The following is a 56869-nucleotide window of genomic DNA, read 5'->3' as shown; positions in this document are numbered from 1 at the left end:
GTGGAGACTGCGATGTTTGAAGACTGCAACGACATCGAAGGCGGCGTGCTTCTTAACTTCGCATGGGTGAAGAACGGCGTGATGCACAAATACTCCACGACAATCGAACGACCGTTGCCCGACAAGCGGCTTGTGGCAAAATGGACCACGTTCCGCGACCGTCTGACACCGGGACAGAAAGAAGAATGGACGCTGAATGTTACCCGTCCCGACGGAACGCCGGCGAAAGCGCAGCTCATGGCTACTCTTTATGACAAGTCGCTGGATGTGTTCGAACCGCACAGTTGGACGTTCAACACGCAGATAAGCCGCAATATGCCATACTCTTCATGGTCTTCGCCGTATATGGATATTATGCGTCTGAATGGCGCTGAAAGTCTTAAGAGTCTCAAAACGCACATCCTGAAGTTCAACAAGTTTGACAATAATTATTTCATGTCGTCGCTCCTCTATGGTTATAAAATGATGGTCCGTGGGCTGGGAGTGATGAAAGCCGAGGCTAAAATGGCTGATTCGAATATGCTGTATGACACTGTGGAGCAACCTGCTCTTCAGGAAGTGGTGACCGTGGGATATGGTGTTTCCGCAAAGAAAAGCATGTCAACGGGAAGCGTTGCTGTTGAAAATGCAGCCGAAGATGCGGGTGCGGAATACGAAGATGTCGGCGGACAGTCGTCTGCAGGAGCCGTGCAGGTGCGCGAAAACCTTAATGAGACAGCTTTCTTCTATCCCTCTTTGGCGACCGACGACAACGGCAACGTGAATATAAGGTTCACTCTTCCGGAGAGTGTGACTACATGGCGCTTTATGGGACTTGTGCACGACAGGGACATGAACAACGGTCTGGTTTACGGAGATGCCGTGGCAAAGAAAGACATAATGGTGCAGCCGAACATGCCGAGGTTTGTCCGTTCGGGCGACAACGCCACCATTTCGGTGCGCGTGTTCAACACATCTGAAAGCGATGTGACGGGTAAGGTCAGAATGGAACTTGTAGATCCCGAGACGGAAAAGATTGTATATAAGAGCGAGATGCCCGTGACGGTAGACGCAAACGGCACCGGTAACGTGGTGTTCGGCTATAGTCCGGATGACAAATACACCTTATTAATATGTAGGGTCGTGGCAGAAGGCAAGACATTCAGCGACGGCGAGCAGCATTATCTGCCCATACTGCCGTCTATGGAGAGCGTTATTAGAACCCTGCCGTTTGTACAGCACGGTGCCGGAACAAAGACATTGGACGTTGAAAAAATGTTCCCCGCAGGCACAAAGAATGCCACTCTGACGGTGGAATACACCAATAATCCGGCATGGCTGGCAGTTCAGGCGCTGCCGTTTGTAAGCAATGTCAGTGAGAACAATGCCATAAGCCTTGCTGCGGCGTACTATGCGAACAGTCTTGGGGCGCACATCGTGAAGCAGTCGCCGCGCATAAAGACTGTATTCGAGCAGTGGAAGAACGAGCCGGCAGGCACCGGGACGTCGCTGATGAGCGCCCTCGAGAAAAACAGTGAGCTGAAGACTCTCGTGCTGGACGAGACACCTTGGGTGGCTGATGCGGAGGACGAGGCGGACAGAAAGCGCCGCATATCCAACTTCTTCGACGCCTCCGCACTTGAGAACCGTATGGGAGCGACGCTCGAAAGCCTGCGCAAGTTGCAGAACAACGACGGTTCGTGGAGTTGGTGGAAGGGCATGGACGGCTCTTCGTGCATAACTCTCGAGGTGGCGGAGTTCCTCGTTAGGCTCGATGCCCTTGCGGGTAAACAGAGCGAGACATCCTCTATTATCTCCCGTGCACTCAAATATCTCGGCAACGAAGCCGTGAAGGAAGTGGAGGAGATGAAGCGTATGGAAAAAGAGGGTAGGGCGTTCGGCGTGAACGGATATCACGCACTGCAGTTCCTTTACATAAATACCTTGTCCGGACGGACGCTCACCGCAAAGGAAAAAGAGGCGGCAAGATACTTCATGGACTATCTTATGAAGAAGAAGGAGACGCAGAGCATTTATGCTAAAGCACTGATGTCGATAGTCCTTGCAGGGCAGGGAAAGACCCGGGAGGCAAAGGAATATGTGCAGAGCCTTAAGGAATATACCGTCATGACGGAGGCTATGGGACGCTACTACGACACCCCGCGTGCCGGATATTCATGGCTTGACTACCGCATACCGACGCAGGTTGCAGCCATGGAAGCCATAAGCAGGGTATCGCCGGAAGACGTTCAGACCGTCGATGAGATGCGCCGTTGGCTGCTGCAACAGAAGCGTACGCAGGACTGGGGTACTCCCGTGAACAGCGTAAACGCCATATATGCGTTTCTCAACGGCAACACCGGCGTGCTCGACAAGGGCGAGGATGCGGTGCTGGCAGTGGACGGAAAGCGCATCGATACGTCTGCCGGAACGGCGGGACTTGGATACGTAAAGACGTCGATGGACGGTGAGAAGGTAAGGACGTTTACTGCTACAAAGACATCCGACGGCACGTCGTGGGGCGCACTTTATGCCCGTTTCATGCAGAATACGGCTGAGGTGGAGACTCATTCCGCCGGTCTTGAGGTAAAGCGGGAGATAATATCCGGTGGCAAAAAGGTAGCTTCTGCCGGTGCTGATGCCGTTGCCGGACCGTCTGTAGGCAACAGGGTGACTGTGCGAATAACCGTAAAGGCAGACCGCGACTACGACTTTGTGCAGGTTACGGACAAGCGTGCGGCATGCCTTGAGCCCGTGCAACAGCTTACGGGATACGGCTGGGGATATTACTGCACGTCGAAAGACTATACCACGAACTTCTATTTTGACCGTATGAAAAAAGGCACTCATATAATAGAAAAGGAATATTACGTGGACCGCGAGGGCAGTTATGAAACCGGTACATGCACCGTGCAGTGCGCTTACGCGCCGGAGTTCATGGCAAGAGACAGGTCGTTGACCATTAAGGTGAGATAACATTATGGATATGAAAAGCAATATAATATTAGCCTCTTTGGCGCTGATGGTGTCGGCAAATGCCGCCGCCCAGCGCATATCGGCAAAGAATGAGATTATAGATTGCGGTGCTGTGGGCTACGAAAACCCCGTCACCGTGAGGTTTGAACTGCGCAACAAAGGGAACGACATGACCGTGACGAATGTCAGAACCGCCTGCGGATGTATGACGGCAGAGTATCCGCGGGGCAATGTCGCGCGCGGAGACAGCTTCTATGTTGCCGCCACTTACGATGCAAGACAGTTGGGACATTTCGAGAAAGAGGTGGCTGTTTACACAACGGCATCCGACCGTCCGTTCTATCTTAAGATGCGCGGTGTGGTGGTGGCTGAGGCTGTCGAAAAGGTTGCAGACTACAAATTCACGGTGGGCAGCCTGCAAGTGGACAAGAACGACATCGAGTTTGACGATGTGAACCGCGGCGACAATCCCGTGCAGAGGATATATTTCAGAAACGCGGGCGACAAGGCTGTCACTCCCGTCGTGATGCATCTGCCGCGCTATCTCTCGGCAAACGTGTCGCCGACGACCGTCCAACCGGGGCGCACGGGTGTGGCGACGATAACTCTCGACACGGAAAAACTGCGCGGTTTCGGGCTTACACGCTCTTCCGTATATCTCGGAATGTTCCCCGGAGACAAGGTAAGTGCGGACAAAGAGATAACCGTTTCGGCGGTACTGCTGCCCGGATTTGACAACATGTCGGAAACTCAGAAACTTGAAGCGCCCGTCATACAGCTGTCTTCCGGCAGTCTTGACCTTGGCGAGTTCGGTGAGAAAGCATCCAAATCCGGCGTCATACAGATTGAGAATGTAGGCAAAAGCACTCTCGACATACGCTCGATGCAGATGTTTACCGACGGTCTTAAGGTGAGTCTTAACAAGACAAAACTGCGTCCGGGCGACACGGCAAAGCTAAAGATAACAGCATATAAGAAACTGCTGAAGACGGCAAGAAGCAAACCGCGTGTGCTGATGATAACCAACGATCCGGACCGTCCGAAGGTGGTGGTAGACATCAATGTGAAGTGAAAATGATTGTATACGTCTGATTTTGAGCATCTGCTTATAAAACAATATATCAATGGAACATCCTGAAAACAATGAAGAATATAAAGGACTGGCGGTGAACTCGGGAGTGGAGCAGCCGTCCATAATCAATCCGTATCTTAAGCGGATGCGTGTGAAACGCCGTGAACTGTCTGCCGGAGAGATGGTGGAAGGCATACTTAAGGGCAATGTGACGGTGCTGAGCCAGGCTGTTACGCTGGTGGAAAGCGTCAGTCCGGCACACCGGCAGAAGGCTCAGGAGGTGATAGACAAGTGTCTTCCGTACAGCGGCAAGTCTGTCAGAATAGGCATAAGCGGCGTTCCCGGTGCCGGCAAGAGCACCTCGATAGACGAGTTCGGCGTGCATGTGCTCGACCGTTTCGGCGGAAAACTCGCCGTGCTTGCAATCGATCCGAGTTCCGAACGCTCTAAGGGAAGCATTCTCGGAGACAAGACACGAATGGAGAAACTTGCCCAAAGAAAGGAGTCGTTCATACGTCCCAGCCCGACGGCGGGCTCTCTCGGAGGCGTGGCACGCAAGACACGCGAGACCATAATATTGTGCGAAGCGGCGGGATACGACAAGATTTTCGTCGAGACAGTAGGCGTGGGGCAGAGCGAAACGGCATGCCACTCGATGGTGGACTTCTTCCTTTTGATACAGCTTGCAGGCACCGGCGACGAGCTGCAGGGCATAAAGCGCGGTATAATGGAGATTTCAGACGGCATCGTAATAAACAAGTGCGACGGCAATAACGTGGAGAAATGCGAGATGGCGGCAGCCAATTTCCGCAACGCACTGCATTTCTTTCCGGCTCCGGACAGCGGATGGCTGCCCAAGGTTCTTTGCTACAGCGGCTTCTACGGCATAGGTATCAAGGAGGTGTGGGACATGATATACGAGTATATCGACTTCGTAAAGGCTAACGGATACTTTGATTTCCGTCGCAACGAGCAGAGCAAATACTGGATGTATGAGACCATAAACGAACATCTGCGCAACAGTTTCTACAACAACGAGCTTGTAGAGCGGCACATTGAAGACGCCGAACGTGCAGTGTTGCGCGGCGAGAAAACATCGTTCAAGGCTGCCGGAGACCTGCTTGGAATGTACTTCGACACTTTGCGGGGACGGTCTGCCGACTTGTAATATCTGTTATAAAGGTTTCTGAAATGATACAGGTAGAGATTGACAGCGGCAGCGGTTTCTGTTTCGGAGTGACCACAGCCATACGCAAGGCAGAGGAAGAGCTTGCCACGGGCAAGCCCCTTTATTGTCTTGGCGACATTGTCCATAACGGCATGGAGTGCGAGCGGCTGCGCAAAATGGGGCTTATCACCATCAACCACGACGACATGCGCAGGCTGCACGGCGTGAAAATGCTGCTCAGGGCGCACGGTGAGCCGCCGGAGACATACGCCCTGGCGCGGCAAAACAAGATAGAGATAATCGATGCCACGTGCCCGGTGGTGCTGCAATTGCAGCGGAGAATAAAGCGGCAGTATGACGAAAACCCCGATGCGCAGACCGTTATCTTCGGCAAACCGGGGCATGCCGAGGTGCTGGGGCTTGTCGGTCAGACAAACAGCCGTGCCATTGTGATAGCGCATTTTGATGACGTTAAGAACCTCGACTACAACCGCGACATATATCTTTATTCGCAGACGACAAAGTCGCTCGACGAGTTTCACCGCATAATAGATTACATACAGGAGCACATATCGCCCTCTGCCACATTCCGCAGTTTTGACACTATATGCCGGCAGGTGGCGAACCGCATGCCCAACATAAGTCGCTTTGCCGGTTGTCACGACCTCATACTGTTTGTTTGCGGGCGCAAGAGCAGCAACGGAAAGGTGCTTTTCAACGAGTGCAAGAGGGTTAATCCCAACAGTTACCTTATAGAAGGACCTGAGGAGATTGACCGTTCGTGGATTGAAGGCGTATCGACGATAGGCATCTGCGGTGCGACGAGCACCCCAAAATGGCTTATGGACAAATGCCGCGACTGTATACTTGGATTTTAAACAACGATTTTATAAACACAAAGAGAGGCAACTTCTTGCGATGTTGCCTCTCTTTGTGACTCCGACAGGATTCAAACCTGTAACCTTCTGATCCGTAGTCAGATGCTCTATTCAGTTGAGCTACGGAGCCGTTTTTCTTAATTGCGATGCAAAGGTAGCAAGTTTTTTTGTTATGACCAAATGTTTCTGTACTTTTTTTGACATGAAGTTGAATTTTTATCAAATTCATGTTGGTTTCTTGGTTATTTGCCTCTGCGGTGTGTGAAGTTTGGCTTTTGCAACCGATATGCCATATCCGGGCACGGTATATGCCGGCATACGGCAGGCATTGTATGCGGAGTGCCGGGCATTCAAGGGTGGTTCGGAATGACAAAATGTACCGTTGATGTATGTAAAGCATGTCGATATGTAAAACGGAAAACGTTCGTGCTTTTCGTCAAACGAGATGTTAAAAAGGCTGAGCTGTGCCCCTTTGTTTCTGAAAAGGCACCTTTTGAGTTGCAATATGCGGCATTTTGGAGTGCAATATGCCGTGTTTTACACCCTGAAATGGCGCATATCACCCCCGTAACCGTATGGGTTAAGAGTCTAAAACGGCATGTTTTTCATAGAAAAGAGGCATGTTTGCGTGTGAAAAAGCGGATGTTTGTTGCACAATGTTGCCGCATGTAGTGTAATGCACTGTCATACAACGTCTTGCCGCTGCACACGTATTTATGACGTCTTTGCGTCCAAATGATTTTTATTTTCAGAAAGACGGCGTATTCGGAGGTTATGAAAAGTCAGAAAGAAAGCGAAACGATGAAAATCATGACATTGTGTATTGCCTTGCCGCGAGCGGTGCATGGCGGTAGGGAAGAGAGCGAACGATCAGAGGTTGAACACAACAGGAATGCAGAAATATGTGCGGCACGGCTTGCCTTTGTCCGTTCCCGGCTTCCACTTGGGCATCATGTTGATTACGCGAAGAACCTCGCGGTCGAGGTTTGCATCGATGCCTTTAACCAGCTTAAGGTCTGACACGGAGCCGTCTTTGTTGATGATGAATGCCACGATTACCTTGCCCTGCTTCTTGTTTTTCTGTGCAATGTAAGGATATTTCAGGTTGTTTGTAAGCCATTTCATTAATGCCGACATGCCTCCGGGGTATTCCGGCAACTGCTCTACGACGCGGAAACTTAACACATTGTCGCCTGCTGCGGCGGTATGTGTCGGCGTCACGGTTTTCTTTTGGTCGTTCTCGCTTACGTTTTCCTCAAGTGTTTTGCCGGCGTTGTTTTCATTTTCGCTGTTGGCAGGAGGTGCAATCTCCTCGTCGGTGGCGTTTTCCACGATGTTTATTCTTTCCGTCTTTTTCGGTTTTGTAGCGGGAGCCGATACGGCAGCCATGTCCTTCCGGCTGTTGTCGGCAGCCAGGACAAGGTCTTGTGCAATGCTCTCGGTGAAGTCTTCGGGCATGTCTGCCTCGCCTGAAACAGTGGCATGTTCAAGTATGGCGATGAAAACGGACATCACAAGTATAAATCCCAAAAGGAACATCGTTGTCCTTTTGTTCTCCAGATCTGCCTTGTATGACTTTTTTTCTTCCATCTTATTACTTGCCGTGCCTGCCTGTCGGGAGCCTGTACACTAATCCGGCGTTTTTTACGTTATTATTGGAGATAACCCGATGCGGCGTGAAATTCACCTTGCAAAATTAGTGTAGATATTTTAAAAAGGTGTACCTTTGCCGCAAAATTATATATAATAAAGATGAAAAAGGCGGTTTTTCTACTCGCGATGATATTTTCTTGCGCAATAAAAACATCGGCTCAGGAAAGCCGGACGTCGTATAATTTCCTGCGCCTTCCCGTAAGTGCTCATGCTGCGGCACTGGGTGGAGACAATATCACCATAATAGAAGACGACCCGTCGCTGATGTTTCATAATCCGTCGCTGCTGTCGTCGGTGAGCGACAAGAGCATCAACCTTAACTTTATGACGTATATGGAGGGGGCGAAAACGGCAAGTGCGTCGTTCAACAGGATTATAAAGGAGCGTGCGACGGTGGCGGTGATGGCTCAGTATATGGACTATGGCAAGATGAAACAGGTGGACGAGAACAATGTTCAGAACGGAGAGTTCTCCGCAAAGGACATCATGTTGGGCGGCGTCTTCAGCTATTCGCTCACCGAAAGGCTTGCCGGAGGTATCGCGGCAAAGTTCGTTACGTCTTACATTGGCGACTATAACTCCATTGCCATGGGCGTGGATTTGGGACTGAACTATTATGATCCGGACCGCGAATGGTCGCTCTCGCTCGTTGCCAAGAACCTTGGTGGTGAGCTGAAGGCATTCGACGACGAGTACGGAAAAATGCCCATGGACGTGCAGTTGGGCGCGAGCAAGAAGTTGCTGAACCTGCCGTTCCGTGTGTCGGCAACGCTCACAGACCTTACTCACTGGGATTATAAGTTCATAAACCACCTTGTTGCCGGCGTGGATATTATCCTTTCGCCGCAGATCTATATTGCCGGAGGATACAATTTCCGCCGTGTGGAAGAGATGAAGATTATCAGCGGAGAGGAGGAAAGCAGTCACGGAGCCGGTCTTTCGTTCGGCGCGGGACTTATGTTGGAGCGTTTCAAACTCAATCTGTCATACGGAAAATACCATGTATCTTCCAATTCACTGACCATAAATGTTTCTTACTGTTTATAGACAAATGAAAAAGATTACCATAGCAATCGACGGTTTTTCGTCTTGCGGCAAGTCTACAATGGCTAAAGACCTTGCACGTGAGATTGGTTATATCTATGTGGACACGGGTGCCATGTACCGTGCAGTGACTCTTTTTGCCATGCGTGGCGGCATGTTCGGTGCCGACGGCGGCATCGATACTGCTGCCCTCGAGGCTGCGATGAACGGCATTGTCATCTCCTTCCGCCTGAATGAGGCGACGGGATGCCCCGACACATATCTTAACGGAGAGCTTGTTGAGAAGGAAATACGCTCGATGGAGGTGTCGTCGCACGTCAGTCCGGTAGCCGCACTTCCCTTTGTAAGGAAGGCTCTTGTGGCGCAGCAGCAGAAAATGGGCGAGGAGAAAGGCATCGTTATGGACGGTCGCGACATCGGTACGGCAGTGTTTCCCGATGCCGAACTGAAGGTCTTTGTCACTGCTTCTGCCCGTGTGCGTGCGCAGCGCCGCTTTGACGAACTGCGTGCAAAGGGCATGCCTGCCGACTTTGATGATATTCTTAAGAACGTGGAGCAGCGCGATTATATAGACTCGCATCGTGAAGTGTCGCCGTTGCGCAAGGCTGATGATGCCGTTGAACTTGACAACAGCACCATGACAATAGCCGAGCAAAAGGCGTGGCTTATGGATATTTTCAAGGAAAGAACCGGTGCTTGATGTCTCACCGGAGGGTTCTTAAATCGATAGAGACGTTTTAATAGTAGATAAAGGGAGATAAAAGGAGATACGGGGAGATAAAAGACAAATGTTTTGTTGCTTGATTCAAGACTGTTGTCTTTTATCTTCTGTTGCCCTTGGCAACATATCTTCTCTTATTTCCCTTTATCTCCTTATATTTATTCCCACCGTTTCGTAAGGCGCGTTGTGTATTGCTTGCGGAATAATATGTCAGCCCTTAATCTTCTTTTGCACAATGTTCAGCAGTCTTGTGTGGTTTTCTTTGCTGTTGGCAGCAACTATTCCGCATTGGCAGGTGCATGTCGGTGTGCTGCCGTCAAGGTCGGTTATCATGCCGCCCGCTTCGGTTACAATGAGCGATGCGGCAGCGAAATCCCACGGACTGAGCAGGTATTCAAAGTACAGTTCGCAGCGTCCCATGGCAAGATAGCAAAGTTCCGGGGCACATGCACCGAACCGGCGTATGTCGTTGCACTGCATGAACGCCTCGCGGATGATGTCCGAACACACTTCTGTATATTCTTTATGGTATACCGGCAGCGCCGTACACATTATTGAATTTGCGAACGGACGCTGTGACACGGATATTCTGCGCCCGTTCAGCCATGCGCCTTTGCCTCTCTCGGCGTGGAACAGTTCGCCTGTCTGAGGGATGTATACAACTCCCAGTTCTATATCATCGCCATGTTTAAGTGCCACGCAAATGGCACACTGGGCAATGCCCCGGCTATAGTTGGCAGTGCCGTCTATCGGATCTATTATCCATGTATATTCATGCGATATGTCCCGCATGTCTTCCTCCTCACATATAAAACCGCTGTCTGGTAGCAGTTCTTTCAGTCTGGCGCACAGGAAGTCCTGGACGGCGACATCCGATGATGTGACAATGTTGGAGAAGCCTTCTTTGTATGAAACTTCAAAGCCGTCGGCTTGCATAAGGCGTGCCGCTTCCTTGACGGTTGTAATAAGTGTTTCTGATGAAAGTGTGTTCATATCGCCCCTGATGTTTGTTTGTAAATCAGTAGATAGTACCTGTCGCCATGCGGCGGCAGGCTTTTGTTCATTGATAATATAACGTCGTGCATCCGTAAATATTATCATTTTTCCTTTGTTTTATGGCTAATGAGGCGTTCATGGATAGTATATCATACAATAAAAGAGAATGGATGAAATTCCGTAAGAACTTCATCCATTCTCTTTAGGGTGGCTAGTGGGACTCGAACCCACGACATTCAGAACCACAATCTGACGCTCTAACCAACTGAACTATAGCCACCGTGCAATGTCGCTAAAACTCTAAAAGCGAGTGCAAAGGTACAGGATTTATCCGGATTAACCAAACAAATCCTGTACTTTTTTATCATTTTATTATTCTGCTGCTTTCGTCGGAGCCTGTGCCGGGGCGTCTTTTGCGGCATCTGCAGCCTGTTCTGCCTTGTCCTGTCCTTTTGCCGGAGCTGCTTGTTTGGTGCTGCTTGCACCGAAGCCGGGCAGTGTGTTCGGGTTTGTCTGCTGTGTTTCAGTTGCCGCATTTTCAAGGATGCTCTCAGTGCCGGTTGCCGATGGTGCCGTATAAGCGCAAACAACGCTCAGCACTACCATTGATGCTGCAAGTCCCCATGTTGCCTTTTCGATAAAGTCGGTAGTCTTGCGGACACCCATAATCTGGTTTGAAGAGGAGAAGTTTGACGCAAGTCCGCCACCTTTCGACTCCTGAATAAGTACGATGCCAATCATCAGCAATGCTGCAATCACGATTAGAATTACGAATAATGTGTACATTTTCTATTGTTTATTTGTATTTGTTATTTATGATTAATTTCTCCAAAAAGCGGATTTGGTCTGCAAAGTAAGCATTTTTTTTTGGATAATTCAAATTTAAACGCTTAATTATTTCCAATGCCTTTGAATATCTGCCTTGTTTTATGTAAATACGTGCCAGTGTCTCGGTGAAGTATCCTTCGTCTCCGTCTTCGCCGCTCTCCGTATCCGCAGTGTCTATTACGGGCGTATATTCCGGATTTTCCTTCAGTTCGATGCGTCCTCCCTCTTTATTGATGAAGTTGTCTATGAGATCCAGACCGTTCATCTTCATGTTTTGTTCGGTCAGCTGTTTCTCCTCTTCGCTTTCGGTTTCGAGCAAATACGACACGTAGTCTATCGCCGCGTCGGCAGGTGTAGGCTTCCGCTTGTTCTTCTTTTCCTTCTCCTCCTTTTCCGGTTGCGAGTCGAGGAAACGGTCTATCAGCGATATTGTACGGTTGCCGTCCGGTTCTTCACCGGCATTCTTTTCCTCTTTCTTTTGTGTGTTGCTCTTTATCTTGTAGTGCGCCGCCTCCACCAGTTCGAACAGCGCTTTGCGGTCGGTAATATATATGGCGGCACGTCTCAGCTCCTCGTCGAACGACGGGTCGTGCAGTATGTACAGGTTTTTGAGCATCAGCAGCCTTGCCGTCTGGAAGTACGGATACAGTGCAAGCATGGAACGCAGGTTGTACAGTGTGTCCCTGTCCATTCTTTCGGGATGTTTTATGAGTTGCTCCAGTTTCATTGCCTCTGTCCGTTCTTTTACCAATTTGCCACCGTTGCGTTGAATATCTGGTCGGTAATGTCCTTTACCATTTGCGTCACAAGTTCCTCCTGCACGGAGTTAAGCGATTGTGTCGTCTCGTATGTCGATGTGGCGGTGAACTGCTTCTCAAAGTCCTCGTTGTGGTTGGCGTTGTTGGTAAAGCGCACGTTGACGGTCATAGACAACTCCGTCTGTGCCGAGTGTCCCTCTGCCGTGACAGCCTTGTTGCGTTGGGTGTAGTGCGTTATCTCTCCCTCTATTTTCATGTCACCGTTGCGTTTCACCTGTATCAGACGCGTGTGGTTGGCAAACTGGTCTTTCAACTGGTTGTTGAAGATAGATGCCATCGGTCCCCATACATAGCTCGAACGTATGGGAAAGTCGGCTATCTGTATGGTTTTGGTCTTGCTGTAGTCAATGCTTGCGCCGTTGAACTTGTACGACACGCTGCATGATACAAGTATCAGCGCGAGTGTACAGACTATTATGGTGAGTCTTTTTCCTGTCATCGGTGATTGTTTTTCCTGTTTTCCGGTTATAATACATTATTGATATGTGCCGACAATTCTGTCAACGGGTGCCGGCATGAAAGTGTCCGTCAGTCCAGTCCATACTGCTTTATTCTGCGGTATAGCGTCCTATCCGATATACCAAGCTCGGCGGCAGCCTTCTTTCTGTTTCCCCCGTTGCGCTCAAGAGCCTTTTCAAGCATCTGCTTACCCAGGTCTTCAAGGTTAAGACTTTCAGGTTCGGATATCTCCTCTGCCACGGCATCGAGCACGTTCGGCGCCTGTCTCTGTACTGTCATCTCCTGCCTGCGGTTTATTATCGACGGCAGTGGCGGTTCGTTGGCAGTACCCCTGCCGGTGACGGTGCTTCCTATCTGCTTTCTCAAGTCGTTCATCTCGCGTCTCAGGTCGCTGACGTTTCCGCGCAATTCATATAATATTTTGTACAGCAGTTCGCGTTCGCTCTCATACGAGTGACTGCCTCCGGTGTTTACGGTGGTGAGCTGTGTGCTCTCGATATCCTGCGGAATAAACTGTCGCAGCGTGTCCGCGTCTATTTCGCGTTCGCTGCTCAGTATTGACATCTGCTCCGTTATGTTCTTCAGCTGGCGCACGTTCCCGGGCCATTTGTATCTTAGCATCACCGCTTTCGACTCTTCCGTCAGCGTGATTTTGGGCAACCGGTATTTCTCAGCCATCTGCATGGCAAACAGACGGAACAGCAGTATGATGTCGTTACCCCTGTCTCTCAGCGGCGGTATCTGTATTGGAATGGTGTTCAGACGGTAGTACAGATCCTCGCGAAAGCGTCCTTCGCTTATGGCTTTCTGCATGTTCACGTTTGTTGCAGCCACTATACGCACGTTGGTCTTCATTATTTTCTGTCCGCCAACGCGTATATATTCTCCCGTTTCGAGCACTCTGAGCAGTCGTGCCTGCGTTGCAAGGGGCAGTTCGCCCACCTCGTCGAGAAATATCGTGCCCTTGTTTGCCACTCCGAAGTATCCCTCGCTCTCGCCTATGGCACCCGTAAACGAACCTTTCTCATGTCCGAACAGTTCGCTGTCAATGGTTCCCTCGGGTATGGAGCCGCAGTTTATGGCAAAATACTTCTCGCGTTTGCGCGGCGAGTTGTCATGAATTATCCGCGGTACGCTTTCCTTTCCCACACCGCTTTCGCCTACTATGAGCACAGACAAGTCCGTGGGTGCCACCTGCAAGGCGACATCCAGCGCACGGTTCAGCTCGTCGTTGTTGCCCACGATGCCGTACCGCTGCTTTATTTTTTGCAGTTCGGATGTATTCATTTTATTCGTGACAAAATTACACAAATAATTCGATATATATGCACTTTTGGCTTCTTTTATTTCCGCATGCGGTCTTTCGCATTCCAAAAGGTGCCCTTTCGCACTCTAAAAGGCGGTCTTTCAGACTCTAAAAGGACACCTTTTGGAATGTAAAAGGTATTATCTTGATTATCAATAAGTTACAAAACGCGTCTTTAACTGCTGTGAAATGCGCTTTTTTATAGCCCCGACATTATATATACAACAAACCGGAAGACGGCTGTCGGCATATCGTTTTTATGCCATACAGTCGCCTTCCGGAAGCTTAAAGTATCGTCTTGAATTACAGATGTTTGCCTATGTCTGTCATGGCAGCGGATTTATTCCATCTTCAAGTCCGTATCTTACGTTGCCGCTTATTATGTTTATGTTTCCGGCCTGTGCACCTTTGATGTTCAGGTAGAGTGCATGTCCCGGCGCGTAGAAGTTCACCTGATCGAACAATATGTTCCGTCCGTCGTCGATGTTCATCGTGTTGTCCGTTGCATGAATGTCCATGTTGCGCATTGTCAGACCGTCGATGTCGTCCATTGCCTTGAATATCCGGTTTGTCCTTACGGTGCCATCTTCAATCAGAACGTTGCTGCACGGTATTTCGGGAATGCCGTGTACGGATATCAGACGGTCGGCTGACTCGACGATGAAGTTGCGTATTGTGATGTTCTTCACCACCGGTGTAAGCTCTGTTATGTCCAATGGTGGATTGCGTCGTGCCAGCTCTCCCATGTACATGGGTGTGCCGAGAAGGTCCCAAGTGAATGCCTCGCGCACATCGACCAGCCTTACATTCTCATAAAGAACATCCGATATGCCGCCTCCGCGGTTGCGCCTTGTCTTGAAACGGAAGCCCACGCGCGTGCCGTAGAACACACAACTGTGCAGATAAACGTTCTTTATCATGCCTGCAGTCTCGCTTCCGCATGTTATTCCCCCGTGCCCGTCTTTAGACAGACAGTAGCGTATCAGCACGTTTTCCGTAGGTCTGTTCACGCGCAAACCGTCCTCACAACGCCCCGCTTTCAGTGTGAAACAGTCGTCGCCGCAGTTCAACGTGCAGTATTCTATCAGCACATTGCGGCACGACGATATGTCTATGCCGTCGCCGCTCGGCACCTTTGTGGAGTTCACCGTTATGCCTCGTATTATCACGTTGTCGCAGTATATGGGGTTAACGTTCCATAGTACGCTCTTCTCGAACGTCACTCCCTGCACCAAAACGTTCTTGCAGTTTATCGGAGCGAACGACTTGGGGCGGTAGAACGTGCGCCCGTCGAGCCCGTCGCACAGACGTTCGGCAACCGGAGTGTTCACGGATATGTCCTTCTCCACCACGCTGTTGCCGTTGCGCAGACGGCGCATGGCGGCATCCATTGGCGGACCTGATATCACGCCTTCGCCCGTCAGGGCAATGTTCTTGGCACCATTGGCATATATAAATGCACCGGCTCCCAACACCTCCACACCCTCGTGGCGTGTGAATACGGCAGGCTGATAGTCGTCTATGGAGCCTGAGAACTCGAGCACGGCACCTTTCTCCACGTGTAGACAAACGTTGCTCTTCAGCGTGATGCGTCCCGAACGCCATGTGCCCTGCGGTATTACGACGGTACCTCCGCCTTTTTTCGACAGGCTGCTTATCCTCTCGTTTATCGAAGGGGTTATCAGTCCCTTTGCCGACAAGTCTTCCTTCGTTATCACAATCCTGCGGTCTTTGAATACCGGAGCCTTAAGTCCTTTCATCTTGAAAGGTGCTTCCGTAACCGCACTTATCTCCGCCGGCATGGCTCCGGCTCCCACTTTATCCCTCGTTATTATGTCGTCTGCACTGAAAGCGTGCATCTGCGCAGCCGTCAGAAGCACCGCTGCAATGTGAAACAGTCTGATGTGTTTTATCATAAATAAGCGTTTTTATATTGATGACGTGCATGCGATATGTTTGTAACTATCCGCATCCGTGATGACGGACGGTATCATGTGCACTGTTCAAAAAATGCCTCCTCGTCCGCGTAAAACTAAATAAAAGTCGTATCTTTGCCGAAGATAAGCTTCGCCTCAGCAATTTCAAGCAAGCTTGATTGCGTTCGGCTTGCATTATCTTTGCATAAGATAAGCTTCGCCTCGGCAATTTCAAGCAAGCTTGATTGCGTTCGGCTTGCATTATCTTTGCAACATATACACAACTAAAGCATCTTTAACAATATGTTTACCGCAAACGAATTACTTGAAAAGATAAACGGCTATATCGACAGTATGCCGTATACGCGCAAGCCGCAGAGCCTTTATGCCCCTGTGAAATACGTGCTGTCCATGGGCGGAAAGAGAATACGCCCCACGCTGATGCTACTTGCATACAACATGTATAAGGACAATCCCGAGGCGATACTGCCTGTGGCGTGCGGACTGGAGACGTATCATAACTATACGCTTCTGCACGACGACCTCATGGACAATGCCTCTGTGAGGCGCGGACATCAGACCGTGCACGAGAAGTGGAACGCCAACACGGCGATACTGTCGGGCGACTCCATGCTCGTGATGGCTTACCGCTATATCGCACAATGCGATGTGGCAAAGCTGAAACCCGTGCTCGACCTCTTCACCGTGACGGCGCTTGAGATAGGAGAGGGGCAGCAGTATGACATGGACTTCGAGACACGCGGCGATGTGAGCGAGGACGAATATATAGAGATGATACGCCTTAAGACAAGCGTGCTGCTGGCATGCGCGTTGAAGACAGGCGCCATTCTCGGTGGTGCTCCCGATGCCGATGCCGACAATCTGTACAGGTTTGGCGAGATGATAGGTCTTGCTTTCCAGTTGCAAGACGACTATCTCGATGTCTATGGAGACCCCGCGGTGTTCGGAAAAGCTATCGGCGGCGACATTCTTTGCAACAAAAAGACATTCATGTTGATAAATGCCTTTGCTCGTGCCGACGAGCCTACGCGTGCCGAACTGGAGCGGTGGATAAACGGAAGCGGGCACAATCCGCAGGAGAAGATTGCCGCCGTGACAGCCATATACAACCGTCTGGGCATAGATTGTCTTGCTGAGGCTAAGATAAAGATGTATTTTGACGAGAGCCGCAGATATCTTTCCGCACTCGGCGTTGCGGAAGACCGCCGCCGGGAGCTTGTGGCATATACGGACAGAATGATGAAACGCGAGTACTGACATGACGTTTACAGACACGCATATACATCTTGACGGCACGGAGTTCGACGCCGATCGCGACGAGGTTGTTGCCCGTGCGCGTGAGGCAGGGGTAGGGCGGATGTTCGTACCTGCCATAGATCTTGCCTCCGTGGATACTGTTCTTGCCACGTGCCGCCGCTATCCGGGATATGCCTATCCCATGATAGGGCTTCATCCTGAGGAGGTCAAGGAGGGCTGGCAGGGTGTGTTGGCGGAGATGAAACAGATGCTCCAACGGTCTGTGATGCAGCCTGACGCATGCGACACCGGCAGTCGTTTTATAGCCGTTGGCGAGGTGGGGATAGACTATTACTGGAGTCGCGAGTACGAAAAGGAACAACTCGAGGTGTTCGAGGAACAGGTGAGGTGGTCCGTGGAGTACGGTCTGCCGTTGATGATACACTGCCGCAAGGGGCAGAACGAAATGGTAAAGATATTGCGGCGATATGAAAAGGAACTGCCGGGCGGCGTGTTCCATTGTTTTACAGGCAATGAGAAAGAGGCAGCCGAACTGCTTTCTTTCGACAGATTTGTGCTTGGTGTGGGCGGTGTCCTTACGTTTAAGAAGTCGCATCTGCCTGAGGTTATCCCCTCAATACCTGCAGACCGCATTGTCATAGAGACCGATGCACCGTATATGGCTCCTGTTCCCATGCGTGGAAAACGCAACGAGAGCGCATACGCAAGATATGTTCTTGAGCGCATGGCGGAGTGCTACGGAATGCCGTGCGATGAGCTAGCGGCTATTACAGAGGCAACGGTGGACAGGGTGTTCTTTAAATGAAGAATGATGAATGAAGAATGAAGAATTTGCTGCCGCTATGATTAACCAATAAGCCATATAAGACTTATGAGACCTATAGGTCCTATATGACCTAAAATAATATCATTACTGCGCCGGCAAAATCTTAATTCTTACTTCTTAATTCTTAACTATTAGTTATCCTAATTCTTCATTCATCATTCTTTATTCTTCATTTCCCGAACTTGTTAAGCAAGTTTGTCACCTCCTCTACCTCTTCTTTCGTGAGCACCTGATTGCACGGAATGCTCAGTTCCTCACGGTGTATCCGTTCGGTTACGGGCAAACTGAGATGTTCAAGCTGCCTGTAACACTCCTGTTTGTGCGGCGGTATGGGGTAGTGGATGACGGTCTGCACGCCGTGTTCCGACAAATACTTTTGCAGCCTGTCGCGCTCTTTGCACATCACGGGGAATATATGGAACACGTTGTTCTCCATGTATTCCCGTCCCGGAACATTCAAAAGCGGGTTCTTCACATTGTCTATATAGTGCAGGGCTACACGCCGGCGCGCCTCGTTTTCTTCGTCGAGATAGCGCAGCTTTACATCAAGTACGGCGGCATGAAGCTCGTCCATGCGACTGTTCATGCCCTCGTATGGGAAGACATATTTCACCGACGAGCCGTAGTTTGCAAGCGTGCGGACCATTTCGGCAAGCTCTTCATCGTCGGTAGTTACAGCACCTGCATCGCCCAGCGCACCCAGATTTTTGCCGGGATAGAAGCTGTGGGCGGCGGCATCGCCGAGAGAACCGGTCCTTTTTAATGAAGAATTAGGATGGGGAAATGAAGAATGAAGAATGAAGAATGAAGAATTAGGATTTGTATTCGTGGTATTCTTTGTTTCTGTAGATGTGGGTATGGATGTAGATGATGTATTGTTGTCGTTCTTGTAAGATGCAACCGAAACATCAACATCTTTCTTTGCAAACCTTAATTCTTCATTCTTCATTCTACATTCTTCATTAAGGAATGTCGTTCCATGTGCCTGTGCATTGTCCTCGATCAGTTTCAGACTGTGCCGGCGGCATATATCTTTTATCTTTTCGGTGCAGGCACATTTGCCGTAAAGATGTACGATCATTATCGCCCGTGTACGGTCGGTAATGGCGCTTTCTATCAGTGTGTCGTCTATCTGGAACGTGTCCGGGCGCGGTTCTACGAGCACCGGGACAAGCCCGTTTGCCGTTATTGAGAGTATGGAGGCGATGTATGTGTTTGCCGGAACGATTACCTCGTCGCCCCGTTTCATCACCCCCAGTTCCATATATGCACGCAGTATCAGTGTGAGAGCGTCAAGTCCGTTGCCGCAACCTATGCAGTGTTTCGTACCGATATACCGTGCATAGTGCTCCTCGAAAAGGCGGTTTGCCTCCCCGTGCAGGTACCATCCGCTGTCAACAACGTTGCTTACGGCATGGTGTATCTCGTCCGCATGCAGTTCAGTGATTTTCTTTAAGTCAAGATATTTTATCATCGTTCAATCAATTCTTAGCGTTAATGGGTGCTTTAAGCACATATTTTTCGTCCTGCCAGATGACCCGATATGGCGAAATGGCATTGAGACACCGCTCTACGTATTGGTCTTTTTCGCCTGTGCCCTGCCGTTCCGTCAGCAGATAAGGCAGTCTTCCTGTATGTCTGTACAGTCTGTCTGTCTGGTTGGAATTATGCTTCATGGTTTATATCTCGAATGAAAGTTTCAGCGAACTGCGGCATCCGATACTTTCCTTGAAGCTGCACAGCCCGTAGTTAGGCGTGCTGTCTTCGGTCGAAGGACCGATGTCGAGTATATCGATACCTTGCTTGCGGTAGTACTCGAAGATGCGGTATGCGAGCAGGTTCATCGGGCGCAATGACGAAAAATCGCGCAAGTCGCCCCAGTATATGACTTGATATATCTTGTCGGTAACATGAAAGACCTGTGCCGCAGCCATGTCTTCATCGCCGTGTCTCAATATGAAGAAGTCGGCAGGTATCACATGTGTCGTGCCGATAACGTCTTCGCATGTCATCCTTAGCGGATATCCGTGCTCCTCCCTGTTCTTCTTTATAATGCCGTATGCCCTTCTTATATCGTCCTCGTTGCTGCTGTCTGCAATGATAAAGGCGGTGTCCTGATCCATGGCCTGTCGTAGTTTGTTTCTTGCATTACGCCCGATAACAGCAGGATAACCGGCAAAATCGGATATAAGAAAATGATAGTTTATATCCATTTTGCATAACCGTGCCTCGCGGTAAAGAGCATTCGCCACGCATGGCAGGTGCCTGTCGTCATAAAAAAAAGGCGGCAGGGTAATCCGGATGCGCATGTTCCGCTCCCTTACATATTCTTTCAGGGCTTTTATAGCATCGTCTATGAACTCTATGCTTTGCGCCTTGTTGTATGTGAAACCGCCGAATGGGGCGGAGAAAGGAGACGCAAGTGTGCCGCCGTTGTCTTCGCCTAAGATAAGCCCGAAGCGCACTTTGGGATTTCTGAATGTAAGGTAATGCAGCCGTTCGGTCTTTCTCTTGTTAAGCTCGGAGAAAGAAACACTGTTGTAAACGTGCGGATAACAGGCGAACAAAGCACCGTATTCTTCTGCCGATGTCTCAATGATCTGCATTTTTCTTGTATCTTATAAATTCGTCATAGTCGCGTATATAATCTTCTTCCTCAAACAGTTCGGATGCCATGACCATGCAGACCGCCCCCGAAGAGAAGTCGTCGAGCGTGCGCCAGATGCCCGTATCGACCAGCAAACCCTGATAGGGATGATTGAGAAGAAACGTCTCTTTCTCTGTGCCGTTGTCCAAAGTGACGGTGAAACTGCCGCTTACGGCGGTGATAAACTCAAGGCATTTCTTGTGCGCATGCCCTCCGCGGCATTCGCCTCCGGGCACGTCGTATACCCAATACACGCGTTTAATACCGAACGGTATGTTCTTGTTCTCCTCGGCAACGGTGAGGTTGCCGCGCCTGTCTATAATCTTCGGAAGGTCTATAATCTTGCTGCTCATATCTTATATAACGCGCTTTATCAAGTGAGAGTATATTTTGCCGACTAAATATTTCTTTGTTATGAACGACGCAAATACCGTCAGCGGCAGTGCCACAAAGAACAGCAGTATAGCACTTACATCTGCGGTGGTGCTCCGCAGGATGTTTCCTGTAAGTCTTAACACTGCCATGTGGATCATGTAAAATTCAAAACTTATGCTTCCGAGCCACATCATTGTCTTTGATTGAAGTATCTTCGTGACGATACCACCTTACCTGTCGGTAATGACAAAAATGTATATGAATGCTGGAATGATGAACCAGAACAGTGCGGAACATCTTATGTTGGCGGGCATATATTGATATGCGATGTATGTAAGGTACATCATTATAACGGCTGAAAGTTCCGTAAAGCCTGCCGTTAACGGACTTTTACCATTAATACAGACAGATATTTTGTCCGTAATATCAGATGTGAAGACTCTGTAAAGCAGTATTCCGACAGCAAAATCTATAATCCTTGTCATCGGAGAAGCATATAAAATGGCATTTATCTTGTTCTCAGGAACGGAAAAAGACAGTGCAATCCACATCAGAAAAACGATGATTGCCATTGTCGCGACATGATTTATGCTGTCTTTCATAATCTTTCTATAAAGCAAAGGGAACATCAGATAGAAGAACATCATGTCCGAAAGAAACCATGACGAGCCGTTTGCGACGAAGTAAAACTTATCGTCCGGAAACCAGCTTTGCAGCAAAAGTATGTTGGGAAGCAGCAGGTATGGTTCGGTATACATTCCAATACGCATATCCATAAGTAACATCACAATCATCATTATGATATGTAGTGGATAGAACTTCAGCAGCTGTTTTATAAGAAAAGGTCTGCGACGGAACATTCCGGTCTCGACTTTCGCTCCGAATCCTACCGACAAAACGAAACCACTTAGAATGAAAAAGAATGCCACTCCGCATTCTCCGCCAAAGTCAAAACTTGTATCTGTCCATGTTATATGCGACATGAAGACAAGCAGGACGAATATAAACCGCAGCGATTGTAAATCCTTTATCATGTGAGTATTTATGTAGTTTCATTTCCAACATGCCATACTTACAATCCGAAAGCTATCGTTTCCGATTGCTAAAGCTATCCTTTTTGATGTCTGAAGCTTAGCTTTATGACTCGAAAAGGATAGCTTTATGAAGTTTTAATGCCACCTTTTAAAACTGTAAGAAAATGGTTTTAAAAAGTGATAGATTGTAAGTGTTTGCCCGTTAAACGTTTTTTCAGCTCTTTTTCATGTACGGGTCGGTTCCCAAGATGGTGCCTGCCAGTCGCTTAGCCTTGTCGCGCAGCGCATCGATGTCGGCATCCACGTCACCGTAACACAACACAACGCCCATGCGTCTGCCCACATGTGCCTCCGGCTTGCCGAAGATACGGATGCGTGTGCGGTCTTCTTTCAGAGCCTCGACCATGTTGTATTCCAACGGATTGTCCGACTCTTCGGGCGACAGTATCACTGCACTCGTGCCCGCATGTTCGAGATGTATGCCGGCAATGGGCAATCCCATTACGGCACGGAAGTGTAGTTCGAACTCACTTAGGTTCGTGGTATGACCGAGCGTTACCATTCCCGTGTCGTGCGGACGCGGTGAAAGTTCGCTGAATATCACCTCTCCCTGCTTTGTAAGGAAGAACTCCACGCCCCATATACCGGCTCCCGTCAGTGCGTGGGTCACCTCGTCCGCCATGTGCTGCGCCTGCTTAAGAGCCTCTTCGCCGATGGCATAAGGCTGCCAACTCTCGCGATAGTCACCGCCTTTCTGTATGTGTCCGATGGGCGGACAGAACAGTGTCGGTCCCTCTTTCTGCGTCACCGTGAGCAGCGTAAACTCCGATTCGAAGTCTATAAACTCCTCTATGATAACCTCTTTCACGTCACCGCGACTGCCTTCCATTGCCTCCTTGAAAGCCTGTTCCAGCTCATCGTCGTTGTGAACGTAGCTCTGACCGTGACCCGAAGACGACATCAGAGGCTTGACAACGCACGGAAAACCTATCTCATCGGCGGCTTTCTTGAACTCTTCGAATGTCTTGGCATAGAAATATTTGGCTGTGCGCAGACCCAGTTCCTTCGATGCCAGGTCGCGTATGGCACGCCTGTTCATCGTGTAGTTCACTGCCCTTGCGCTCGGAACGACCTGTATTCCCGCCTTCTCGAAGTCGAAAAGACGCTCTGTTCTGATTGCCTCTATCTCCGGGACGATGATGTCCGGACGGTGTTTCTCAACCACAGCGGCAAGCGCATCACCGTCGAGCATGCTGAAAATCTCGCGCTCGTCGGCAACCTGCATTGCCGGAGCGTTGTCGTAACGGTCGCATGCGATGACATACTGTCCGGCACGTTTCGCCGCGATTACAAACTCCTTGCCCAGTTCTCCCGAGCCTAATAAAAGTATTTTCTTCATTATATTCAAATCTTTTGCTTTATCATTTGCCATTCGGGTGTGACCGCTATCCTGCGTATACACCTGTCTATCGCTGCCATCATGTCCTCTGCGCTCATGCCGCGGCTGTGCGCTATCTCGTCGAGAGACATGCGGTCGGCACCGAAGAGTCCGTAATAGTGTATCACGGCTTCCTCGTCTTCCGGTTCGAGAAGGTGCAGTAGGTGCTCCATGCCATGCTCTGTGTCATGGCTGATATCCTCCGGTGTGTATGCCATACGCACCAGAAAAGAGTGCAGTTCGCTTGAAATACGGTCTGTCATCTGCCCTTGTACATGCTGTCGTAATACTTCTCGTAGTCGCCGCTTGTGATGTTGTCCAGCCATTCCTGGTTCTCCAAATACCACTTAACGGTCTTTTCTATGCCCTCTTCAAACTGCAAACTCGGTTCCCAACCCAGTTCACGTTGCAGCTTCGACGAGTCTATTGCATAGCGCAGGTCGTGTCCGGCGCGGTCCGTAACGTATGTTATCAGGTCCATGTCCTCACCCTCTTTGCGTCCCAGAAGACGGTCTACGGTATTGATTACAACCTTTATTATGTCTATGTTCTTCCACTCGTTAAAGCCTCCGATGTTATAAGTATCGGCTGTTTTGCCGTTGTGGAAGATCACGTCTATCGCCCTTGCGTGGTCTTCGACGTACAGCCAGTCGCGCACGTTCTCGCCCTTTCCGTATACGGGCAGCGGCTTGCGGTGGCGTATGTTGTTTATGAAAAGCGGTATAAGTTTCTCCGGAAACTGGTACGGACCGTAGTTGTTTGAGCAGTTTGTCACGATGACGGGCATGCCGTAAGTGTCGTGGAACGCACGCACGAAGTGGTCGCTCGACGCCTTTGATGCCGAGTATGGCGAGTGCGGATTATACTTTGTCGTCTCCAAGAAGAACTTCTCGCCGTATGCAAGGTGGTGTTCTGCCGACGATGCCGTTGTGGTGAACGGCGGTTCTATGCCGTCGGGATGTGTCAGTTCGAGTGCGCCGTACACCTCGTCTGTCGATATATGATAGAAGCGCTTGCCGTCGTATTTCTCAGGAAGGCTCTCCCAATATGTCTTTGCAGCCTGCAACAGGGTGAGCGTTCCCATGACGTTGGTGCGTGCAAACGTGAACGGATCCTTTATGCTGCGGTCCACATGACTTTCCGCCGCGAGGTGTATTATACCGTCCACGTTGTGCTTTTTCATAAGCTCCATGATTGTATCATAGTCGCAGATGTCCGCCTTTACGAAGATATAGTTGGCTTTCGTCTCTATATCCTTCAGGTTCGCAAGGTTGCCGGCATAAGTAAGCTTGTCGAGGTTGATGATGTTATACTCGGGATACTTGTTCACGAAGAGGCGTACAACGTGACTTCCTATAAAGCCGGCGCCGCCGGTGATGATGATATTCTTCATATTGCCTATATATTAATTATTAGCTTTTTATTCTTGATTACCTTAATGTGATAACTTCGCAATCGGTGAATTTATTGCCTTCTACTGTCAGTCTTACAAGTGTTCTGTCCTTGTGCCACCCCTGAAGTCCGGCCGCTCCCGGGTTTATGTGCAGCAGGTTCAGTGTCTTGTCGTACTTTATTTTAAGTATGTGAGAGTGCCCGCTGATGAACAGCTGCGGCGGACAGGCATATATCTGTCCGCGTATGCTTGCGTCGTAGTTGCCCGGATAGCCGCCGATATGTTTCATCAGCACGTCCGCGTCCTCACATTTCCAACGCAGTTTTTCGGGATACATCAGTCGCAGGTCGCCGCCGTCACAGTTGCCGCATACGGCTCTGAACGTTCTGAATGCCGCCAGTCTCTCCGCCACCTCCGTCGAGCCGATGTCTCCGGCATGCCATATCTCGTCGCACGGTTCGAAGTATCTGAGATACTTATCGTCCCAATATGAGTGTGTGTCGCTGATTATTCCTATCTTCTTCATGCTGTTGTTATTGTTGTCGGCATTTGTTTGCCGGTCATGACGGCTGCCTTTGCCGGGGCGTTATGCCTGTTGCAGGCTTGTGCTTATTGTCCGTTGCGAAACTGTTTTCTTATAAGTTCCGCTATGAACTCTGCCGTTCCTTCAGGACCCAGCAGACTTGAATTTATGCAAAGATCGTAAGACTCGCCGTGTCCCCACCGCTTTCCGGTGTAATAATTATAATATGAAGAGCGGCTGTTCTCCCCGTCCGTAATTATCTTGCGTGCCGTGGCGCGGTCGCAGTCCATACGCTTGCATACGGCATTTATGCGCTGTCCGATGTCTGCCGTTATGAAAATGTTGAATACATTCTTGCGGTTGCGCAGTACATAGTCGGCACACCGTCCCACAAACACGCACGAACCTTTCTCGGCAGCCTTTATTATGGCATCGCTCTGAAACTGGAACAGGCTTTCCTGCGAGAACTTGTTGCTGTAGAAACTGTTGTCGGACACATACGGAGTGTGCAGATGAAACAACGATCTGAAGAACCCTTTCTTCTCGTCGTTCTGCTCGAAGAACTTCTCGCAGAAGCCGCTTTCCTTTGCGGCAAGGTTCAGTATCTCCTTGTCGTACATGCCGCATCCGAACTCTTCAGCCAGTATTCCGGCTATTACCCTGCCTCCACTGCCTATCTGCCGTCCCACGGTTATGATAATGTTCTCACTCTTGCTCATGCTTCATTGTTTTATGTTGTAGGGAGAATTTCTTCATATAGATTACCAGCATCACGCCTGCCAATACCGCCGATGCCGCATCGCTTATCGGCATGGACATCCATACGCCGTCTGTTTTGAATATCGGCGACAGTATGGCAAGCAACGGCAGCAGTATAAGCATTTGTCTCGACAGAGACAGGAATATGCTTATCTTTGCCTTTCCGATGCTTTGGAAAAAGTTTGTTATTACCATCTGGAACCCCACGATGGGAAATGCCGCCAGCGTTATGCGCAGTCCTTTCACCGATATGTCTATCAGTTCCCTGTCTGTTGTGAAAAGCCTTGCGCAGGGATATGGCGCGAACTGCGAAAGAAGAAATCCCGATGTCGTTATCACTGTGGCGGATATCATGGAGTATTTCACCACCTTCATCATCCTGTCAAACTGCAAGGCACCGTAGTTATAGCCGGCTATGGGCTGCATGCCCTGGTTTATTCCCATTACGATCATCACGAAGATAAACGCCACCTTGTTCACTATTCCGTATGCACCGACAGCCATGTCACCCCCGTAGTGTGAAAGTCCGTTGTTGATGAATATCACAACCAGACATGCACATACGTTCATTGCAAACGGCGATATGCCTATGCCGATGATGTTCCTCACTATGTTGCCGCGCAACCTGTACGTCCCTTTCTGGAAGTGCAGCATCTCGTTCTTGTTTCTGAACAGCTTTATCTGCCATGTCAGTGCAACGATCTGCGACAGTATGGTGGCGTATGCCGCACCCCTTATGCCCATGTCGAGCACCCATATGAACAGCGGGTCGAGAATGGTGTTCAGCACCACCGTGAAAATCGTAGCATACATCGCCGCCTTAGGTTTGCTTGCGGCACGCAGCACGGCGTTCAATCCGAAGTAGTGATGAGTGAATATGTTGCCCGCCAATATTATCACCATATAGTCGCGTGCATATGGCAGTGTCTGTTCGCTTGCACCGAAGAAGAACAGTATGGGGTCGAGCAACAAGAGCGTGACAATGCCGAATGTCAGTCCTATTATTGTGTTCAATACCACCGTGTTGCCGAGAATGTTCTCCGCGGTCTTATAGTCTTTCTGTCCCAGTTTTACCGATATGCAGGTGGACGCGCCTACGCCTATGGCGGCGCCGAACGCCGCCGACAGGTTCATAAGCGGGAATGTTATAGCCAGTCCTGATATGGCAAGAGCGCCGACACCCTGTCCTATGAAGATGCTGTCCACCATATTATATAGCGACGATGCTGTCATGGCTATTATGGCGGGCACGGCATATTGCATCAGCAGTTTGCCCACGGGACGCGTCCCCAGTTCGAGTGTAGACTGTCTGTTTTCCATTGTTTGTCCGTTATTTGCCTTGCAAAATTAGTAATTTTATCCGACTTCCTGTTTGCGGAGATGCGAAAACATTGTGATTTTTTGGCAATTACGTGATTTAGGTGTACTTTTGCAATCTGTAAAAGACCACTGTCAAATGAAAAATAACATCGTTCTGTTTATTGTTCTGTTATTTGGAATACCCCTATTGCATGCTAACGGCGATGATGCGCCCGAGCTTATAAGTTATCCCGGAGGTCGTTGTTACATGTATCGCCTTACGCTTTGCGACAAGCAAGGTACCCCTTTCTCCCTCGAACGTCCGGAGGAGTTTCTCTCGCAAAAGTCTTTGGAGCGCCGCCGCAGGCAGCATCTGCCCGTCGACTCCACCGATCTGCCCCTGTCTCCGGCATACCTTGACATGATTTCCTCTGCCGGTGTCGACATCGTAGGGAGCAGCAAGTGGAACAACACGGTGCTTGTGCGCAGCCGCAGGCACGACCTTCTGCGCAGTCTGTCATCTCTTCCGTGTGTGCGCGATATAAAGAAGGTGTGGACATCCCCGGACTCCATAAAGCCTTCCAACAGTCGTGCCAAGTGGCATAAGGAGTTCACGCGGTGGGACACTGTTGCCCAGACGCCTTACGGAGTGACTGAAGAACAGCTTGCAATGCTCGGCGGCATACGCATGCATGCGGCAGGGTTCACGGGGCGCGGCATTACGATAGCCGTCATGGACGGGGGCTTTATGAATGCCGACCGCATACCGGCGTTGTGCGGAATAAATATCGAAGGGCATGCCGACTTTGTTGTTCCGCCGTCGCAAAACATATTCAAGGAGATAGACCACGGCACGCGTGTGCTGTCCGCAATGGCTGTAAACGTTCCCGATTTCTTTATCGGAGCTGCGCCCGATGCTTCATATTGGCTGCTGCGATGTGAGGACGACCGCACCGAGAGTCTTGCCGAAGAAGACTACTGGACGGCGGCAGCCGAGTTCGCGGACAGCGTGGGTGTGGACATCATAAACAGCTCGTTGGGCTTTCACAGCTTTGACGATGCTTCTACAAACTACAGGTATATACATCAGGACGGGCATACGGCAATGATTTCAAGAACAGCCTCCATGCTTGCCCGCAAGGGCATAGTGCTGGTGAACAGTGCAGGAAACGACGGCATGGGAGCATGGAAACGCATAAACTTTCCTGCCGATGCTACAGACATAATAACGGTGGGCGCGGTGACGCCGGGGCGTAAGAACGCCGCTTTCAGCAGTGTGGGACCCACCGCCGACGGGCGTGTGAAACCCGATGTGATGGCAACGGGCAGTCCGGCGGCTGTCGTCACGGGGCGCGGAACGATAAGCAAGGATGTGGGAACGTCGTTCTCCACGCCTCTCGTATGCGGCATGATGGCATGTCTGTGGCAGGCTCTGCGCGACAAGACGGCACTCGAGATAATAGACCTTGTGCGCCGAAGCGGCAACAACTGTTCCACACCCGACAATATTTACGGCTATGGCATTCCCGACTTCTGGAAAGCCTACACCTCGGGAAAACAAAATAAAAGCAGACCGCAATGACACATCGCATTTCCTTAAAAGAGCTGAACATGCTTGTCCGCGACACCATATCGCTGGCGATGCCCGACGACTATTGGGTGGAGGCAGAGCTTTCAGAGATACGCGAAGTGCGCGGACACTGCTATATGGAGCTTATACAGAAAGATCCGCACACCAACACTCCCGTGGCAAGAGCGTCCGCCAACTGCTGGGCTTCGACATGGATGCTTGTGCGTTCGTGCTTCGAACGCGCCACCGGACAGCGTCTGTCACCGGGCATGAAGGTGCTTATGCAGGTGCACGCACGGTTTCATGAGAACTATGGCTTTTCGTGGATTGTCACTGATATAGACCCGACGTACACTCTCGGAGACATGGCGCGCAAGCGTAGGGAGATAGTCCGTGTGCTTAAGGAAGAGGGTGTTTTCGACCTAAACAAGGAACTTGTGCTGTCGTCCTTTGCGCAGCGCATAGCCGTGGTGTCGAGCGCTTCTGCCGCAGGATACGGCGACTTCTGCCACCAGTTGCAGACCAACGAATACGGATATGTATTTTATCCCGTGCTATTCAGTGCCGTCATGCAGGGCGAGGGCATAGAGCAGAGCATCATTGCGGCGCTCGATGGCATTAATGCCGCTGCCGACAACTTCGACTGCGTGGTCATTATAAGAGGCGGAGGCGCCACGAGCGACCTGTCCGGATTTGACACCCTTGCCCTTGCAGAGAACGTTGCAAATTTTCCGTTACCCGTAATCACGGGAATAGGACACGAGCGCGACGAGTCGGTGTTGGATATGGTTGCACACACAAGCGTAAAGACTCCCACGGCGGCGGCAGCCTTGCTCATAGACAATCTGCGGCGCACCGAAACGGCGGTCGACAATGCCATGGAGCGCATGGTGAGGGTTGCCGTCACACGACTTAAGGAAGAGAAGATGCGGCTTGACCGCATTTCGGATAATGTCCCCGTGCTTTTCTCGCTTGTCAAGGCACGGCGCAATGCCTCTCTCGATGTGCTCAGAGAGCGGTTGCGTGCCGGATATATGCGCCGTATGGACACGGCACGTACCCGTTGTGACTTTATGGAGCAGCGCCTGCGCTCGTGTGCGGTGCAGCTGATGAAAGACAATACGGCGCGTCTTGACACCCTGTCGCGTCGCGTGGAGGCAGCCGACCCGGTGAACATACTGCGTCGCGGATACAGTATAACGCTCGTAAACGGGCGAGCCGTGCGCAGTGCGGCATGTCTGAAAGAGGGCGACGAGGTGGAGACGCGATTGGAGCAGGGGGCTTTCACGGCTGTTGTGAGGGACGTTGAGGGAGAAAATGTATAAGGAGATAAAAGGAGATAGGAGGAGATATGTGGCTGACGCCACGGGAGATAGAGGACAAATGTTTTGGAATATGGCAACAAAGCATACGTCTTTTATCTCCCCTTATCTTCCCATATCTCCCCTTATCTTCTTCTAAATACAATATCTAAAAAAGAAAAATGTGATGAATAAGGAAATGAAATACGAAGAGGCTGTGCGCCGGCTGGAGGAAATAGTGGACAAAATGGAGGGTGGCGACATGGATATAGACACTCTCGGAGAGCAGTTGAAGACTGCCAAGACGCTGATAAAGATGTGCAAGGACAAGCTGACAAAAGCCGACGAGGAAGTCAGGAAAATACTTGAAGAAAAGTAACTCATAAACAACGGTTTTCCAAAACGCCGTCTTTCAGCCTCTAAAAGGTGCCCTTTCGCAGTGTAAAAGGTGCCCTTTTGGAGGCTGAAAGACGGCGTTTTAGAATGTAAAAGGTATGTTTCTGGTTCCCAGAGGGTTACAAAACGCATGGTTCAAGATAAGGAACAGGGTTTTTATAAGCCTTTTTTCACCGTAAGAACCCTTTATTATGACACGTTCTCATATAGCATGCAAATCTATCGCATATGAGATAGAAACGTAACGCATATGAGATACAAATCTATTGCATATGAGATACAAATCTATTGCATATGAGATAGAAACGTAACGCATATGAGATAGAAATCTATTGCATATGAGATATAAAGTCAAAATATAATATCTGTTGTTGGTAGGGACATATGCTTGTATTTGTCCGCACGCCTCATCGAGGCGTTCTTTATGTTATCTGCAAAAATAAAAGAAGGCAAAACAACAAAGTGTTTATGCTTAATGCTTAGACTTATGAGGTAAACGCCTCTTCGATGCGTGCGGACATTTACAAGAAAATGTCCCTACCGATGGGAGGATATCTTTTTATATCTTCTTTACCTTCTTGCCCTCACTCTTCCGACAAGACATAGCTGTTTATGGCGAGTACTGTCAGCACAACCAATGTTATGCCGAGCGTGACGGGGCTTATCTGCTGCACTTCGGTGGTGCTGATGTCTGCCGTCACGTCATAGAAACAAGCCGTGAGATATTCCCAACCGCGGAATATGACAAACACGGCGATGCCTGCCATGGCGCATAAAAGTGTCCAGATGCGGTTTGTGCGGCTTGCCCGTCCGGGCAGCCTGTGCATCACACGGCGTGAAAACCCGTTGTCTTCTATCTCTTTGATGTTCTCTTCAAAGAATTTTTTTACCAGTATGTCGTCTCTGTTATCTGTCATATCCGTTTTCTTTTAAGAATGTTGCAAGTTTCTGCTTGCCGCGCGACAGATGCGATTTTACCGTTCCTGCCGGCATGCCCGTTATCGCCGTAATATCGTCTATGGACATCCCGTCCACGAGTTGCAGCGTTATGCACGTGCGTTCATCGGTCTTCAGTCTTCCCAAGGCGCTGTAAATGTCCATCTGAAGAGCGGCCGAGGCACTGCCGCCTGTCGTCGCCTGGGGTAGCGTCATGCCGTCTATGTCGTCCGTTTTGCGGTGCGAGCGCGTGTAGTCGTAGAACACGTTGTAGGCTATGCGGTGCAGCCATGTGGAGAAACTCGACATGCTTTTGAACGACCCCAGGCGTGTATATGCCTTTATGAAGGTATCCTGCGCAAGGTCATCGCTGAGCGATGCGTCGCCCAAGGTGAGGTTCATGAACATCCTGCGCACGGCAGACTGGTGCTTCTTCACGAGCTTGTCGAACGCCCGTTTGTCATGAAACACCAGTACGCGTGTCACTAATGATATGTCGCTGACTCTTTCCACCGGCGGTTTCTTATCGCTCCACTTCGTCTTCTTTGATATCGGATTTTCCGTGCAAGGTGTGTCTTGCGTTTCCGTCGTTGCCTGTTTTGTCCTTCACGGTTTTGGCTATCACCGCCTGTCCCACGCCGTAGAACAGCACGATACATCCTATGCCCGTAAGCGGTTCGGCGCCGATTATTCCGAAGAGGCATATCAGTCCCAGACCAATGCTTATGTTCTTTATGCCCTTTTTCCACATCGCTTCGTTGGTATATTCCTCCGGTAGCATGAGTTCTTCGGGTATGTCATATCCCTTTTCCATGGCTCTTTCTATCATTTCGTACTTCTTGTAGCGACGCTTTGCAAGTATATGTATCACTATTCCGACAAGGATGAACGGCGAACAGACGATGAGCAGACACAGGAGAATCAGGAAAATGGCGACGATTGTGCCGGCGATGCCTATGCCGGGAAGATATCCCATGAGGCTGAACGGGTCTTGCACGCTTTCGAACGGGTCTTTGAATACTTGTGCCTGATTGCCGCTTGTGCGGTCGGCATCATCCTGTTCCGTATTGACGGAAGCGGAAGTCGTGTCCGAGAAGGCGACGGCGGCAGTGGTATCTGCTGCGGTGGCGTGTGCTATTATCTGCGGATTGTGGCGGTGGCGTTGTGCGTCGGCCACTGTTGCGGTGGTCAGTGCTGTCATTAAAGACAGCGTTAGAAACAACTTTCTCATAATTTTATTGGTCTTTTGTTTTCTTTTTGTTTGACGTGTAAAAGTGCTGTTTGGTTGCAAAGTAATAAAAAAAGTAATGATAAATCGCGTAAAGGGGCGGATTATTTGTAACTTTGTGTGCTGTAAAACATGATTTTCATGACACTTCCCGATGATTTTATAAAATATACGCGGCAGCTTATGGGCGACAGGATGTGGCAGACTCTGGAAGCGGGGCTTGCCGGCGAGCCGCCCGTGAGCGTGCGCCTCAATCCTTTTAAATGCAATCCCGACGTGGCGGACATAGCCTGCGGCGACGGCATGGTGCCCTGGTGTGCCAACGGGCGTTATCTTAAGCGCAGACCCAACTTTACGTTCGACCCGCTCATGCACGCCGGTGTCTATTATGTCCAGGATGCCTCTTCGATGTTTCTCGAGCGTGTCTTGCGGCGCTATGTTGCAGACAAGCCCGTCCGTGTGCTCGACCTTTGCGCCGCTCCGGGCGGCAAGTCGACGCTTGCAAGAAGTGTTCTGCCCGAGGGCAGTCTGCTGTTCTGCAACGAACCGGTGCACGGACGCGCGATGGTTTTGGCGGAGAATGTGCAGAAACTGGGGCATGAGGATGTGGTGGTGACCAACAGTTATCCTGCCGACTACGGCAAATCGGGGCTGGTGTTTGATGTCGTGATTGCCGATGTGCCGTGTTCGGGCGAGGGAATGTTCAGGAAAGACGAGGGCGCGCGCGAGGAATGGAGCCTTAACGGCGTAGAAAAGTGTCGCCGTTTGCAGCGTTCCATAGTGCAGGATGTGTGGAACTGTCTCCGCCCGGGCGGTCTGTTGATATATTCCACATGCACGTTCAATGTCGGCGAGAACGAGGAAAACGTGCGGTATGTCGCCGATGAGCTTGGAGCCGACGTGCTTCCGGTGGATACCGACGTGTCATGGGGCATCACGGGATCGCTGCTCGAAGGTTTCGATGCTCCCGTTTACCGCTTCTTACCCGGACTGACAAGAGGCGAAGGGCTTTTCATGGCGGTGCTCAGAAAGCACGGCGAAGACTGCGGCGTGAGCGAGAAAAAGGGCGGAAAGAAAGCCGACAAGACCCGTGCGGGAGCTAAGAAACATGCCGTGACGTTGAAAGACAACGGGTGGATAGACGGTTTCGAGGACTACAACGTGCGTTTGTGCGACGGATTTTACAGGGCTGTGCACCGGTGGTGGAGTGACATATACGATGTGGCGGATAAACGCCTGCGGGTGATACATGCCGGTATTACGGTGGGCGAGGTCAGGGGCAAGGATGTTGTTCCCGCCCAGTCGCTGCTCCTTTCGCGTGCTTTCCGCAAGGAGGCATTCCCATGTGTGGAGCTGGAACATACTGAGGCGGTGGCATTCTTGCGCCGTGAGGCGGTGCCTCTTCCGGGCAGTGTGCCGCGCGGACCGGTGGTGATGACATATCGGGGCTGTCCCATAGGATTTCAGAAGAACATAGGAAACCGTGCCAACAATCTCTATCCGGCAGAGTGGAAGATAAAAAGCACCTATGTTCCGGCGGACGACTGCGATATAATAGTGAGGGGTAAGGACGATGACTGTCTCGTCCGCTGACGTCATCAGTTATCAAGACAGACAATAAACAAACAACAACATACATAATGAAACAGTATTTAGACCTGCTCAGACGTATAAAGACGGAGGGCGTAAAGAAAGAAGACCGCACCGGAACGGGGACGATAAGCATCTTCGGACACCAGATGCGGTTTGACATGAGTGAGGGTTTCCCGTTGCTCACGACGAAGAAGCTGCACCTGAAGTCGATAATATATGAACTGCTGTGGTTTCTTAACGGTGACACAAACGTAAGGTATCTCCAGGAGCATGGCGTGAGAATATGGAATGAATGGGCAGACGAGAACGGCGATCTCGGTCCTGTCTACGGCAGCCAGTGGCGTTCGTGGCCCGACTATAGGGGAGGACACATAGACCAGATACAGAATATTCTGGACCAGTTGAGGAACAATCCGGACTCGCGCCGCATGGTTGTAAGCGCGTGGAACGTGGCGGATATAGACAGCATGAAGCTGCCTCCGTGTCACTGCCTGTTCCAGTTTTATGTGGCGGACGGCAGGTTGAGCCTTCAGCTTTACCAGCGCAGCGCGGACACATTCCTTGGTGTGCCGTTCAACATTGCCTCGTATGCGTTGCTGTTGATGATGGTTGCGCAGGTTACGGGACTGGAACCGGGAGAGTTTATACATACCACAGGCGACACGCATCTTTATCTTAATCATCTCGAACAGGTGGATTTGCAGCTGTCGCGCACGCCGCGCCCGTTGCCGAAAATGGTTATCAATCCCAACGTAAAGGACCTTTTCGGCTTCAAATACGAGGACTTCCGTCTTGAAGGGTACGACCCACTGCCGCATATAAAGGCTGAGGTCAGTGTGTAGCGTGTCATCGTAAGCGGAAATAACGGAACGGCGGTTGCCGATGTGTTGTGTGTAAACGGAATATTATAAAGATAAAACAAGTATTTATGAGAATAAATATCATTGTGGCGGTGGCGAAAAACCGTGCGATAGGAAAGGACAACAAACTTATTTACTGGTTGCCCGATGACCTCAAACGTTTCAAGGCTCTGACTACAGGGCATACTATCATAATGGGACGAAAAACGTTTGAGTCGTTGCCGAAAGGCGCCTTGCCCAACAGACGCAATGTTGTGTTGAGTCGCAACACGTCGCTGTCGTTCGATGGATGCGAATGCTTTAAGTCGCTCGATGAGGCGCTTGCAGGTTGTGGCAGTGAAGAGGACATATATATAATAGGTGGCGCAAGCGTGTACGAACAGGCTATGGGAGTGGCGGACAGGTTGTGTCTTACGGAGATTGACGATACTCCCGAGGGTGCCGATGCGTTTTTTCCTCCGTATGACGGTTGGCATGTCGTGGCAAAGGAAGAACATGTTAAAGATGAAAGGCACGCATTCGACTTTGCCTTTACGGATTATGTGAGATGACGTAAAGGTGTAGACGGCTTGCCGGTATTTGAAATATAAAGGCGCAACACCTTGCCGTGATTATTCGGAAACAGTCCGGTTGGAATTCCGGAAGTGCCGATAATGACGGCAGGGCGTTGCGCCTTAGCATTGTCAGAGGTTATGCCTTATTCTTCTTCATCCGCCGTGTTGTCCGTCGTTACGTCGGCTATCGGCAGCTGACGGCTGAATGCCGAGTGGAACGATATAATGCTTTCGCTCCTTGCAAGACCAAGGGGCTGGAGCTTGTTGTGGATGATGTTGAGCAGATGATGATTGTTCAGAGCGTATATTTTGATGAACATGTCATAGTCGCCGGTGGTGTAGTGACATTCAACAACTTCCGGTATCTGCTGCAAAACGGCAAGCGCATTGTCGAAATCTTCGGGATTCTTGAGGTTCAGACCTATGTAGGCGCATGTTTCATAGCCTATTTTTTCAGGGTCTATGATGAACTGCGAACCTTTGAGAACACCTTGATTGCTGAGTTTCTGGATACGTTGGTGTATGGCTGCGCCGCTTACATTGCAAGCACGTGCCACTTCGAGAAACGGGATACGGGCATCTTCGGCAATGAGCCGGAGAATTTTCTTGTCCAATGAATCTAAGTTTTGATGTGCCATTTCAGTATTAATTTTGTATGCAAAGGTATATAAAAATATCAAATATGCAATGATTTGAAATCTAAAAAATGCTTTTTGATTATAGTTCCGAACTAAAACGGCACAGTGATAAGTAAAATAACAGAAGTAGGGAGGTGTGTTGAAATAAATTCGGAGATTTTCTATTTCTGTCCGGTTCCTTTGTTTATGTTTCGTGATGTGGCGGAATAGCTTACGTGCAAGACACCTGCCTTGCGCAGTGCCTGCTTCACCTTGATTATTGTTTCCATGCTTGTCTGCCTGTCGGCTTTTATCGCCACTGTTATGTTTTCTCTTTCTTCGGGTGTCAGCGGTCGGCATATTTCGGACAGGTAGTCGGTCACTTCGTCCGCATTTACATACTTGTCGTCTATCTGTATGTGTGTGTCTGTGCCGGAAAAGCGTTGCAGGTGATCCGCAGGAGGACCTATATATATATGTATAAGACCCGGACTTTTCTTTGTCTTGGTAAGCTCCGTTCCTTCGGGAACGCGATATTTCACCTTCAATGTGACTTCGCGCATGTGTGTAACGAGAATAAAGAAGAAGAGAACGGTGAATATCAGATCGGGCAACGAAGTCATGTTGAGCGATGGTATTTGGCGTTTCGGGCGGCGGAAGTATGTCATTCTGCGCCTCCTTTCTGTTCCTCATGACTGTTTACGGCAGTGCTTTCGGGGTAGTTTTCGGCTATTCTTTGGGGATATTCGGCAGTCGCCTGCTCTTTTTCGGATGGCGTACAGCGGTTGTATGGATGTCCGAATGTGCGCAGAGAGTATGTGTTACGCAGCGTGTTATATGCCGCGACGATTTCGTTCTGCATGTTGAAATAGGAGTCGTAGTCGGCGTTCTTGTCCACGCTTATCGATATGATATGTTTGCGGCGTTCGGTTTTCCTGTCGACGAATGTCATTATTTCTTTCCTTAGACTTCCGCCGTCCACAGGCTTCCCGTCCGCTAATATTTCTCCCGATGCCGTTAATGTAAGTTGAAGGACATTGCGTTTGTCCATGTCGGTGATGACTTCTTCCTTCTCATCATTATGCGGAGGAAGTTTTCGAAGAAGTCCTTTGTCCGTATCCATGGAGGTCATCACAAGAAAGAAAACAAGCAACATGAAAGATATGTCGCCCGTTGCCGTAGTGTTGAGGAACGGAACTCTGCGCCTGTCGTGCCTTCTTCTTATCATAGTTTTCTGTCCTGTTATTTGCCTTTATTGTATCTTATGCGTTGCGTTATCACCGTTATTATTGCAATGGCGATGAGGAGTATGGCGGTAATGATGAACATATCCGCAGCTTTCAGCCAGAATGTTGTGGTGTATTGTGTGCCGTTGATGAACATGGGATGCGCCGAACCGGCAACGAACGAGACAGACATACATGCGACGGTGACCGCTGCCGTGATTGCGGCAATGCGCCGTGACGGTATGTTGTTGGCGTTTGCGGTGCTTCTGTCGCGGCATTTCACTTCCCTGACAATGGCAAATGCCATTGCAGCCAGAGCCGTGACGATGAGCAGAATGGCAAGGATGATAACGGCATCGGTGAGAAGCGGCGACTTGAATTGTGGGTCGTCATCCGATGGAATGTCATATCCTATCATGTAGAAGCATCCGAATATGACAGCCGTAATTGTCGCCACGACGTACAGCACACGTGATGAAAATTTCTCAGCCGTAGTCTTTCCCGTTGCCTTTTCTTTATTTCCGGAGAATATCATCGTGCTTGTCTGCTTTTCATTATTATGTCGAGCAAAGATATGGCAGCCTCTTCCATCTGTGTGGTTATGTGCTCGATTTTAGTCAGAATATAGTTGTAGAACACTTGCAGGATAAGTGCGGCGATGATACCGAATATCGTTGTGATTAGCGCAACTTTCATTCCGGCCGCCACAATGGTGGGACTTATGTCGCCAGCTGTCTGTATCTGTTCAAATGCCATTACCATTCCGACCACCGTACCGAGAAATCCTAATGACGGGGCAATGGCTATGCACAGTGTTATCCACGTACATCCTTTTTCAAGATTGGCGGACTGTACCGAACCATACGACACGATGCTGCGTTCTATATTCTCCATAGGCTCGTCTGTACGCATGAGCCCCTGATAGCAGATAGACGCCACCGGACCGCGCGTCTCGCGGCATATCGACTTGGCGCCGTCAACGTCCCCGTCCATTATCTTTGCCTCGATGTCTTCCAACAGTTTGCGTGTGTTTATCTCGGACAGGCTCAGATATATAATTCTTTCTATGCAGAAAGTGAGTCCTATGATAAGTGCCAGCGCCACAAGAGACATGAACCCCACGTTACCTTCAATGAATTTTACCTTTATGCTCTTGTATAAGCCGCCGTTGTCTGTCGCCGTTGCATAATCTTCAGGTGCTTCCGCGAATGCCGTCATGACAGTGTCGGTAGCCGTGCTGTCCGTTTCAGCCACATCCGTCTGTGATGTTTTCTGTTCCGTCTGTACGGATACAGTGTCACCCTGTGCGGTTGCTGTGATTGTAAAAATAAATATCAGGGATAAAGAAAATACGACTCTTGTAATCAATCTGTTCATTTGGTACGTATTAAAAGATGTTTGCGGAAAGAGGGGGATTCGAACCCCCGATACGCTTTTGACGTATACACGCTTTCCAGGCGTGCCTCTTCAGCCACTCGAGCACCTTTCCTTAATGTGGCACGACAATTGCCGTTATGCGCTGCAAAATTATTCTTTTTCCCTCTATTAAACGCATAAAATCACATCTTTTTTATGTTTTCGTGTTTTTTTCTTTTATTTTTACACTTGCAACAGTCGGAATAATGAAGGCACGGAGGGTGAAATCCTGCATGCAGAATGTATTCCCTCCGTGCCTTTTAAGGTAAATATTGTATAACGAACAGGTGTTCCTGACCGATTATATATATTAATGTGTGGGTACCGTGAGCCTCTGTCGATAGCCCGTTTATTTGCTCGTGTCGCGGCTTGTGTGCTTAGTGCGCTTGTAACTGCGATACTCGTCTACTGGAATTTCCACATCAGGCTCTTCCAATGAACAGGTCTTGGGAAGCCCGAACTTCATATATCTGATGTTAAGTCCACGTTCAATCCACATGTTCTCGTAGTATGTGCGGATTGAAAGTATCCTCCGTGTCTCGTCGTCAAGTCCGTCGGTATGATACAAATCCTCGGTTCTGAAAAGCAGAGGCAGGTTGTTGTGACTGACAACATGAGTCGTATATGTGAACAGGAAGTTGCTGTCGGTCTTGAGATGTACGGTTCCGTTGTCGGCAAGGAACTTGCGGTAGCGTTCCAGAAAAGCCGTTCCTGTGAGCCGCTTGCTGACTTTCTTTATCTGCGGGTCGCTGAATGTAAGCCATATTTCCTGCACTTCGCCGTCGGTGAAAAACCGTTCTATCACCTCGATGTTGGTGCGGAGAAACGCCACGTTCTTAAGTTCCTGCTCCAAAGCCAGTGTCGCACCGGTCCACATTCGCGAACCTTTGATGTCCACGCCGATGAAGTTCATGTCGGGATACAGCTGTGCCAGTCCCACCGTATATTCTCCCTTTCCGCATCCGAGTTCAAGAACTATCGGATTGTCGTTGTGAAAATAATCCTCATGCCAGCGTCCTTTCATTTCGAAAGGAACCTGATCGACAACCGAATAAGGGTATTGAAAAACGTTCTCATACCGCTCCATGTCGGCAAATTTAGCTAATTTCCCCTTGCCCATCAGTGTTATGCTCTGTGTTTGTCTTCTGTTTTTTAGTTCCGGATATTATTCTATCACAACCTTGGTCCAGCCGTGTACGTCAGGCTCGGTGCCGTACTGTATGCCTCTCAGCTTGTTGTAAAGAGCGGTACTTATCGGTCCCGGCTTGCCGTCCTTGCTTATAACGTAGCTCTTTCCGTTCTCAAGGTCGTCTATTTTCGATATCGGACTTATCACCGCAGCCGTTCCGCATGCTCCCGCCTCTTCAAATGTGGCAAGCTCTTCTTCCGGTATCTGCCTGCGTTCAACGGTCATTCCCATATCCTCGGCAAGCTGCATAAGACTCTTGTTGGTGATACTCGGCAGTATGCTTGTAGACTTCGGAGTTACGTATGTGTTGTTCTTTATTCCGAAGAAGTTGGCGGCTCCGCACTCGTCTATATACTTCTTTTCCTTTGCATCGAGATAAAATTCGCAGGCATAGCCCTTCTTGTGTGCAATGTCGTTGGCTTTCATGCTTGCGGCATAGTTGCCTCCCACTTTGTATTTGCCCGTGCCAAGCGGTGCCGAACGGTCGTAGTCGCGTATTATTACATACGGGTTTGTGGAGAAACCGCCTTTGAAATATGGTCCCACGGGGCTTACGAATATCACGAAAAGATATTCCTTGGCAGGGTGAACACCCACCTGTGCCGTCATGCCGAGCAACAGGGGACGGATGTACAGCGTCGCTCCGCTTTCGTATGTAGGTATGTATTCCTGATTGAGACGCACCACCTTGCGCACCATTTCCTCGAACAGTTCGGTGGGCACTTCAGGCATCATTATTCCACGGCATGTGCTTTGCAGACGTGCCGCGTTCTCGTCCATGCGGAATACACGTACCTTGCCGTCCGGGCATCGGAAGGCTTTCAGACCCTCGAACGCCTCTTGCCCGTAGTGCAGACAGGTTGCAGCCATGTGCATGTTGATGTATTCCTCGGAGCAGACTTCCACTTCTCCCCATTTGCCGTCGCGGTAGTAGCAACGTACATTATAGTCTGTCGGAACATAACCGAACGACAGGCCGGACCAGTCCATATCTTTCATGACAATCTGTTTTTAATATTATACAATAATTGTTATTTACTACAAAAGTACAAAGAAAACCTCTTTTCTGCAACAAATAGCAATAAAAAGAAGTTAATGGCTGTTTTTTATGAATGTGGAGCAATGTTTAATGGCATGCAAAAGGGGATAGTCGATGGTGGAAGGGCGAGGGGAGTGGAAGTGGAGAGAGGATGATGTATATATAAAAAGGTAAGGAGAGATGTGAACGGAGATATGGGAAGATAAAAGAAGATAAGGGAAGATAAAAGACAATAGCTTTAGACCTGACAACAAAGCATACGTCCTATATCTTCCCTTATCTTCTTTTATCTTCCTTTATATTTCCCTTTTTCTTACTTGATATCTTCTTTTATCTTCCTTTATATCTCCCTTTTCTTCTTAATGGACTTACTCTATGAAGATGTCGAATATCTCGTCTTCGTCATGCTTGTTTTCTTCTTTTGCCGGTTTGGGTGGGTTTTTCAGGTTCCCCTTTTCGTCGAACATACCGTATGTGGTGCGCAACACGATGAATTCGGTGCGGCGGTTCAGCTGGTTACACATCTCCTGTTTGTCTTTGTCAAGTTGCTTTATGAAGTCTTCCGTAAGCACGTCGCCCTCCTTAAGCCATGGATAAGCCTCTGTCAGTTTCTTGCGTATGGTCTTGGGTTTCTCCTTTCCGTATCCCACGGGTGTAAGCCTGTCTTTGGCTATGCCGTGCGCTATGAGATATTCCACCACCGTCTCCGCACGTTTTTGAGACAGTTTTTTATTGTATGCTTCACTGCCTCTGTAGTCGCAGTGTGCGCTCAGTTCTATCGTAACGTTGGGGTTTTCTTCGAGCAACTTCACCAATTCATCGAGTGCGGTTGCCGACTCAGGTTTCAAAGTATACTTGTCGAAGTCGTAGAAAATATTGTCTATCAGCACCGGCACACGTATCGATGCGAGCGGGAATTGCAGCACATGCTCCTCCGACTCGTCCGTCTGCCGTATGCTTATTTCCTCCTTATGATTAAGAAAACCCTTGCATGTGGCAAGCATTATGTAGTCTGTTCCCGGGTTGACAACCTGTGTGAAAGAACCGTCGCCCTTTACGCTCAGTTTAAGATTTGTACCGTCGTTGCCTACCATATATACCTGTGCGGCAGGTAGTTCGTAGCCTTCCATTTCGTAGACCCAGCCTTTTACGGTCTGTATTATCTCCGGCTTCTCAAAGCTGTATATGTGGTCCCAGCCCCTTCCGTCGCCTCTGTTCGACGAGAAGAAACCACGGTTGTGCGGTCCTTCGAATGTCATTCCGAAGTCGTCGCCCTGCGAGTTGAGTGGATATCCGGGATGTTCAAGTACGAATTTGCCCGTCTTTTTGTCGGGCGAAGCAATGAAAATGTCCAGTCCGCCCATGCCGGGATGACCGTTGGATGAGAAATATAGGTCGCCATTTGGTCTGAATGTGGGGAACATCTCGTCACCCGCCGTATTGACAGGCTCGCCCAAATTCTCCACACCACCAAGCCCGGCGCCCGTTATTCTTACGCGCCATATATCCAGTCCGCCCTTTCCTCCCGGCATGTCCGATGTGAAATAGAGCCACTCTCCGTCTGGTGATATGGCGGGGTGGGCATAACTTGACAGCGTGTCGCGTGTGATATCGAGCTTTGTAGCCTTGCTCCATGCCGCGTCGGTGCGGTTGGATGTAACAATTGTGGCGTACCTTGGATATGCCGGATCGCTTGTACATTGTGTCAGATACATCTCTCTTTGGTCCGGTGTAAAGCAGCATGCCCCCTCGTCAAACTCAGTGTTCAGTCCCGACTCTATGGTCTGCGGCTTTCCCCATTTGCCCTTGTCGTCTTTTTCAGAGTAGAATATGTCGCCGTTTTTCGTACCAGTTATGCCGCTCAACTCATCACCCTCAGCTTCGTTTCGTGTGGAAGTGAAATAGAGTCTGTCGTACTCGTCGCCGTAGAACATCGGCGAGAAGTCTGCCCGTCGTGAGTTGAAAACGTCCATTTTCCTTACGATATATCTTGACCCTTCTTCTTTCTTGCGTTGCGCCGTAAGAGCGGATTCCAGCCCGTTTTCAGCCAGTCGGTTTCCTTTAAGGGTGTCCAATACCGTTTGGAACTCTCTTGCCGCCTCTTTGTAATTGCCGTTTTTAAGCAGCAGTCGTGCAAGGGCGGCATGTGTTTCGGGCGTGTCCTGCTTGTATCTTATCACATTGCGATATGCCGCTATGGCTTTCTGGTGAGAGTTCATGCGGTCGTAGCAACGGGCAAGTTTTGCCGCCCGCTGTCCGCGCTTGTCCCTTTCCTTGGGCGGAGTCTTGCCGTAAGCCTTCTTAAACTGTATCGCCGCCTCGTAATACTCGCCTATGGCAAGAAACTTCTCGCCCTTCTTCATATTCTTGTCCGCGCCGCACGATGCCGTCATAACAAGCATTACTGCCGCCGTGCACACTGTGATGATTTTGTTTCTCATTTATTATTGCAAACCCTCAGAAGTGATTTTTATGTTTATATAATAACGTACCGGCGCGCAATATATTGCAGATGCGTCATTTATGTGTGTCATGAGATGTCGCGGACGGGTTGCCGTCGAAAGGCATGCGATATCCGCATCCTTCTTTCCAGCGGCTGCATCCGTATGCCGTCTTACCTTTTATTATCGTTCCCTTGCCGCATACGGGACATGTCTTGTCTATGTACGGATCGGTTTGAGAGTTGTTTTCGGGGGCTTGCACATCGGCAGTCTTTTTCTTCTTTGGCTTGGTTGCGGCTTTCTTTCGTGGCGTGGAGGCTTTTTTCGCAGCCTTTTTCTTCGGCTCATCTTCCGTGGTTACGGTGATGTGACGGTTGCTGTTGTCGGCAAGCACCTTGCTCACTATGTCGTTTATTTGCTGTTTCAGCTCTTCAACAAACTGTGCCGCATCGTATTTGCGGTGCTCTATGTCGCGCAGTTTCTTCTCCCATATACCCGTAAGTTCGCAGCTTTTGAGCAGTTCTTCGTGTATAAGGTCGATCAGTTCCATGCCCGTTTCAGTTGCAATTAGGTTCTTGCGCTCGCGCCTTATGTAGTGTCTTTTGAACAAAGTCTCTATTATCGAGGCGCGCGACGACGGCCTTCCGATGCCGTTTTCCTTAAGCGCAGCGCGCAGTTCGTCGTTTTCCACGAACTTACCTGCCGTTTCCATGGCCCTCAGCAGCGTTGCCTCGGTGTACGGTTTGGGCGGTGTTGTCCATTTTTCGGTGAGCGTTGGCTGATGATCTCCGCTTTCTCCTTTGGTAAAAGCAGGCAGAGTGCGTTCGTCGTCGCCTTTCTTTGCATCGTCATCGTCGTTTTCTTTCGCCTCCTTTCCATACACAACGCGCCATCCCGGTTCGAGAATTTGCTTGCCGGAAACCTTGAACTCGATGTCGTCAACGGCTCCGAGTACGGTCGTTGTGGAGAACTTGCAGTCCGGGTAGAATGCCGATATGAAGCGGCGTGCCACAAGGTCGTACACATGACGCTCCATGTCCGATATGGCGCGGGCAGGTACTCCGGTGGGAATTATGGCATGGTGGTCGGTCACTTTCGACATGTCGAACACCTTCTTGCTCTTTGTAAGCGGTGCTCCGACGAGCGGTTGTGTCAGTGTTTCATATCCGGCAAGTCCCTTGAGTATGCCCTGGCACTTGGGATAGATGTCGTCGCTGAGGTACTGAGTATCCACACGGGGATACGTGGTGAGCTTCTTTTCATAGAGACCCTGTATGATGTTAAGCGTCATTTCGGCGCTCATGCCGTATTTTTTGTTGCATTCAACCTGTAGGGATGTAAGGTCATAGAGGTGTGGAGGTGCCTCGGTGCCACGTTTCTTCTGCACGTCTGTTACGGTGAAGGGCTTCCCTTTAATCGTCTCAAACGATTTCTCGCCTTCCTCTTTGCTCGTAAACTTGCCCTTTGTGGCGGTGAACAGCGTGTCGCGGTATATGGTTGAGAGCACCCAATAAGGCTCGGGCACAAAGTTGTTTATCTCTTTCTGCCTGTTGACAATCAGTGCGAGGGTGGGGGTCTGCACGCGTCCCACGGATAGAACTTGGCGGTTTTGTCCGTATTTAAGCGTGTATAGACGGGTTGCATTCATGCCGAGTATCCAGTCTCCCACGGCACGGCTCAGTCCCGCAAGGTACAAAGGACGGTAGTCTTCCTGGTCTTTCAGGTTGTTAAACCCCTCACGTATTGCCTCGTCGGTCATCGATGATATCCACAGACGCTTCACTTCGCATGTGGCGCGTGCCTTCTGCATCACCCAGCGCTGTATCAGTTCACCCTCCTGCCCGGCGTCACCGCAGTTTATTATGCCGTCGGCTGCCTGCATAAGTTTCTCTATCACGGCGAACTGTTTCCTTATTCCGTCGTCATCGATGAGCTTTATTCCGAAGCGTTGCGGTATCATCGGCAGGGCGGAAAGGCTCCAGCGCTTCCACATATCGGTGTAGTCATTGGGCTCTTTCAGCGTGCACAGGTGACCGAAAGTCCATGTCACCTGATACCCGTTGCCCTCCATGTATCCGTTTTTTTGCGTCGTTGCCCCGATGATACGCGCTATGTCACGCGCCACACTGGGCTTTTCGGCTATGCAGACAATCATGTTTCTAATTGATAATTTACAATTTATAATTTATAATTGGGAGATAAAGAGGAGATAAAAGAAGATAGAGGGAGATAGAAGACGTATGCTTTGTTGTTTCATCATGCCATTGCCCTTCATCTTCCGTGGCGCAAGCCACATGACTTCTCATAATTCCTTTTAACTTTGTATATTGACAATCCTCTTGTAAACCGTGAAATCCGGGTTGTTGATACATCCTTGTCAATAACCCAAATCCTCGCCTACGAGTATAACCGTATGCCGTTTCACGGGATGCGAGTTGCGCATGAAATGAATGTAGTTGCATATACATTCGGGCGAATTGCAGTTGTGGCAGGCACCGTCTTTCATACATGGCGTGTCGATATCGAAGCGTGCCGCGTTTATAGGGCTTGCCGTTCCGCGTGCCCTTGCTATTGCTGCCGGAACGTCTTGTGCCACCTTGTTCATGCCGATGATAAAGATTACGTTCTTCGGTCCCCATGTTATTGCAGCCACACGGTTGCCGTTTCCGTCTATGTTTACTATCACCCCGTCCTCGCTTATGGCGTTTGCGCTCGACAGATAATAGTCGCACGAGAAAGCCATGCGGTATATCTCCGCTGCCTCTTCGCGCGTGGAAACCTCGTCACGGTCGTACACCGTGTAGTCGTTGTCGTGCAGCGCCCTTGTCAGTCCCATTTCCCTTATGGTCATGCTGCCGCCCCATGTCACGCTGCTTCCGCGCGGAATAATCTCCAGAACCTTGCCTACAGCCTCTTTAGAGGTCTTGCAATAGAACGCATTGAAGTGCCTTCTTTCAAGGCTCTTTATCATCTTGTGTGCCAGTTTCTCGTTTCTTGTTTCCTTTGGTGTCATATACAAAGATGTTGTCTGATATGTTGAACAGGGTGTCAAAGGTAATGCTTTTTGCTTAAAAACGTGCCATTTGTCCTGTGTAATATTGTCTCTCGCCCTTACTTTCCATGCCGGTATTTGTTTATACCGCCGTTTGTTGCGCATGTTGCGACGCGATATTTGCAACAGAGTTGCATGCATAAAAGTGTAATTTTGCATCATAAACAAATAAGGAAGATTTTATGATAGATATTAAATTCGTTGTTCCAGACCTGCGTAAAGTAGTGAAAATGTCTGCGACAGTTATGCTTTTTATGATTGGGACTGGCGTTTCGGCTCAGCAAGATACCGTCAACAGTGTCGTGCCGGACTCTGCAATACAGATGAAAGGCAGTACCGTCGGCGAGGTTACCGTCGTGACACGACGTCCCGGCACATCGCGTTTGGGCGGAGCGGTGAACGGTGTAAAGATAGGGCAGGAGGAACTTTTCAAGGCGGCATGCTGCAATCTGGGCGAGAGTTTCAGCACCAACCCCTCGGTGGATGTCAATTATTCCGATGTTACAACGGGCGCAAGACAGATAAAGCTGCTCGGACTTTCTGGCACGTATGTGCAGATGCTTACCGAAAACCTGCCCAACTATCGTGGTGCGGCGGCGCCTTACTCGCTTGGATATGTGCCCGGACCATGGATGAAAAGCATACAGGTGTCCAAGGGATGCTCGTCCGTAAAGAACGGTTATGAGGCGATTACCGGACAGATAAACGTGGATTTCAAGAAACCGGAAGATGAGGAAGGGGCGGAAATAAACGTCTTCGGCGACACAAAGACACGCTTTGAGGCAAACGCGGACGGCAACATACATATAAACAAAAGCCTGAGCACGGAACTTCTTGCACACTTTGAGAACTCTTTCGAGAACCATGATGAAAACAACGACGGCTTTTACGACAAGCCCAAGGTGAGACAAATCAATGTCAACAACCGTTGGTTCGGACGGACACGCAACTATATCTTCCACGGCGGCATGGGAGCTTTGACCGAGAAACGCGAAGGAGGGCAGACGCATGCCGCCGACATGCAGACCGCACCTTTATATAATATAAGGATGAATACGGACAGATACGAGGCTTACATGAAGCATGCCTTTATCCTCGACCACTCTCACGGAACCAACATTGCCCTTATGGCTTCAGGAACCATGCACGCCATGGATGCGGCATACGGGAACAAGTGGTATGACATAAACGAAAAGAACGTATATGCCTCTCTCATATTCGAGACAAACCCGACGAAAGCCCATAATATCTCGGCAGGATTGAGCTTCAATCACGACTATCTGAAAAACACACTTTATATGTACAATATTGAGACCGGCGGTCTCAGCTTCATGCGTCTCCGCGAGAAAGAGAATGTCCCCGGCATGTATGCCCAGTATACGTACAACCTGCACCACAGGTTTACGGCAATGGCGGGCATCCGTCTCGACCACAGCAATGTCTACGGCACGTTCGTCACGCCGCGTTTTCATCTGAAATATGCTCCGGCAGACATCGTCAGCATAAGGCTTTCGGCAGGTAAAGGCTACAGAACACCGCATATTCTGGCGGAAAACAATTATCTTTTAGCAAGTGGCAGAAAGCTTGTCGCAGAGCCGCTCAGGCAAGAAGAGGCATGGAACTACGGAGCAAGCACGGCTCTTAACATTCCGTTGTTCGGCGAGACGCTTAAACTCAACATGGAATATTATTACACACGTTTCAAAGAACAGGCTGTCATAGATTACGATTCGGACCCGTTTGAGATACGAATATACAATCTTGACGGCAAGTCCTATTCGCACACATTCCAGATAGATGCCACTTACGAGTTGTTCCGCGGCATGACACTCACGGCAGCCTACCGTCTCAGCGATGTAAAGACGACCATCGGGGGCAGGCTTATGGAGAAACCTCTTACGAGCAAGTACAAAGGATTGCTCACCGCTTCGTACAAGACACCGCTCGGATTGTGGCAGTTTGACGCCACATTGCAGCTCAACGGCGGCGGACGCATGCCCGCTCCATACGAAAAGGAAGACGGAACGCCGTCGTGGAACACGCGTTTCGGTGCGTACGAGCAGCTGAGCGCGCAGATAACGCGCTGGTTCCGTCACTTCTCCGTTTACGTGGGCGGCGAGAACCTTACTGGTTTCAAACAGAAAACTCCGATTATATCGGCTGACAACCCATGGAGCCGTGAGTTTGAACCGACTATGATATGGGGACCGGTGCACGGTGCCATGGTATATGCCGGCATAAGAGTGAAGATAGGACGTGACTGAATACGTTTAACTACAAAATAAAATTAGTTTTATCATGAAGAGGAATTTGTTTTTATCGCTATTGATGTTTGCCGCAATGGCTGTTTCAGCAAAAGACATCCGCAAGGTTACGGTTACGACCACTCCGCAGATGCACTGTGAGGCGTGTGAGAACAAGATAAAGAACAACCTGCGTTTTGAAAAGGGAGTGAAGATGATAGCCACCGATATCGAGAAGCAGACGGTTGTAATAACCTATGACGCCGACAAGACAACGGTGGAGAAGCTGATAAAAGGATTTGAGAAATTCGGCTATAAAGCCCGTGTGCCTGAGGGAAAACATGCCGTGCCGGCGGCTGAAGGCAACAGCTGTCATTGAAAAAGCAGTGTGAAGAGTCTTTGTACCATCCGCATTGTAGGGACATATTCTTGTATTTGTCCGCCCGTAACAGACATATTGTCAGATTGTTATACAAGCGGACAAATACAAGAATATGTCCCTACAACGCGAATGACTGACTATTTTGACACCATGCTCATGTGTCAACCACGCCCCTGTTACAGTTCAAGCGGCGTATATTCCAGTCCCCATACGTTAGCCACAGCCTCATACGTAATCTTGCCGTATGCCATGTTCACGCCTTTCTTCAGTGCCTCGTCGTCCCGGCAAGCCTGTTCCCAGCCCTTGTCGGCAAGCGATACGGCATAACGAAGAGTGGCGTTTGTAAGAGCGTATGTAGATGTGTTGGGCACCGCTCCCGGTATGTTTGCCACGGCATAGTGCAGTATTCCGTCCACCATATACGTCGGTTCGCTGTGTGTTGTCGGGTGCGAAGTCTCGAAACATCCGCCCTGATCTATCGCCACATCCACGAGCACGCTGCCCGGTTGCATCAGTTTCAGCATGTCTCTTGTAATGAGTTTCGGAGCCGCATCACCCGGCACGAGCACCGAACCGATAACCACATCGGTATCGCGAAGCTCGTTTTTGATGTTGTGTTCCGACGAATAAAGCGTGTGCACGTTGGCAGGCATCTCCACCGAAAGCTGTTTCAGTCGCGGCAGCGATATGTCGGTTATTATCACGTCGGCGCCCATTCCTGCGGCTATCCTTGCCGAAGCCTCGCCCACGGTGCCGCCGCCTAATACCAGCACCTTTGCCGGTTTCACTCCCGGCACGCCCATCATCATCTTGCCTTTTCCGCCCTTTGTGCGTTGCAGGTAGTATGCACCGTTGAGCGCAGCCATGCGTCCCGCCACCTCGCTCATGGGTATAAGCAGCGGCAACGAGCGGTCTTTTTTCTCCACCGTCTCGTATGCAATGCACACCGCACCGCTCTTCTGCATGGCGAGTGTAAGCTCTTCGTCGCAGGCAAAGTGGAAGTATGTAAACACAACCTGCCCGTTTCTTATCAGTGGATATTCCGGTTCAATAGGCTCTTTCACCTTTACAATCATGTCCGCCCATGCGTAAACATCTTCTATCGTAGGCAGAATGTCCGCCCCAACGTTGCGATATTCGTCGTCGTAAAAGCCGCTTCCTTCGCCGGCCGTGTGCTGTACGGACACTTTATGTCCATGTCTGATAAGTTCTGCAACGCCTGCCGGGGTCATGCCCACGCGGTTTTCGTTGTTCTTGATTTCTTTTGGAATTCCTACTTTCATGGTGTTTAGATTTAAAGGTTAGTATTCATTGTGGTTAAAGAGGGTATATATCACTCTTTCTTATGTTTACAAATATACGAATAAGTCGAGAACAAAACAACAAATTCATTTGTTTTTTATTGAGCATGAGGATATTTTAAAAGGAAGGAGATAAGGGAATATATATGAGGAGATAGGGGAAGATAAAAGAAGATATGTGGCTAAAGCCACAGAAGATAGAGGACAAATGTCTTGAAATCAAACAACAAAGCATACGTCTTTTATCTTCCTCTATCTTCTTTTATCTTCCCCTATCTCCTTATCTATCTTCCCTTACAATCCGGAATATGGCTCTTTTCTTGCCGATACAGTTGTACATTCAGCCTTTATTTGCTAATTTTGCGCTCAAAGAATATATACATATAATAATTATGGCAATGACATTATATCCCAAACTGATAATGGATGCCCTGGCAACTGTGACGTATGCGGGCACGAAAAAGAACCTCGTGGAGAGCGGAATGGTGGCGGACAACCTGCATATCGACGGGATGAAGGTGGCTTTCTCACTGATATTCCCACGCGACACCGACCCTTTTCTCAAGTCTACGGTCAAGGCTGCCGAGGCGGCAATACACTATCATGTGTCCAAAGACGTGGAGGTGGAGATATCGACAGAGTTTAAAAGCAAGCCGCGTCCTGCCGTAGAGAAGCTTCTTCCGGACGTTAAGAACATCGTGGCTGTAAGCTCCGGCAAGGGCGGAGTGGGCAAGAGCACCGTTGCGGCAAACCTTGCCATAGCGCTTTCGCGCATGGGATACAAGGTAGGACTGCTCGATGCGGACATCTTCGGACCGTCTATGCCAAAGATGTTCGGCGTTGAAGACGCGCGTCCGTATGCTGTCGAGAAAGACGGGCGCAACCTGATAGAACCTATAGAGAAGTATGGCGTGAAGCTGTTGAGCATAGGTTTCTTCGTAAACCCCGACACGGCAACGCTGTGGCGCGGCGGTATGGCAAGCAATGCGCTGAAACAGATGGTGGCGGATGCCGACTGGGGCGAGCTTGACTACTTTATTCTGGACACTCCTCCGGGCACAAGCGACATACATCTCACGCTGCTTCAGACGCTCGCCATAACGGGTGCGGTGATTGTAAGCACGCCGCAGGCGGTGGCTCTTGCCGATGCGCGCAAGGGCATAGACATGTATACGAACGACAAGGTGAACGTGCCCATACTGGGACTTGTGGAGAATATGGCGTGGTTTACTCCCGCCGAACTGCCTGAGAACAAGTATTATATCTTCGGAAAAGACGGTTGCAAGAACCTTGCCGAGGAGGTTGGATGCCCGCTGTTGGCGCAGATACCGGTGGTGCAGGGCATCTGTGAGGCAGGCGACGACGGCACGCCCGCCGCTCTGAACACAGAGACAATGACCGGAAGCGCGTTCCTCAGTCTGGCACAGGCGGTTGTGACCATGGTCAACAGGCGCAACAAGGAGAAGGAACCGACGCGTATCGTGAAGGTGAAGAAGTGACATCACTCACGTCGTAGGGATATTTTTCACTTCGTTCAACAACACGTCCTTGTAAATATCCGTTGCTAACAATCTTGAAATAAACGATTTGTACGTCGGACATTTACAAGGAAATACGTGAATTCGGGATAAGAAACAATAGCTTCAGTCGTGTTCTCCTCAGAGTAGGGACATATTCTTGTATTTGTCCGCACGCATCGAAGAGGCGTTCATATCAACAAATGAGGTTTTCAAGACAAATGTCTTGTTGTTTCGTCCCTTATATATATACGTGTAGATACAACAAACGCCCTATGGGGCGTACGGACAAATACAAGCATATGTCCCTACTCTGAGGAGGATATGTTCGGATGTCCGTTATCCTGAACTTGCGTAAGGAAAGTCCCTAATAGCAGATGTTGTATATTGGCATACCCCTCATTGTGGTTTGTATAATCCGCAAAACTAACGTTGTCTATACAAGAAAGTGCGGCAAATCATATTGTTATGATTTGCCGCACTTTGCTTTCATAATGGTTTCCCGTAACCCTTGAATACGCCGTCTCTTTGAAAATAAAAATCAGCCCGACGCAAAAACGGCATAAAATCGTGTGCAGCGGTAATGCGTTGTACGACAGTTCTTTATGCGATATACGCGCATTCTGTGCAACAAAGATAAACCTTTTTACCCGTAAATATGCCCCTTTCCGGTGGAAAATGCGCCACTTTGGGGTGCAAACCTACATGGTTATGGTTGTAATATGCGGCATTTTGGAGGGTGAAACACGGCATATTGCAGTGTGAAATGCCGTATATCACAACCTCGAACGGCGCTTTTGCGGTTGCAAAAATGCAGCATTCAGTCTTTTTAACATCTCGTTTGGGGAAACAAACAGATGTTTTTCATATAACAAAATGGCAGGCGAAACGAGTGTTTGCCTGCCATTCTGATATTTCTCAGTCGATAAATCTCTTTGTGATATCGCCGTATTCGTCTATCCTTCTGTCGCGCAAGAAGGGCCACCAGCGGCGCACCTGCTCGCCGTGACCAATGTCGAGGGTTATTATCTTGTGCTCCTCTTCGGTGTCGGACGCGCGGTATAGCATTTCTCCCTGCGGACCTGCAACGAACGAACTGCCCCAGAATTGTATGCCTTTTGTCTGTCCCGACGGGTCGGGCTCGTGCCCCACGCGGTTTACTGCCACAACATGTATGCCGTTGGCTACGGCATGTCCGCGCTGAACCGTTGTCCATGCCTCGCGCTGGCGCAGCTGTTCATCTTCCGTGTCGCTGCTTTCAAAGCCTATGGCTGTGGGGTATATCAGCATGTCGGCGCCCTGAAGCGACATGAGACGTGCCGCCTCCGGATACCACTGGTCCCAGCATACCAATATGCCGAGGCGCCCCACGGACGTGTCTATGGGGCGGAAACCGAGGTCGCCGGGCGTGAAATAGAACTTTTCGTAGTATGCCGGGTCGTCGGGAATGTGCATCTTGCGGTATCGTCCCGCAATGGTTCCGTCTTTCTCTATCACCACTGCCGTGTTGTGATAAAGCCCCGGCGCACGCCTTTCAAACAACGATGTGACTATCACCACGCCGTGTTCTTTGGCGAGTTTTCCGAAGAACTCGGTCGAAGGACCCGGTATCGGCTCTGCCATGTCGAAGTTGTTCACGTCCTCGGTCTGGCAGAAATACAGGCTGTTGTGCAGTTCCTGCAACACTATGAGCTGTGCTCCGAGCCGCGCCAGTTCTGCCGTTTTGTCGGCAAGGCGCTTCATGTTGTCCGCCGCGTCGGCGGTGTTGTGCTGTTGTATTATGCCTATCTTAATTTCTTTCATTGCTTTATTTGTTTGTATTCTATGTCTTTCTGATGCCTGTCTTGATATCTTCCGTTCCCGTTTTTACACCGTTCCCTCCGGATATTGCATGGTGCAGCAGTGCAGAGAGCCGTGCTGCCGTACGACGGTGAGGCTGTCTATGCCTATCAGCTTGTGATTTGGGAAGGCGGTGGCGAGCACTTGGCGCGCCCTCTCGTCGTTTTCAGGCTGTGCGTATATGGGATATATCACGGCGTTGTTCATTATCACGAAGTTGGCGTATGTAGCCGGGAGCCTGTCACCGTCGTCATATATGGCGTCGGGCATGGGCAACCGCAGCAGGCGGTAGGGCTTGCCGTCGGCTGTGCGGAATGTCTTTAACTGCTCTTCCATAAGCAGCAGGTCGGCAAAGTGGCAGTCTTCCCTGTCGTCGCAGCCCACATATACCAGTGTGTCATCGGGTGCCGTGCGTACAAGTGTGTCGATATGCCCGTCGGTGTCGTCGCCTTCAAGATGCCCGTGGTCTATCCATAATATGCGTTCCGCGTTGAGACAGCTCTTCAGCTTGTCCTCTATCTGCTGCTTTGTCAGCGGCTGGTTGCGGTGGGGTGCCATGAGACAGCCCGTCGTTGTGAATATCGTGCCCTTGCCGTCGCTCTCTATCGAACCGCCTTCCAGCACAAATCCGTCAAGATCCGTATATTCTCCCCGGCATATTCCCGCGGCATACAGGCTGCGGTTTATGGCATTGTCTTTTTCATAGGCAAACTTTTCTCCCCAGCCGTTGAACCGGAAGTCGAGCAGTTTGCAGGCGTTTCCGTCAGTGAGGGTGATAAATCCGTGGTCGCGTGCCCATGTGTCGTTTGTCTCACATTGGTGAAACCGTATGTTTCTTTTCTGTACATCGGTGAGCGAAGCGTAGAGCATGTCTTTCACCGTCTCCGTATCGGGCGAGACGACAATCAGAAGTTCGTTGTCGGTTATCGCCTTTGCCATTTCCACGTATGTGGCGTTTATGCTGTCAAGATAGTCTTTCCAGTCGGTTCCGGCGTGCGGCCATGTCAGCTGTATCGCGCTCTGCCTTTCCCATTCGGCAGGAAGTCTCATCGTGTTTGCCATGTGTTCAGTAGTTATCTAATTGTTGTTTAAGTTTCTCTTTCTTGGACATTTTATGCTTGTCTTTCAGTGCATTTATTGCAAGAGGTATGAAGCCGAGGATGTTGAACCCCTTTGCCATTCCCTGGTTTGCAAGGAGTTTACGGTCTGTTGCGGTCATGCCGCTGTAGTTGAACTTGGGTCCCGGCTTCTTGGCATACACCACAACCTCCGCCAGAGTCCTTCCGTTGGGCAGCAGGAACACCGTGTCTTTTATCTCTTCACGGTTCATGTTGCGCGACAGATAGCCCGGACGTGTGAACGTGGCGCTGCTGAAATCATCGTTAATGGAGAAAGATCCGTTCCATGAGGTCTTGACACCCCGGTTGTTGTTCATGTTTATCATGACGTCTCTTATCGGTATCCGCGTCTCTATATCCACCACAACGCCGCTTATCTGTGCCCGGATGTTGTGGCACAGGAGTGTAAGAAATGATATAAAGAGCGTCTTTTCCATAAATATAGACAGAGATAATGCAAGCCTGACGCAATCAAACTTGCTTGAAATTGCTGAGGCGAAGCTTGTCTTATGCAAAGATAATGCAAGCCGAATGCAATCAAGTTTGCTTGAAATTGCTGAGGCGAAGCTTGTCTTATGCAAAGATATTGTGTTCTTTTCATAATGCTGTAACAATCAAAACCTATTTAATTACATTTATTTAAATTTAGTAGTTAACCTGCTTTGCCTTTGCATATATTCATTGTTTTTAGTACTTTCGCAGCCGTTATGCGAACAGTTATACTATTATTTACGCTCGTTTGTTACGCCGTTCTTTCATCGTCGTGCGGCATAGGCGGCGGCAAAAAGCCTCTTATGGGAGGCATAAGAGACGGCAGAAAGCATGTTGGACAGGCATCGGAAAAGCATGATGACGGCGCTTCCGGTGACCGTATGTATGGCGGATTTACAGGTCTGCCGGCACCGCTGTCGCATCTTCCGGAGCAGATTTTGAGGCGGACGGGTTATGTAGTGTCGTACAACAAGGACACCCGCCTGCCCAACTGGGTGGCGTGGCATCTCACTGCCGAACGGACAAACGGCGACGCAAAACGCCCGTCGAGGGCATTTCATGAGGACGACGACGTGCCGGTGCCGAGGGCGGAGGACCGCGATTACTATAATTCGAGCTACGACCGGGGGCACATGTGTCCGGCTGCCGACAACAAATGGAGCGTCGATGCGATGCTCGAGTCGTTCCTGTTCACCAACATGTGTCCGCAAAACCATAATCTTAACGTAGGCGACTGGAACGAAATGGAGAACCAATGCCGCCGTTGGGCGCAGCAGTACGGCGACATATACATCGTTTGCGGACCTGTGTTGTACAAGGGAAAGCATAAGACCATTGGCAGAAACAAGGTCGTTGTGCCGGAGGCTTTCTTCAAGGTTGTGCTTTGTCTTGCCGGCACTCCCAAGGCAATAGGTTTTATATATAAGAACGTGGCGGGCGACAGACCGAAGGGAGACTACGTGAATACGGTGGACGAAGTGGAGAGAATAACGGGTATGGACTTCTTTCACGACCTGCCCGACGATGTCGAAGAGGCTGTCGAAGCCAAGTGCAGCCTGTCCGACTGGTGACATCTTGCCTTGCAACAGGTTGCCTGCGAATAGTTAAAATAGAATAATTATCACCCTTTTATACGTCGTTTGTGCTCCGGAATGCTTAATTTTGCAGCGCAAT

54 protein-coding genes and 3 tRNA genes (1 of these 57 running past the window's edge) are annotated in these 56869 nt (G+C 49.8%); 19 read left to right on the top strand and 38 right to left on the bottom strand.

Features of this window, described 5'->3' with window-relative positions; genetic code table 11:
* The 4 genes in view from HPS54_RS05700 to HPS54_RS05685 are tightly spaced (at most 52 nt apart) and all read left to right on the top strand, a layout consistent with a single transcriptional unit that may run on beyond the window.
* Nucleotides 1-2955 carry the 3' portion of an alpha-2-macroglobulin family protein gene (locus tag HPS54_RS05700; protein ID WP_172344498.1) on the top strand. It extends 2631 nt beyond the left edge of the window, so the window shows 2955 of its 5586 coding nt (coding positions 2632-5586); its start codon lies off the left edge, out of view; the stop codon is at nt 2953-2955.
* A 10-nt stretch (nt 2956-2965) separates the two neighbouring features.
* Nucleotides 2966-4027: a DUF1573 domain-containing protein gene (locus tag HPS54_RS05695; RefSeq protein ID WP_172344497.1), complete on the top strand. Its 1062-nt coding sequence runs from the start codon at nt 2966-2968 to the stop codon at nt 4025-4027.
* A 52-nt stretch (nt 4028-4079) separates the two neighbouring features.
* Complete coding sequence (meaB, locus tag HPS54_RS05690; protein ID WP_172344496.1) at nt 4080-5195, top strand: methylmalonyl Co-A mutase-associated GTPase MeaB; 1116 nt, start codon at nt 4080-4082, stop codon at nt 5193-5195.
* 23 nt (nt 5196-5218) lie between these two features.
* Nucleotides 5219-6073: a 4-hydroxy-3-methylbut-2-enyl diphosphate reductase gene (locus HPS54_RS05685; protein WP_172344495.1), complete on the top strand. Its 855-nt coding sequence runs from the start codon at nt 5219-5221 to the stop codon at nt 6071-6073.
* 56 nt (nt 6074-6129) lie between these two features.
* Here HPS54_RS05685 and HPS54_RS05680 read toward each other — a convergent pair.
* Both HPS54_RS05680 and HPS54_RS05675 read right to left on the bottom strand, forming a co-directional pair.
* Nucleotides 6130-6203, bottom strand: a tRNA-Arg gene (locus tag HPS54_RS05680).
* A 740-nt stretch (nt 6204-6943) separates the two neighbouring features.
* The gene (locus HPS54_RS05675) at nt 6944-7663 is read right to left on the bottom strand and encodes an energy transducer TonB (RefSeq protein WP_172344494.1); all 720 of its coding nucleotides are present in this window, start codon (nt 7661-7663) and stop codon (nt 6944-6946) included.
* A 162-nt stretch (nt 7664-7825) separates the two neighbouring features.
* Here HPS54_RS05675 and porQ point away from each other — a divergent pair, with 162 nt between their 5' ends.
* Both porQ and cmk read left to right on the top strand, forming a co-directional pair.
* Nucleotides 7826-8773, top strand: a complete 948-nt coding sequence (gene porQ, locus HPS54_RS05670; protein WP_172344493.1) for a type IX secretion system protein PorQ — start codon at nt 7826-7828, stop codon at nt 8771-8773.
* 4 nt (nt 8774-8777) lie between these two features.
* Nucleotides 8778-9470, top strand: a complete 693-nt coding sequence (cmk, locus tag HPS54_RS05665) for a (d)CMP kinase (RefSeq protein WP_172344492.1) — start codon at nt 8778-8780, stop codon at nt 9468-9470.
* A 231-nt stretch (nt 9471-9701) separates the two neighbouring features.
* Here the strand turns inward: cmk and HPS54_RS05660 are convergent, their stop codons facing one another.
* The 7 genes from HPS54_RS05660 to HPS54_RS05630 form a co-directional block, all read right to left on the bottom strand.
* Nucleotides 9702-10592: an inositol monophosphatase family protein gene (locus HPS54_RS05660; protein ID WP_172344491.1), complete on the bottom strand. Its 891-nt coding sequence runs from the start codon at nt 10590-10592 to the stop codon at nt 9702-9704.
* A 101-nt stretch (nt 10593-10693) separates the two neighbouring features.
* Nucleotides 10694-10767, bottom strand: a tRNA-His gene (locus HPS54_RS05655).
* Between the two features lie 92 nt (nt 10768-10859).
* Nucleotides 10860-11273 (bottom strand): preprotein translocase subunit SecG, encoded by a 414-nt coding sequence (secG, locus tag HPS54_RS05650; protein ID WP_172344490.1) that lies wholly within the window; start codon nt 11271-11273, stop codon nt 10860-10862.
* A gap of 10 nt (nt 11274-11283) precedes the next feature.
* The gene (locus HPS54_RS05645) at nt 11284-12042 is read right to left on the bottom strand and encodes a tetratricopeptide repeat protein (protein WP_172344489.1); all 759 of its coding nucleotides are present in this window, start codon (nt 12040-12042) and stop codon (nt 11284-11286) included.
* 17 nt (nt 12043-12059) lie between these two features.
* A complete protein-coding gene (locus HPS54_RS05640; protein WP_172344488.1) occupies nt 12060-12572 on the bottom strand; it encodes an LptE family protein in 513 nt (170 codons plus the stop codon).
* A gap of 89 nt (nt 12573-12661) precedes the next feature.
* Nucleotides 12662-13879 carry a sigma-54 interaction domain-containing protein gene (locus tag HPS54_RS05635; RefSeq protein ID WP_172344487.1) on the bottom strand — a complete coding sequence of 406 codons (1218 nt, stop codon included), beginning with the start codon at nt 13877-13879 and terminating at the stop codon, nt 12662-12664.
* A 345-nt stretch (nt 13880-14224) separates the two neighbouring features.
* A complete protein-coding gene (locus tag HPS54_RS05630; RefSeq protein ID WP_253951944.1) occupies nt 14225-15814 on the bottom strand; it encodes a glycoside hydrolase family 28 protein in 1590 nt (529 codons plus the stop codon).
* Between the two features lie 303 nt (nt 15815-16117).
* On the opposite strand from HPS54_RS05630, the gene HPS54_RS05625 reads away from it, so the two are divergent.
* Nucleotides 16118-17092, top strand: a complete 975-nt coding sequence (locus HPS54_RS05625) for a polyprenyl synthetase family protein (RefSeq protein ID WP_172344486.1) — start codon at nt 16118-16120, stop codon at nt 17090-17092.
* A 1-nt stretch (nt 17093) separates the two neighbouring features.
* Nucleotides 17094-17897, top strand: a complete 804-nt coding sequence (locus HPS54_RS05620; RefSeq protein WP_172344485.1) for a TatD family hydrolase — start codon at nt 17094-17096, stop codon at nt 17895-17897.
* A gap of 190 nt (nt 17898-18087) precedes the next feature.
* Here the strand turns inward: HPS54_RS05620 and HPS54_RS05615 are convergent, their stop codons facing one another.
* The 4 genes from HPS54_RS05615 to HPS54_RS05600 are packed head-to-tail and all read right to left on the bottom strand — an operon-like array spanning nt 18088 to nt 20918.
* Nucleotides 18088-19392, bottom strand: a complete 1305-nt coding sequence (locus HPS54_RS05615) for a DegT/DnrJ/EryC1/StrS family aminotransferase (protein WP_172344484.1) — start codon at nt 19390-19392, stop codon at nt 18088-18090.
* Nucleotides 19393-19399: 7 nt separating this feature from the next.
* Nucleotides 19400-19594, bottom strand: coding sequence for a hypothetical protein (locus tag HPS54_RS05610; protein WP_172344483.1), 195 nt, complete (start codon nt 19592-19594; stop codon nt 19400-19402).
* A gap of 3 nt (nt 19595-19597) precedes the next feature.
* A complete protein-coding gene (locus tag HPS54_RS05605) occupies nt 19598-20524 on the bottom strand; it encodes a GNAT family N-acetyltransferase (RefSeq protein ID WP_172344482.1) in 927 nt (308 codons plus the stop codon).
* Entirely contained in the window at nt 20511-20918 is a 408-nt protein-coding gene (locus tag HPS54_RS05600; protein ID WP_172344481.1) for a sugar 3,4-ketoisomerase, read from the bottom strand. Before HPS54_RS05600 ends, HPS54_RS05605 begins: the two co-directional genes overlap by 14 nt.
* A gap of 61 nt (nt 20919-20979) precedes the next feature.
* Here HPS54_RS05600 and HPS54_RS12995 point away from each other — a divergent pair, with 61 nt between their 5' ends.
* Nucleotides 20980-21102, top strand: a complete 123-nt coding sequence (locus tag HPS54_RS12995) for a hypothetical protein (RefSeq protein WP_256378093.1) — start codon at nt 20980-20982, stop codon at nt 21100-21102.
* 68 nt (nt 21103-21170) lie between these two features.
* On the opposite strand, the gene HPS54_RS05590 is transcribed toward HPS54_RS12995, so the two are convergent.
* From HPS54_RS05590 to HPS54_RS05560, 7 genes are all read right to left on the bottom strand, one after another.
* Nucleotides 21171-21974 carry an acyltransferase family protein gene (locus HPS54_RS05590; protein ID WP_172344479.1) on the bottom strand — a complete coding sequence of 268 codons (804 nt, stop codon included), beginning with the start codon at nt 21972-21974 and terminating at the stop codon, nt 21171-21173.
* A 214-nt stretch (nt 21975-22188) separates the two neighbouring features.
* The gene (gene purT / locus HPS54_RS05585) at nt 22189-23373 is read right to left on the bottom strand and encodes a formate-dependent phosphoribosylglycinamide formyltransferase (protein ID WP_172344478.1); all 1185 of its coding nucleotides are present in this window, start codon (nt 23371-23373) and stop codon (nt 22189-22191) included.
* Between the two features lie 5 nt (nt 23374-23378).
* The gene (locus HPS54_RS05580; protein WP_172344477.1) at nt 23379-23675 is read right to left on the bottom strand and encodes a hypothetical protein; all 297 of its coding nucleotides are present in this window, start codon (nt 23673-23675) and stop codon (nt 23379-23381) included.
* Entirely contained in the window at nt 23672-24805 is a 1134-nt protein-coding gene (locus tag HPS54_RS05575) for a dTDP-glucose 4,6-dehydratase (RefSeq protein WP_172344476.1), read from the bottom strand. The genes HPS54_RS05580 and HPS54_RS05575 overlap by 4 nt, the downstream gene beginning before the upstream one ends.
* 37 nt (nt 24806-24842) lie before the next feature.
* Complete coding sequence (locus tag HPS54_RS05570; RefSeq protein ID WP_172344475.1) at nt 24843-25331, bottom strand: metallophosphoesterase family protein; 489 nt, start codon at nt 25329-25331, stop codon at nt 24843-24845.
* 83 nt (nt 25332-25414) lie between these two features.
* Complete coding sequence (locus HPS54_RS05565) at nt 25415-26047, bottom strand: cytidylate kinase-like family protein (RefSeq protein WP_172344474.1); 633 nt, start codon at nt 26045-26047, stop codon at nt 25415-25417.
* Nucleotides 26034-27407, bottom strand: coding sequence for an MATE family efflux transporter (locus HPS54_RS05560; RefSeq protein WP_172344473.1), 1374 nt, complete (start codon nt 27405-27407; stop codon nt 26034-26036). The genes HPS54_RS05565 and HPS54_RS05560 overlap by 14 nt, the downstream gene beginning before the upstream one ends.
* Before the next feature lie 136 nt (nt 27408-27543).
* On the opposite strand from HPS54_RS05560, the gene HPS54_RS05555 reads away from it, so the two are divergent.
* From HPS54_RS05555 to xseB, 3 genes are all read left to right on the top strand, one after another.
* Nucleotides 27544-28968 carry a S8 family serine peptidase gene (locus HPS54_RS05555; RefSeq protein ID WP_172344472.1) on the top strand — a complete coding sequence of 475 codons (1425 nt, stop codon included), beginning with the start codon at nt 27544-27546 and terminating at the stop codon, nt 28966-28968.
* Complete coding sequence (gene xseA / locus HPS54_RS05550) at nt 28965-30281, top strand: exodeoxyribonuclease VII large subunit (protein WP_172344471.1); 1317 nt, start codon at nt 28965-28967, stop codon at nt 30279-30281. Before HPS54_RS05555 ends, xseA begins: the two co-directional genes overlap by 4 nt.
* Before the next feature lie 163 nt (nt 30282-30444).
* Entirely contained in the window at nt 30445-30636 is a 192-nt protein-coding gene (gene xseB, locus HPS54_RS05545) for an exodeoxyribonuclease VII small subunit (RefSeq protein ID WP_253951943.1), read from the top strand.
* Between the two features lie 601 nt (nt 30637-31237).
* On the opposite strand, the gene HPS54_RS05540 is transcribed toward xseB, so the two are convergent.
* The 3 genes from HPS54_RS05540 to HPS54_RS05530 are packed head-to-tail and all read right to left on the bottom strand — an operon-like array spanning nt 31238 to nt 32820.
* A complete protein-coding gene (locus HPS54_RS05540) occupies nt 31238-31570 on the bottom strand; it encodes a DUF5056 domain-containing protein (RefSeq protein ID WP_172344470.1) in 333 nt (110 codons plus the stop codon).
* Nucleotides 31560-32102 (bottom strand): RNA polymerase sigma factor, encoded by a 543-nt coding sequence (locus tag HPS54_RS05535; protein WP_172344469.1) that lies wholly within the window; start codon nt 32100-32102, stop codon nt 31560-31562. Before HPS54_RS05535 ends, HPS54_RS05540 begins: the two co-directional genes overlap by 11 nt.
* 10 nt (nt 32103-32112) lie before the next feature.
* Complete coding sequence (locus tag HPS54_RS05530; protein WP_172344468.1) at nt 32113-32820, bottom strand: DUF6249 domain-containing protein; 708 nt, start codon at nt 32818-32820, stop codon at nt 32113-32115.
* Nucleotides 32821-32958: 138 nt separating this feature from the next.
* Here HPS54_RS05530 and HPS54_RS05525 point away from each other — a divergent pair, with 138 nt between their 5' ends.
* The 3 genes from HPS54_RS05525 (at nt 32959) to HPS54_RS05515 (ending at nt 35821) form a co-directional block, all read left to right on the top strand.
* The gene (locus HPS54_RS05525; RefSeq protein ID WP_172344538.1) at nt 32959-34410 is read left to right on the top strand and encodes a methyltransferase RsmF C-terminal domain-like protein; all 1452 of its coding nucleotides are present in this window, start codon (nt 32959-32961) and stop codon (nt 34408-34410) included.
* 47 nt (nt 34411-34457) lie between these two features.
* Entirely contained in the window at nt 34458-35252 is a 795-nt protein-coding gene (locus tag HPS54_RS05520; RefSeq protein WP_172344467.1) for a thymidylate synthase, read from the top strand.
* Nucleotides 35253-35338: 86 nt separating this feature from the next.
* Nucleotides 35339-35821: a dihydrofolate reductase gene (locus HPS54_RS05515; RefSeq protein WP_172344466.1), complete on the top strand. Its 483-nt coding sequence runs from the start codon at nt 35339-35341 to the stop codon at nt 35819-35821.
* 146 nt (nt 35822-35967) lie between these two features.
* On the opposite strand, the gene HPS54_RS05510 is transcribed toward HPS54_RS05515, so the two are convergent.
* The 11 genes from HPS54_RS05510 to HPS54_RS05460 all read right to left on the bottom strand — a co-directional run bounded on the left by HPS54_RS05510 (nt 35968) and on the right by HPS54_RS05460 (nt 46765).
* Nucleotides 35968-36462 (bottom strand): Lrp/AsnC family transcriptional regulator, encoded by a 495-nt coding sequence (locus HPS54_RS05510; RefSeq protein WP_172344465.1) that lies wholly within the window; start codon nt 36460-36462, stop codon nt 35968-35970.
* A 161-nt stretch (nt 36463-36623) separates the two neighbouring features.
* Nucleotides 36624-37109, bottom strand: coding sequence for an ExbD/TolR family protein (locus HPS54_RS05505; RefSeq protein ID WP_172344464.1), 486 nt, complete (start codon nt 37107-37109; stop codon nt 36624-36626).
* Nucleotides 37106-37669, bottom strand: a complete 564-nt coding sequence (locus HPS54_RS05500; protein ID WP_172344463.1) for an ExbD/TolR family protein — start codon at nt 37667-37669, stop codon at nt 37106-37108. Before HPS54_RS05500 ends, HPS54_RS05505 begins: the two co-directional genes overlap by 4 nt.
* 14 nt (nt 37670-37683) lie before the next feature.
* Nucleotides 37684-38202 carry a hypothetical protein gene (locus HPS54_RS05495; protein WP_172344462.1) on the bottom strand — a complete coding sequence of 173 codons (519 nt, stop codon included), beginning with the start codon at nt 38200-38202 and terminating at the stop codon, nt 37684-37686.
* Nucleotides 38199-39044 (bottom strand): MotA/TolQ/ExbB proton channel family protein, encoded by an 846-nt coding sequence (locus HPS54_RS05490; RefSeq protein ID WP_172344461.1) that lies wholly within the window; start codon nt 39042-39044, stop codon nt 38199-38201. Before HPS54_RS05490 ends, HPS54_RS05495 begins: the two co-directional genes overlap by 4 nt.
* Before the next feature lie 24 nt (nt 39045-39068).
* Nucleotides 39069-39156 (bottom strand) — tRNA-Ser (locus HPS54_RS05485).
* A 276-nt stretch (nt 39157-39432) separates the two neighbouring features.
* On the bottom strand, nt 39433-40203 hold the full coding sequence (trmB, locus tag HPS54_RS05480) for a tRNA (guanosine(46)-N7)-methyltransferase TrmB (protein ID WP_172344460.1): 771 nt from the start codon (nt 40201-40203) through the stop codon (nt 39433-39435).
* A 45-nt stretch (nt 40204-40248) separates the two neighbouring features.
* Nucleotides 40249-41271, bottom strand: coding sequence for a branched-chain amino acid aminotransferase (locus HPS54_RS05475; protein WP_172344459.1), 1023 nt, complete (start codon nt 41269-41271; stop codon nt 40249-40251).
* A 408-nt stretch (nt 41272-41679) separates the two neighbouring features.
* Nucleotides 41680-43752, bottom strand: a complete 2073-nt coding sequence (gene porE, locus HPS54_RS05470) for a PorE family type IX secretion system protein (protein ID WP_172344458.1) — start codon at nt 43750-43752, stop codon at nt 41680-41682.
* A gap of 76 nt (nt 43753-43828) precedes the next feature.
* Nucleotides 43829-45907, bottom strand: a complete 2079-nt coding sequence (locus tag HPS54_RS05465; protein WP_172344457.1) for a DNA topoisomerase 3 — start codon at nt 45905-45907, stop codon at nt 43829-43831.
* Between the two features lie 222 nt (nt 45908-46129).
* Nucleotides 46130-46765 (bottom strand): lactate utilization protein, encoded by a 636-nt coding sequence (locus tag HPS54_RS05460; protein ID WP_172344456.1) that lies wholly within the window; start codon nt 46763-46765, stop codon nt 46130-46132.
* A gap of 293 nt (nt 46766-47058) precedes the next feature.
* On the opposite strand from HPS54_RS05460, the gene HPS54_RS05455 reads away from it, so the two are divergent.
* Together HPS54_RS05455 and HPS54_RS05450 are read left to right on the top strand one after the other, a co-directional pair.
* Complete coding sequence (locus tag HPS54_RS05455) at nt 47059-49068, top strand: TonB-dependent receptor plug domain-containing protein (RefSeq protein WP_420907315.1); 2010 nt, start codon at nt 47059-47061, stop codon at nt 49066-49068.
* A 34-nt stretch (nt 49069-49102) separates the two neighbouring features.
* Complete coding sequence (locus HPS54_RS05450; RefSeq protein ID WP_172344455.1) at nt 49103-49426, top strand: heavy-metal-associated domain-containing protein; 324 nt, start codon at nt 49103-49105, stop codon at nt 49424-49426.
* A gap of 179 nt (nt 49427-49605) precedes the next feature.
* Here the strand turns inward: HPS54_RS05450 and ald are convergent, their stop codons facing one another.
* Nucleotides 49606-50712: an alanine dehydrogenase gene (gene ald / locus HPS54_RS05445; RefSeq protein ID WP_172344454.1), complete on the bottom strand. Its 1107-nt coding sequence runs from the start codon at nt 50710-50712 to the stop codon at nt 49606-49608.
* 416 nt (nt 50713-51128) lie between these two features.
* On the opposite strand from ald, the gene HPS54_RS05440 reads away from it, so the two are divergent.
* Entirely contained in the window at nt 51129-52229 is a 1101-nt protein-coding gene (locus HPS54_RS05440) for an Mrp/NBP35 family ATP-binding protein (RefSeq protein WP_172344536.1), read from the top strand.
* Nucleotides 52230-53165: 936 nt separating this feature from the next.
* Here HPS54_RS05440 and HPS54_RS05435 read toward each other — a convergent pair.
* The 3 genes from HPS54_RS05435 to HPS54_RS05425 form a co-directional block, all read right to left on the bottom strand.
* Entirely contained in the window at nt 53166-54050 is an 885-nt protein-coding gene (locus tag HPS54_RS05435; RefSeq protein ID WP_172344453.1) for a carbon-nitrogen hydrolase, read from the bottom strand.
* Nucleotides 54051-54113: 63 nt separating this feature from the next.
* A complete protein-coding gene (locus tag HPS54_RS05430; RefSeq protein WP_420907314.1) occupies nt 54114-55136 on the bottom strand; it encodes an agmatine deiminase family protein in 1023 nt (340 codons plus the stop codon).
* Between the two features lie 16 nt (nt 55137-55152).
* A complete protein-coding gene (locus tag HPS54_RS05425; RefSeq protein WP_172344451.1) occupies nt 55153-55641 on the bottom strand; it encodes a hypothetical protein in 489 nt (162 codons plus the stop codon).
* Between the two features lie 270 nt (nt 55642-55911).
* On the opposite strand from HPS54_RS05425, the gene HPS54_RS05420 reads away from it, so the two are divergent.
* Entirely contained in the window at nt 55912-56766 is an 855-nt protein-coding gene (locus tag HPS54_RS05420; RefSeq protein ID WP_172344450.1) for a DNA/RNA non-specific endonuclease, read from the top strand.
* Nucleotides 56767-56869 lie beyond the last annotated feature (103 nt).

It is taken from the genome of Xylanibacter caecicola (assembly GCF_013166515.1).
GTDB lineage: Bacteria > Bacteroidota > Bacteroidia > Bacteroidales > Bacteroidaceae > Prevotella > Prevotella caecicola.
Note: the sequence above shows the minus strand (reverse complement) of the source record. Positions and strands in the feature narration are given on the sequence as shown.

What these genes read in the sequence shown, in the direction of transcription:
- HPS54_RS05605 (WP_172344482.1), bottom strand. Translation starts at nt 20,524, where the DNA reads ATGCAGATCATTGAGACATCGGCAGAAGAATACGGTGCTTTGTTCGCC.
- HPS54_RS05420 (WP_172344450.1), top strand. Translation starts at nt 55,912, where the DNA reads ATGCGAACAGTTATACTATTATTTACGCTCGTTTGTTACGCCGTTCTT.
- HPS54_RS05615 (WP_172344484.1), bottom strand. Translation starts at nt 19,392, where the DNA reads ATGATAAAATATCTTGACTTAAAGAAAATCACTGAACTGCATGCGGAC.
- HPS54_RS05565 (WP_172344474.1), bottom strand. Translation starts at nt 26,047, where the DNA reads ATGAGCAAGAGTGAGAACATTATCATAACCGTGGGACGGCAGATAGGC.
- cmk (WP_172344492.1), top strand. Translation starts at nt 8,778, where the DNA reads ATGAAAAAGATTACCATAGCAATCGACGGTTTTTCGTCTTGCGGCAAG.
- HPS54_RS05625 (WP_172344486.1), top strand. Translation starts at nt 16,118, where the DNA reads ATGTTTACCGCAAACGAATTACTTGAAAAGATAAACGGCTATATCGAC.
- HPS54_RS05685 (WP_172344495.1), top strand. Translation starts at nt 5,219, where the DNA reads ATGATACAGGTAGAGATTGACAGCGGCAGCGGTTTCTGTTTCGGAGTG.
- HPS54_RS05490 (WP_172344461.1), bottom strand. Translation starts at nt 39,044, where the DNA reads ATGAACAGATTGATTACAAGAGTCGTATTTTCTTTATCCCTGATATTT.
- HPS54_RS05560 (WP_172344473.1), bottom strand. Translation starts at nt 27,407, where the DNA reads ATGGAAAACAGACAGTCTACACTCGAACTGGGGACGCGTCCCGTGGGC.
- HPS54_RS05435 (WP_172344453.1), bottom strand. Translation starts at nt 54,050, where the DNA reads ATGAAAGAAATTAAGATAGGCATAATACAACAGCACAACACCGCCGAC.
- HPS54_RS05530 (WP_172344468.1), bottom strand. Translation starts at nt 32,820, where the DNA reads ATGAGAAAGTTGTTTCTAACGCTGTCTTTAATGACAGCACTGACCACC.
- HPS54_RS05695 (WP_172344497.1), top strand. Translation starts at nt 2,966, where the DNA reads ATGAAAAGCAATATAATATTAGCCTCTTTGGCGCTGATGGTGTCGGCA.
- HPS54_RS05515 (WP_172344466.1), top strand. Translation starts at nt 35,339, where the DNA reads ATGAGAATAAATATCATTGTGGCGGTGGCGAAAAACCGTGCGATAGGA.
- HPS54_RS05675 (WP_172344494.1), bottom strand. Translation starts at nt 7,663, where the DNA reads ATGGAAGAAAAAAAGTCATACAAGGCAGATCTGGAGAACAAAAGGACA.
- HPS54_RS05520 (WP_172344467.1), top strand. Translation starts at nt 34,458, where the DNA reads ATGAAACAGTATTTAGACCTGCTCAGACGTATAAAGACGGAGGGCGTA.
- HPS54_RS05465 (WP_172344457.1), bottom strand. Translation starts at nt 45,907, where the DNA reads ATGATTGTCTGCATAGCCGAAAAGCCCAGTGTGGCGCGTGACATAGCG.
- meaB (WP_172344496.1), top strand. Translation starts at nt 4,080, where the DNA reads ATGGAACATCCTGAAAACAATGAAGAATATAAAGGACTGGCGGTGAAC.
- HPS54_RS05450 (WP_172344455.1), top strand. Translation starts at nt 49,103, where the DNA reads ATGAAGAGGAATTTGTTTTTATCGCTATTGATGTTTGCCGCAATGGCT.
- HPS54_RS05430 (WP_420907314.1), bottom strand. Translation starts at nt 55,136, where the DNA reads ATGAGACTTCCTGCCGAATGGGAAAGGCAGAGCGCGATACAGCTGACA.
- HPS54_RS05660 (WP_172344491.1), bottom strand. Translation starts at nt 10,592, where the DNA reads ATGATAATATTTACGGATGCACGACGTTATATTATCAATGAACAAAAG.
- HPS54_RS05555 (WP_172344472.1), top strand. Translation starts at nt 27,544, where the DNA reads ATGAAAAATAACATCGTTCTGTTTATTGTTCTGTTATTTGGAATACCC.
- HPS54_RS05475 (WP_172344459.1), bottom strand. Translation starts at nt 41,271, where the DNA reads ATGAAAGATATGGACTGGTCCGGCCTGTCGTTCGGTTATGTTCCGACA.
- HPS54_RS05540 (WP_172344470.1), bottom strand. Translation starts at nt 31,570, where the DNA reads ATGACAGATAACAGAGACGACATACTGGTAAAAAAATTCTTTGAAGAG.
- HPS54_RS05635 (WP_172344487.1), bottom strand. Translation starts at nt 13,879, where the DNA reads ATGAATACATCCGAACTGCAAAAAATAAAGCAGCGGTACGGCATCGTG.
- HPS54_RS05510 (WP_172344465.1), bottom strand. Translation starts at nt 36,462, where the DNA reads ATGGCACATCAAAACTTAGATTCATTGGACAAGAAAATTCTCCGGCTC.
- xseA (WP_172344471.1), top strand. Translation starts at nt 28,965, where the DNA reads ATGACACATCGCATTTCCTTAAAAGAGCTGAACATGCTTGTCCGCGAC.
- HPS54_RS05610 (WP_172344483.1), bottom strand. Translation starts at nt 19,594, where the DNA reads ATGAAGCATAATTCCAACCAGACAGACAGACTGTACAGACATACAGGA.
- HPS54_RS05600 (WP_172344481.1), bottom strand. Translation starts at nt 20,918, where the DNA reads ATGAGCAGCAAGATTATAGACCTTCCGAAGATTATAGACAGGCGCGGC.
- HPS54_RS05525 (WP_172344538.1), top strand. Translation starts at nt 32,959, where the DNA reads ATGACACTTCCCGATGATTTTATAAAATATACGCGGCAGCTTATGGGC.
- HPS54_RS05640 (WP_172344488.1), bottom strand. Translation starts at nt 12,572, where the DNA reads ATGACAGGAAAAAGACTCACCATAATAGTCTGTACACTCGCGCTGATA.
- HPS54_RS05575 (WP_172344476.1), bottom strand. Translation starts at nt 24,805, where the DNA reads ATGAAGAATATCATCATCACCGGCGGCGCCGGCTTTATAGGAAGTCAC.
- HPS54_RS05440 (WP_172344536.1), top strand. Translation starts at nt 51,129, where the DNA reads ATGACATTATATCCCAAACTGATAATGGATGCCCTGGCAACTGTGACG.
- HPS54_RS05580 (WP_172344477.1), bottom strand. Translation starts at nt 23,675, where the DNA reads ATGACAGACCGTATTTCAAGCGAACTGCACTCTTTTCTGGTGCGTATG.
- HPS54_RS05620 (WP_172344485.1), top strand. Translation starts at nt 17,094, where the DNA reads ATGACGTTTACAGACACGCATATACATCTTGACGGCACGGAGTTCGAC.
- purT (WP_172344478.1), bottom strand. Translation starts at nt 23,373, where the DNA reads ATGAAGAAAATACTTTTATTAGGCTCGGGAGAACTGGGCAAGGAGTTT.
- HPS54_RS05630 (WP_253951944.1), bottom strand. Translation starts at nt 15,814, where the DNA reads ATGATAAAACACATCAGACTGTTTCACATTGCAGCGGTGCTTCTGACG.
- secG (WP_172344490.1), bottom strand. Translation starts at nt 11,273, where the DNA reads ATGTACACATTATTCGTAATTCTAATCGTGATTGCAGCATTGCTGATG.
- HPS54_RS05500 (WP_172344463.1), bottom strand. Translation starts at nt 37,669, where the DNA reads ATGATAAGAAGAAGGCACGACAGGCGCAGAGTTCCGTTCCTCAACACT.
- xseB (WP_253951943.1), top strand. Translation starts at nt 30,445, where the DNA reads ATGAATAAGGAAATGAAATACGAAGAGGCTGTGCGCCGGCTGGAGGAA.
- porE (WP_172344458.1), bottom strand. Translation starts at nt 43,752, where the DNA reads ATGAGAAACAAAATCATCACAGTGTGCACGGCGGCAGTAATGCTTGTT.
- porQ (WP_172344493.1), top strand. Translation starts at nt 7,826, where the DNA reads ATGAAAAAGGCGGTTTTTCTACTCGCGATGATATTTTCTTGCGCAATA.
- trmB (WP_172344460.1), bottom strand. Translation starts at nt 40,203, where the DNA reads ATGGGCAAGGGGAAATTAGCTAAATTTGCCGACATGGAGCGGTATGAG.
- HPS54_RS05460 (WP_172344456.1), bottom strand. Translation starts at nt 46,765, where the DNA reads ATGACACCAAAGGAAACAAGAAACGAGAAACTGGCACACAAGATGATA.
- ald (WP_172344454.1), bottom strand. Translation starts at nt 50,712, where the DNA reads ATGAAAGTAGGAATTCCAAAAGAAATCAAGAACAACGAAAACCGCGTG.
- HPS54_RS05505 (WP_172344464.1), bottom strand. Translation starts at nt 37,109, where the DNA reads ATGACATACTTCCGCCGCCCGAAACGCCAAATACCATCGCTCAACATG.
- HPS54_RS12995 (WP_256378093.1), top strand. Translation starts at nt 20,980, where the DNA reads ATGAACGACGCAAATACCGTCAGCGGCAGTGCCACAAAGAACAGCAGT.
- HPS54_RS05570 (WP_172344475.1), bottom strand. Translation starts at nt 25,331, where the DNA reads ATGAAGAAGATAGGAATAATCAGCGACACACACTCATATTGGGACGAT.
- HPS54_RS05455 (WP_420907315.1), top strand. Translation starts at nt 47,059, where the DNA reads ATGATTGGGACTGGCGTTTCGGCTCAGCAAGATACCGTCAACAGTGTC.
- HPS54_RS05425 (WP_172344451.1), bottom strand. Translation starts at nt 55,641, where the DNA reads ATGGAAAAGACGCTCTTTATATCATTTCTTACACTCCTGTGCCACAAC.
- HPS54_RS05645 (WP_172344489.1), bottom strand. Translation starts at nt 12,042, where the DNA reads ATGAAACTGGAGCAACTCATAAAACATCCCGAAAGAATGGACAGGGAC.
- HPS54_RS05590 (WP_172344479.1), bottom strand. Translation starts at nt 21,974, where the DNA reads ATGATAAAGGATTTACAATCGCTGCGGTTTATATTCGTCCTGCTTGTC.
- HPS54_RS05495 (WP_172344462.1), bottom strand. Translation starts at nt 38,202, where the DNA reads ATGATATTCTCCGGAAATAAAGAAAAGGCAACGGGAAAGACTACGGCT.